General features: G+C 47.6%; 48 protein-coding genes, 1 tRNA gene, 1 other RNA gene and 2 pseudogenes (1 of these 52 only partly in view). 23 read left to right on the top strand and 29 right to left on the bottom strand.

Annotation, left to right across the window (positions count from 1 at the left end):
- Positions 1 to 174: 174 nt before the first annotated feature.
- A complete protein-coding gene (locus tag H6859_10865) occupies positions 175 to 1,692 on the top strand; it encodes a hypothetical protein (protein ID USO05601.1) in 1,518 nt (505 codons plus the stop codon).
- Between the two features lie 264 nt (positions 1,693 to 1,956).
- On the opposite strand, the gene H6859_10860 is transcribed toward H6859_10865, so the two are convergent.
- The 7 genes from H6859_10860 to H6859_10830 are packed head-to-tail and all read right to left on the bottom strand — an operon-like array spanning position 1,957 to position 8,083.
- Entirely contained in the window at positions 1,957 to 3,297 is a 1,341-nt protein-coding gene (locus tag H6859_10860; GenBank protein ID USO05600.1) for a sensor histidine kinase N-terminal domain-containing protein, read from the bottom strand.
- A complete protein-coding gene (locus H6859_10855; protein USO05599.1) occupies positions 3,294 to 3,950 on the bottom strand; it encodes a response regulator in 657 nt (218 codons plus the stop codon). Before H6859_10855 ends, H6859_10860 begins: the two co-directional genes overlap by 4 nt.
- Positions 3,951 to 3,962: 12 nt before the next feature.
- Positions 3,963 to 4,712, bottom strand: coding sequence for a hypothetical protein (locus tag H6859_10850; protein USO05598.1), 750 nt, complete (start codon positions 4,710 to 4,712; stop codon positions 3,963 to 3,965).
- Positions 4,675 to 5,451, bottom strand: a complete 777-nt coding sequence (locus tag H6859_10845; protein ID USO05597.1) for an SDR family NAD(P)-dependent oxidoreductase — start codon at positions 5,449 to 5,451, stop codon at positions 4,675 to 4,677. Before H6859_10845 ends, H6859_10850 begins: the two co-directional genes overlap by 38 nt.
- A complete protein-coding gene (locus H6859_10840) occupies positions 5,441 to 6,112 on the bottom strand; it encodes an iron-containing redox enzyme family protein (protein ID USO05596.1) in 672 nt (223 codons plus the stop codon). The genes H6859_10845 and H6859_10840 overlap by 11 nt, the downstream gene beginning before the upstream one ends.
- Entirely contained in the window at positions 6,087 to 7,379 is a 1,293-nt protein-coding gene (locus H6859_10835; GenBank protein ID USO05595.1) for an AMP-binding protein, read from the bottom strand. The genes H6859_10840 and H6859_10835 overlap by 26 nt, the downstream gene beginning before the upstream one ends.
- A complete protein-coding gene (locus tag H6859_10830; GenBank protein ID USO05594.1) occupies positions 7,379 to 8,083 on the bottom strand; it encodes a thermostable hemolysin in 705 nt (234 codons plus the stop codon). Before H6859_10830 ends, H6859_10835 begins: the two co-directional genes overlap by 1 nt.
- 407 nt (positions 8,084 to 8,490) lie before the next feature.
- Between H6859_10830 and H6859_10825 the strand changes: the two genes are divergently transcribed.
- A complete protein-coding gene (locus H6859_10825) occupies positions 8,491 to 11,139 on the top strand; it encodes a cation-transporting P-type ATPase (protein USO06769.1) in 2,649 nt (882 codons plus the stop codon).
- A 163-nt stretch (positions 11,140 to 11,302) separates the two neighbouring features.
- On the top strand, positions 11,303 to 13,912 hold the full coding sequence (locus H6859_10820) for a hypothetical protein (GenBank protein ID USO05593.1): 2,610 nt from the start codon (positions 11,303 to 11,305) through the stop codon (positions 13,910 to 13,912).
- A gap of 19 nt (positions 13,913 to 13,931) precedes the next feature.
- Here H6859_10820 and ssrA read toward each other — a convergent pair.
- Positions 13,932 to 14,407, bottom strand: a transfer-messenger RNA (tmRNA) gene (gene ssrA / locus H6859_10815).
- A gap of 112 nt (positions 14,408 to 14,519) precedes the next feature.
- Here ssrA and H6859_10810 point away from each other — a divergent pair.
- Positions 14,520 to 15,314 (top strand): thymidylate synthase, encoded by a 795-nt coding sequence (locus H6859_10810; protein ID USO05592.1) that lies wholly within the window; start codon positions 14,520 to 14,522, stop codon positions 15,312 to 15,314.
- 6 nt (positions 15,315 to 15,320) lie between these two features.
- Here the strand turns inward: H6859_10810 and H6859_10805 are convergent, their stop codons facing one another.
- Together H6859_10805 and H6859_10800 are read right to left on the bottom strand one after the other, a co-directional pair.
- Positions 15,321 to 16,292, bottom strand: coding sequence for a hypothetical protein (locus H6859_10805; GenBank protein USO05591.1), 972 nt, complete (start codon positions 16,290 to 16,292; stop codon positions 15,321 to 15,323).
- A gap of 62 nt (positions 16,293 to 16,354) precedes the next feature.
- The gene (locus tag H6859_10800; GenBank protein ID USO05590.1) at positions 16,355 to 16,741 is read right to left on the bottom strand and encodes a dihydroneopterin aldolase; all 387 of its coding nucleotides are present in this window, start codon (positions 16,739 to 16,741) and stop codon (positions 16,355 to 16,357) included.
- Positions 16,742 to 16,763: 22 nt separating this feature from the next.
- Between H6859_10800 and H6859_10795 the strand changes: the two genes are divergently transcribed.
- Entirely contained in the window at positions 16,764 to 17,366 is a 603-nt protein-coding gene (locus H6859_10795) for a dihydrofolate reductase (GenBank protein USO05589.1), read from the top strand.
- Positions 17,367 to 17,484: 118 nt separating this feature from the next.
- Here H6859_10795 and H6859_10790 read toward each other — a convergent pair.
- From H6859_10790 to H6859_10760, 7 genes are all read right to left on the bottom strand, one after another.
- Positions 17,485 to 17,560, bottom strand: a tRNA-Arg gene (locus tag H6859_10790).
- 10 nt (positions 17,561 to 17,570) lie between these two features.
- Entirely contained in the window at positions 17,571 to 18,509 is a 939-nt protein-coding gene (locus H6859_10785; protein USO06768.1) for an ABC transporter ATP-binding protein, read from the bottom strand.
- Positions 18,510 to 18,541: 32 nt separating this feature from the next.
- Positions 18,542 to 19,450, bottom strand: a complete 909-nt coding sequence (locus tag H6859_10780; protein USO05588.1) for a hypothetical protein — start codon at positions 19,448 to 19,450, stop codon at positions 18,542 to 18,544.
- A gap of 13 nt (positions 19,451 to 19,463) precedes the next feature.
- A complete protein-coding gene (locus tag H6859_10775) occupies positions 19,464 to 19,991 on the bottom strand; it encodes a hypothetical protein (GenBank protein ID USO05587.1) in 528 nt (175 codons plus the stop codon).
- Positions 19,992 to 20,131: 140 nt separating this feature from the next.
- On the bottom strand, positions 20,132 to 20,779 hold the full coding sequence (locus H6859_10770) for a hypothetical protein (protein ID USO05586.1): 648 nt from the start codon (positions 20,777 to 20,779) through the stop codon (positions 20,132 to 20,134).
- The gene (locus tag H6859_10765) at positions 20,772 to 22,751 is read right to left on the bottom strand and encodes an O-antigen ligase family protein (protein ID USO05585.1); all 1,980 of its coding nucleotides are present in this window, start codon (positions 22,749 to 22,751) and stop codon (positions 20,772 to 20,774) included. Before H6859_10765 ends, H6859_10770 begins: the two co-directional genes overlap by 8 nt.
- A 125-nt stretch (positions 22,752 to 22,876) precedes the next feature.
- A complete protein-coding gene (locus H6859_10760) occupies positions 22,877 to 23,950 on the bottom strand; it encodes an Mrp/NBP35 family ATP-binding protein (protein ID USO05584.1) in 1,074 nt (357 codons plus the stop codon).
- Positions 23,951 to 24,056: 106 nt separating this feature from the next.
- Between H6859_10760 and hflK the strand changes: the two genes are divergently transcribed.
- From hflK to H6859_10730, 6 genes are all read left to right on the top strand, one after another.
- Entirely contained in the window at positions 24,057 to 25,205 is a 1,149-nt protein-coding gene (hflK, locus tag H6859_10755; GenBank protein USO05583.1) for an FtsH protease activity modulator HflK, read from the top strand.
- Positions 25,206 to 25,217: 12 nt separating this feature from the next.
- The gene (hflC, locus tag H6859_10750) at positions 25,218 to 26,165 is read left to right on the top strand and encodes a protease modulator HflC (GenBank protein ID USO05582.1); all 948 of its coding nucleotides are present in this window, start codon (positions 25,218 to 25,220) and stop codon (positions 26,163 to 26,165) included.
- A gap of 31 nt (positions 26,166 to 26,196) precedes the next feature.
- Positions 26,197 to 27,669: a DegQ family serine endoprotease gene (locus H6859_10745; protein ID USO05581.1), complete on the top strand. Its 1,473-nt coding sequence runs from the start codon at positions 26,197 to 26,199 to the stop codon at positions 27,667 to 27,669.
- A 12-nt stretch (positions 27,670 to 27,681) separates the two neighbouring features.
- Positions 27,682 to 28,557: a tRNA (adenosine(37)-N6)-dimethylallyltransferase MiaA gene (miaA, locus tag H6859_10740; GenBank protein ID USO05580.1), complete on the top strand. Its 876-nt coding sequence runs from the start codon at positions 27,682 to 27,684 to the stop codon at positions 28,555 to 28,557.
- A gap of 152 nt (positions 28,558 to 28,709) precedes the next feature.
- A complete protein-coding gene (locus H6859_10735; protein USO05579.1) occupies positions 28,710 to 29,264 on the top strand; it encodes a nucleosidase in 555 nt (184 codons plus the stop codon).
- Entirely contained in the window at positions 29,261 to 29,971 is a 711-nt protein-coding gene (locus H6859_10730) for a hypothetical protein (protein ID USO05578.1), read from the top strand. Before H6859_10735 ends, H6859_10730 begins: the two co-directional genes overlap by 4 nt.
- Before the next feature lie 41 nt (positions 29,972 to 30,012).
- On the opposite strand, the gene H6859_10725 is transcribed toward H6859_10730, so the two are convergent.
- The gene (locus tag H6859_10725) at positions 30,013 to 31,458 is read right to left on the bottom strand and encodes a TrkH family potassium uptake protein (protein ID USO05577.1); all 1,446 of its coding nucleotides are present in this window, start codon (positions 31,456 to 31,458) and stop codon (positions 30,013 to 30,015) included.
- Positions 31,459 to 32,110: 652 nt separating this feature from the next.
- On the opposite strand from H6859_10725, the gene H6859_10720 reads away from it, so the two are divergent.
- Together H6859_10720 and H6859_10715 are read left to right on the top strand one after the other, a co-directional pair.
- Complete coding sequence (locus tag H6859_10720; GenBank protein ID USO05576.1) at positions 32,111 to 33,436, top strand: hypothetical protein; 1,326 nt, start codon at positions 32,111 to 32,113, stop codon at positions 33,434 to 33,436.
- Between the two features lie 20 nt (positions 33,437 to 33,456).
- A pseudogene (locus H6859_10715) lies at positions 33,457 to 34,562 on the top strand (IS3 family transposase).
- Positions 34,563 to 34,974: 412 nt separating this feature from the next.
- Here H6859_10715 and H6859_10710 read toward each other — a convergent pair.
- The 5 genes from H6859_10710 to H6859_10690 all read right to left on the bottom strand — a co-directional run bounded on the left by H6859_10710 (position 34,975) and on the right by H6859_10690 (position 39,986).
- Complete coding sequence (locus H6859_10710) at positions 34,975 to 35,757, bottom strand: CpsD/CapB family tyrosine-protein kinase (protein ID USO05575.1); 783 nt, start codon at positions 35,755 to 35,757, stop codon at positions 34,975 to 34,977.
- A gap of 50 nt (positions 35,758 to 35,807) precedes the next feature.
- Positions 35,808 to 37,523 carry a hypothetical protein gene (locus tag H6859_10705; protein ID USO05574.1) on the bottom strand — a complete coding sequence of 572 codons (1,716 nt, stop codon included), beginning with the start codon at positions 37,521 to 37,523 and terminating at the stop codon, positions 35,808 to 35,810.
- 43 nt (positions 37,524 to 37,566) lie between these two features.
- Entirely contained in the window at positions 37,567 to 38,748 is a 1,182-nt protein-coding gene (locus H6859_10700) for a hypothetical protein (protein ID USO05573.1), read from the bottom strand.
- 4 nt (positions 38,749 to 38,752) lie between these two features.
- Positions 38,753 to 39,334 carry a polysaccharide biosynthesis/export family protein gene (locus H6859_10695; protein ID USO05572.1) on the bottom strand — a complete coding sequence of 194 codons (582 nt, stop codon included), beginning with the start codon at positions 39,332 to 39,334 and terminating at the stop codon, positions 38,753 to 38,755.
- Positions 39,335 to 39,482: 148 nt separating this feature from the next.
- On the bottom strand, positions 39,483 to 39,986 hold the full coding sequence (locus H6859_10690; protein ID USO05571.1) for a PEP-CTERM sorting domain-containing protein: 504 nt from the start codon (positions 39,984 to 39,986) through the stop codon (positions 39,483 to 39,485).
- A 332-nt stretch (positions 39,987 to 40,318) separates the two neighbouring features.
- Here H6859_10690 and H6859_10685 point away from each other — a divergent pair, with 332 nt between their 5' ends.
- The 3 genes from H6859_10685 to H6859_10675 all read left to right on the top strand — a co-directional run bounded on the left by H6859_10685 (position 40,319) and on the right by H6859_10675 (position 43,950).
- Complete coding sequence (locus H6859_10685) at positions 40,319 to 42,652, top strand: tetratricopeptide repeat protein (GenBank protein ID USO05570.1); 2,334 nt, start codon at positions 40,319 to 40,321, stop codon at positions 42,650 to 42,652.
- 172 nt (positions 42,653 to 42,824) lie between these two features.
- Positions 42,825 to 43,160, top strand: coding sequence for a hypothetical protein (locus H6859_10680; protein ID USO05569.1), 336 nt, complete (start codon positions 42,825 to 42,827; stop codon positions 43,158 to 43,160).
- Positions 43,161 to 43,182: 22 nt separating this feature from the next.
- Entirely contained in the window at positions 43,183 to 43,950 is a 768-nt protein-coding gene (locus tag H6859_10675; protein USO05568.1) for a hypothetical protein, read from the top strand.
- Between the two features lie 211 nt (positions 43,951 to 44,161).
- Here the strand turns inward: H6859_10675 and H6859_10670 are convergent.
- A pseudogene (locus H6859_10670) lies at positions 44,162 to 45,267 on the bottom strand (IS3 family transposase).
- A 75-nt stretch (positions 45,268 to 45,342) separates the two neighbouring features.
- Between H6859_10670 and H6859_10665 the strand changes: the two are divergent.
- Together H6859_10665 and H6859_10660 are read left to right on the top strand one after the other, a co-directional pair.
- Positions 45,343 to 45,621: a hypothetical protein gene (locus H6859_10665; protein ID USO05567.1), complete on the top strand. Its 279-nt coding sequence runs from the start codon at positions 45,343 to 45,345 to the stop codon at positions 45,619 to 45,621.
- Between the two features lie 134 nt (positions 45,622 to 45,755).
- On the top strand, positions 45,756 to 46,241 hold the full coding sequence (locus tag H6859_10660) for a phosphomannose isomerase type II C-terminal cupin domain (protein USO05566.1): 486 nt from the start codon (positions 45,756 to 45,758) through the stop codon (positions 46,239 to 46,241).
- 6 nt (positions 46,242 to 46,247) lie between these two features.
- On the opposite strand, the gene H6859_10655 is transcribed toward H6859_10660, so the two are convergent.
- Both H6859_10655 and H6859_10650 read right to left on the bottom strand, forming a co-directional pair.
- A complete protein-coding gene (locus H6859_10655; GenBank protein USO05565.1) occupies positions 46,248 to 47,762 on the bottom strand; it encodes an oligosaccharide flippase family protein in 1,515 nt (504 codons plus the stop codon).
- A 124-nt stretch (positions 47,763 to 47,886) separates the two neighbouring features.
- Positions 47,887 to 48,690, bottom strand: coding sequence for a sulfotransferase family protein (locus tag H6859_10650; protein ID USO05564.1), 804 nt, complete (start codon positions 48,688 to 48,690; stop codon positions 47,887 to 47,889).
- A 167-nt stretch (positions 48,691 to 48,857) separates the two neighbouring features.
- Between H6859_10650 and H6859_10645 the strand changes: the two genes are divergently transcribed.
- Positions 48,858 to 49,787: a glycosyltransferase family 2 protein gene (locus H6859_10645; GenBank protein ID USO05563.1), complete on the top strand. Its 930-nt coding sequence runs from the start codon at positions 48,858 to 48,860 to the stop codon at positions 49,785 to 49,787.
- Positions 49,788 to 49,854: 67 nt separating this feature from the next.
- A complete protein-coding gene (locus H6859_10640) occupies positions 49,855 to 50,547 on the top strand; it encodes a hypothetical protein (GenBank protein USO05562.1) in 693 nt (230 codons plus the stop codon).
- 9 nt (positions 50,548 to 50,556) lie between these two features.
- On the opposite strand, the gene cysN is transcribed toward H6859_10640, so the two are convergent.
- Together cysN and cysD are read right to left on the bottom strand one after the other, a co-directional pair.
- Positions 50,557 to 52,446, bottom strand: a complete 1,890-nt coding sequence (gene cysN / locus H6859_10635; protein ID USO05561.1) for a sulfate adenylyltransferase subunit CysN — start codon at positions 52,444 to 52,446, stop codon at positions 50,557 to 50,559.
- Positions 52,446 to 53,357: a sulfate adenylyltransferase subunit CysD gene (cysD, locus tag H6859_10630; GenBank protein ID USO05560.1), complete on the bottom strand. Its 912-nt coding sequence runs from the start codon at positions 53,355 to 53,357 to the stop codon at positions 52,446 to 52,448. The genes cysN and cysD overlap by 1 nt, the downstream gene beginning before the upstream one ends.
- Before the next feature lie 236 nt (positions 53,358 to 53,593).
- On the opposite strand from cysD, the gene H6859_10625 reads away from it, so the two are divergent.
- The 3 genes from H6859_10625 to H6859_10615 all read left to right on the top strand — a co-directional run bounded on the left by H6859_10625 (position 53,594) and on the right by H6859_10615 (position 56,811).
- On the top strand, positions 53,594 to 54,370 hold the full coding sequence (locus H6859_10625; GenBank protein ID USO05559.1) for a sulfotransferase family 2 domain-containing protein: 777 nt from the start codon (positions 53,594 to 53,596) through the stop codon (positions 54,368 to 54,370).
- A gap of 92 nt (positions 54,371 to 54,462) precedes the next feature.
- Positions 54,463 to 55,407, top strand: coding sequence for an acyltransferase (locus tag H6859_10620; protein ID USO05558.1), 945 nt, complete (start codon positions 54,463 to 54,465; stop codon positions 55,405 to 55,407).
- Positions 55,408 to 55,419: 12 nt separating this feature from the next.
- Positions 55,420 to 56,811, top strand: coding sequence for a hypothetical protein (locus tag H6859_10615; protein USO05557.1), 1,392 nt, complete (start codon positions 55,420 to 55,422; stop codon positions 56,809 to 56,811).
- Here the strand turns inward: H6859_10615 and H6859_10610 are convergent.
- Positions 56,758 to 57,671, bottom strand: partial view of a glycosyl hydrolase gene (locus tag H6859_10610; GenBank protein ID USO05556.1) — the 3' portion only. The gene runs 391 nt beyond the window's last position; the window shows 914 of its 1,305 coding nt (coding positions 392-1,305); its start codon lies off the right edge, out of view; its stop codon occupies positions 56,758 to 56,760. The two genes, H6859_10615 and H6859_10610, sit on opposite strands and share 54 nt — an antisense overlap.

The raw sequence follows: 57,671 nt of genomic DNA, 5'->3' as shown, positions 1-57,671 counted from the left end.
CCTCACTCACGCCCAGGAAATTTCCGCTGATTTTAGTGGAGGCTCTGTAGAAATAGGTTATGATAGCCGAACCTGTGATGCGTCTCTGGAAGGCGCCATCCGATATAACAGCAGCATAACAAACATTGAATATTGTGATAGCTCAACCTGGCAGATATGGGGCGGATAAAAGAAATGCAAAAACTCTTGATTTTTACAATCTTCATAATCCTCATCCCTTTTTCAAATGTACAGGCACAGAAGACTTCAGGAAGTTTTAGCGGAGGCTCTGTTCTTTTCGGCTACGATAACCGAACCTGTGATGCGTCTCTGGAAGGAACCATCCGCTACGACAGCAGCAGTTCCAAGGTAGAATATTGCAATGGAACCGTTTGGGCCGCGCCAGGAAATTCCTGTGCAGTTTATAATATTGCGTTTACCAACGAATTTGATACAGGAAAAGCACAGTATATAACCTCAAATATCAGTCAGGTTGATACAAATGCCTGCACAACTAGTATTTCTATCAGTGGCGGCGGATCACCGGAATATCGCATTTGTTCGGAAGCATCATGTACAGCGGGAAGCCCGGCATGGACAAGTGCAGCCGGTACGGTTGATGATGGAGACTGGGTTCAATTACGCCTAACCTCTTCGGCATCGCCGATGACTACATTAACGGCATCTCTACTAATCGCCTCTTTGCGCAATGATTGGGAGGTCACAACAGGCCCCGATGCCATGCTCGTCTTTATTACCTCGGCAGCCTACACAGGAGCCGAAGTCGGCGGGATTGGCGGGGCTGATCATAAATGTCAGACGCTCGCAGAAGCCGCCGGGCGGCCCGGCTGGTATTTGCCATGGCTCGCTGACGAGTCTGATTTAAGCGCTCCGGGAAGTCGTTTCACGCAATCAACTCTTCAGTATCAATTGCTCAATGGAACGAAAGTTGCTGATAACTGGACTGACCTCACAGACGGTAGTCTTGATAATTATATTGACCGCGACGAAAACGGAAATCTGGTATCAAGTAAGAATGTCTGGTCAAATTTATGGAGCAACGGCAACAGAATAAATACAACGGGTTGTAGCTACTGGTCATCAACAGGCCCGACCGGGAACAACGGACAAAACAGCCGTGTTGATAGCCAGTGGTCGTATGCCGGATCACAAAGCTGTACAGCCTCAAATCACCTTTATTGTTTCCAGCAGGCCAACGACCCGGTTGGGCCGCATAAAAAAGTATTTATCTCTTCCGCATCTTATACGGGAGCTGCCGTTGGCGGGGTAACGGGAGCAGACAGCAAATGCCAGGCCTTGGCAGATGCGGAAGGTTTGGGCGGAACCTATAAAGCTTGGATTAGTGATTCAAATGGGCTTACCGCACCATCCGCCAGCTTTACTCAAGCCTCGATCCCCTATCGGCTTGTTAATGGGCGCCGCATTGCCGATGATTGGGCTGACCTGATAAACGCAGCGAATCCAACCACAATTACCATAGATGAAACTGGAGCCCTCCAGGTGAACAAGAAAGTTTGGACAAACGTGCACACTAATGGAAACCAGATTAATCTTAGCGGTAATTGCAGCGACTGGGGCTCAACAGCAGGATCTGCGTACAATGGGGAATCATGGCGGCTTGACTCTTACTGGTCATATAGCAATGCGACAGCTTGCTCAACAGCTTTACACCTCTACTGTTTTGAACAATAACCTTTCTCTTTCCGGTATATTCTTACTATCCCAAACAAAGAGATACAAAACCATGGACTGCGCGGCGCGCCGGGCCTTAAATTATCACCATCACATTCACCACATTATCAATCCCCCGTCTGTATGACGTCAGCACAGGCATCTTCCAAATGTTGTATAGAGGTGGTCCTACTTTGTTGGACAGCTTTGTGGCAAAGTTAAGCTACATTTTATGGCCACAGGAAGAGGCTCCCAAAATAGAGGCTATAATTAAAATCCACCGCATCAGGTGCGCTTCATGCTAAATGTAACGATCGAACCGTTGGGGTCATTATCGCTTAGATATATCTCTGCGCCGTGCACATCACACACCCATTTGGCCATGGACAGGCCAAGGCCGCTGCCTTTCTTGTTTTTCTGGACGCGATAGAAACGCTCGAAAACCTTGTCCTTTTCAGTATCTTTGATGCCGGGGCCGGTATCGAAAATTTTTAAAACAGCTTTATGACCCTCTTCAAAAACAGAAACATCAATCCGCCCATCCGCTGGGGTGAATTTAATGGCATTGTCAATCAAATTACGCAGCATGATTTCAAGCGCATTCCTGTTGCCTTTGATTGTAATCACCGGAGCAATGTCGGCCCTCATCTCAATTCTTTTTTTCACAGCCAACGGGGATATGTCCTTTAAAATATCTTGAGCTAAAGAAGAAAGATCGACCGTCTCAAATTCGATTTGATTGGCTTGTAATCGTGAGAAAGCCAAAAGCTGGTCAACCATTTTGCTTGCACGATCAATGGATGCATGAAGATTGTCCAATCCTTCCCTGCAATCCGGCATGGCCTGCGCCTTTTTAAGCAAAACTTGCGTTTGTGTTTTCATCGCTGCCAGCGGCGTGCGCAACTCATGCGCGGCGTTGTCTGTAAATTCACGTTCTCTGACAAAGCTTTTTTCAATACGGGTAAATAAACGGTTTAAAGCCTGCAGGAGTGGTATAATTTCTTGCGGTGCTTTATTTGTATGTATAGGAGAGAGATCACTGCTGCCACGCTTATCGACCATAGCCGAGATTTTTACAACCGGTTTTAAGATCTTGCGCACGCCAATCCAGATAATCAAAAAAATCACAGGAAGAAACATAAGCGCAGGCAGAATAAGCGCTGCTATAAACTGAACAATCAACTCGTAGCGAATATCATAACTCTCAGAAACTTCAATCTTGATCTTGTTTTCCGGAACAATAAAAACAAAAAAACGCCATTCGTGATCATCAATATTCTGGTTGGAAAATCCCGGCGGCGCTTCAAAGCCTGCAAAGGCTTTTGTGTTGGGGGACTGCGTAATAATCTCATTATCGACCCAGATACGAAAACTGAATTTACGCTCGTACTTATGCTGTAAATCCGGGTTTTCAATGCCCAGATCAAAACCCTCATCCTCCATGATTTCGTGCTGGGTAAGCTGTAAAAGCACTTTGGCGTAATGGACAAGCTGCGCGTCATAAACTTCTTCGACTTCATGGCTTGCAAAGATATAACTGGCCAGCAAGGCAAGCAGCGTTGCACAAAGGATGGACAAACTAATCCATAAAATGAGACGGCGGCGGAGAGAATAGTTTTTATTCATTTTTCAATCATATAACCCACACCGCGTATTGTCTTGATCAAATCCTTGCCGAGCTTGCGGCGCAGCGCGGAAATATGAACCTCGATCGTGTTGCTTTCAATGTCGCCACTGTCCCAATCATAGATATGTTCTTCGATCTGCGTCTTGCTGATCACCTTGCTCAGATGGGTCATCAGAATTTCCAGCACAGCTAGTTCGCGCCCGGACAGCTTAACTGTCTTGCCGTTCTGCTTGGCCTGTTTGGCTGTAGAGTCATAGCTGATATCACCGCATACGATTTCAGGATTAGCCCGGCCTTGCGAGCGGCGGATCAGAGCGCTTGACCGGGCAATCAGTTCATCCAGATCAAAGGGCTTAACCAGATAATCGTCCGCTCCAGCATTTAAGCCCTCTATGCGCTGCGGTACCGTATCCCGCGCGGTCAGAAAAAGCACAGGCCGGTCGTCATTGGCTCTGCGTAAATTTTTGAGCAGATCAAGGCCGGACTGCCCCGGCAGGTTGATATCAAGGATCACCAGATCGTAAGGCGTGGCTTTAAGAGCCGCTGAGGCATCTTCCGCGCTCTCACACCAGTCCACGGCAAAAGAAGTTTTCAGTCCCTCTGCCGTGGCTTTTCCCAACATCATATCATCTTCGACCAGAAGTACGCGCAAACAGCCAATCCTTTAATTGTATCGAGGCTTGCTCTTATCTTTCATCTTTTGATCAATTTGCGCAAGAGCAGCCTTGATTTCCTGTCTGCGCCCGGCATCGGCCAGTTCGCGGTTCGGACGATCAGGAGCCTGCAGTGCCCGGTTTAGATAGGCCTTAGCCTCTTCCAGACGGTCATCCTGCAGCAGAAAATCTCCATAAAAAAAGTTCGTATCAATACCATTCGGGTTGAGTTGCAGGGCATGTTTTAAATGCTTTTCAGCTTCCTCGTCATCCCCGAAAGCCACTGGCCAGCCTGGCACCTGATAATAGAGCGAACCGAGCGAAGTATGCGCTGAACCATCCAAAGCCGTCGGATTTTGTTTCAGGGAAGTTTCAAAAAGCACTTTGGCTTTTTTAACTTTGCCCAGTGCAGACATACCTTTGACGATACCGGCATCGGTGGAAAGAATAATCCCTTCCCAGATTTTCGGTTCAGCATTGCCCGGATATTTGGAGCTCACGGACGCGGCCTGCGCCTCTAGCCTGTGAATGGCTTCAAGTTGCTGGTCCTCGTTGCTCATCTGGTATTTGATGTGTGCCCATTCTTTTTGCAGCATCGCGATATCCTGGTCCATCGGCGAGACGGCCATTTGTCCGACAGAGGTTTCAACCGTCTGCGGCGCTGTCTGGGTTTGCGGAGTTCGTATCGTCCAAACATCTTCCGCATGAACGGGCAGAGTGATACTAAGAAGCAGCGCGGTGTAAAGTGGTAGTTTTTTCATCCTTAATCTCCTTTGTCTGGTGGTGAGTGTTTAAAGCGTCTTCGCCAATCTGACGGTTTTTCTGCAGACCGTTATCAATGATAAAAGGGAAGTTGGCATGCATAAAGGCAAAGAAACGTTCCGGCCAACCAAAGCGCACATCAGGTTTTTGCTCTATAATGGCCTCAAAAATCCATCGCGCCACATCGGAAGGATCATCATATTTAACCTTGGTGCGTTTATTCACTTCCGCCTTTACACCGCTATTCATCGGTGTTTTAACGGCTCGCGGCGCAATGTGGGTGAGTTTGATATTCGTACCGCCCAGTTCCCGGCGCAAGGCATCGTTAAAACCTTTCAATCCCGCTTTGGCGGCAACGTAACCTGTCAGATGCGGCAGCGGGATAAGCGCGGTCATCGAACCCATGTTGATAATCTGGCCGGAGTTGCGAGCCTTCATACCAGGTAGCACAGCCTGGCTCAGCCGCATCGGTACCATCATGTTCAGATCGACAATAGCTTCTAAATTCTGATTTTCGCAGTAGTCAAGCACATTATATCCAGCCATGTTGATAAGAATATCCGGCGTGTTATCCTTCAGATAAGCACAGATTTTATCCATGTTAGCGACAAGATCACCCTCTTTCTCTATGTCATGGGCGGTCACTTCAGCACCGGCGTTCTCCAGATACTGTACAAGCGGTGTGCCAATTCCACCCGTTCCTCCGGTGATGTAAACGGTCTTTCCTTTAAGCGGCATGTTTCACCTGCCCTTCATGCGGAATAGCGCGCAGGACATTGGCAAACAGCCGGAATGTATTCTGCGCCACCTCAATAATGGCAGCCTGGTCGTTCGGATCGGTGATTTTATTAACCGTTTCCTCAAAGAATTTCATGTGAGAGATGTCCAACTCACCATGTGAATAGAGGTAGGAAAACGCCTTCTTCGGCAGTCCCAGCTTGTCTTTAACCGCATCTGCACCCTTATTGGCAATCTGTGTTGAGGTGCTTTCCAGCATGAACACCATGCCGAAAAATCCAACCGGGTTTTTGCGAGTCATGTAGTCGTAGTTGTAAGAGATCAGCACCTGAGTCTCCAGATTGGGTGCGGAGTTGTGGGCGGCTTCTTTATCACCGCCAGCGGATTCAATGTCATTCAGAATCCATTCCTCATGGCCGACTTCCTCTCCCTGATACTCGATAATGGCTTTGTGCATCCATTTCTTGGACTGCGGAATTTTTGAACCCATGGTCATCAGAAATGGTACGGTGTGACTAACATGATGATAGGCTTCCGTCAGGTAAGCAATATACGTCTCTTTCGAGATATTACCCTGTATCCCGTCCATCAGTTGCGGAACACTGTAGAGTTCTTGCCTTTGGTCTTCCGTTTCCTTAACCAGCCTGTTGTAAAAGCTCATGGTCATTCTCCTTTGTTTTAATTTGAAAATCCTTGATACGGGCGTAATCCGGCAATTCCGCATTAGCCCGCTGCACGGCCCCTGTGATATCAGCGTGCAAAGAGGCCGGAACGATTTCCGCGCTTAAATGGGCCTGCGCATCACCGTAGATGACAGCGCTCATAATTTCAGGTTGGGCCAGCAGCGCGGCTTCGACCCATTCCGGTGAGATATTGCGGCCGTAAGAGGTAATCAGAACGTTTTTCTTGCGCCCGTTTATATGAAGAAAACCGTCTTCATCCACATAGCCAAGATCGCCGGTGGCGAACTCTCCCTTATGCTTGTTGCCCAGATAACCCAAAAAGGCCGGGTCTTTAATCGTGATCTCCCCATCATTTTCCACCAGGCGAATATGCGGCAAAATCTTACCTGCACTGCCCGGCTTATCGTTTTCCGGGGTATTGAGTGAAACAACGGATGCGCATTCGCTCAGACCATATCCCTCGTAAACCGGCAAACCCATCTTACGCGCGGCGGATATAAGCGAAGGCGAAACCTTTGCCCCGCCGACAGCTAGGAATTTTAAATGCGGCAGGTCGGGCCGTACACTCATCAGACCACGCAACAACTCGGGAACCAAAATGGCCGATGTGATTTCATGCTTACCCATATAATGCGAGAGGGCTGCAAAATCTGGCTCAAACGGGTTGGCAAAGCCGGTCATTTTGAGCGAAGGGAGATAGACAGTTCCGCCAGCCATAAGTGTGGCATAAACGCCTGCGACATTCTCCAGCAGGATGGCCAGTGGCAAAACAGAGAGGTGTTTGTCGGCAAGCTCTGTGCCCAGAGCTTTAACAATGGAGCAAGCAACCTGTTCTAGTCCTTTTTGAGAAAGACAAACGCCCTTTGGTGTTCCGGTCGTACCTGATGTAAACGTCACCTTGGCCGTGCCTTCTGGCAGGAATGCAAGGCCCTTCAGGCCGGTGTCACGCAGTTCTTTGGGGAAAAGAACATGTGTGACACCGGCCGAGTGAAGAGTGTGTTGAGCCTGTTGCTCAGTGAAAAACGGGGGCAAAGGCACACAGGGAATACCGGCTTTGAGCGCCGCCAAATCCCAAAGCACCCAATCGACACTATTATCCAGCGCAATGCCCAAAACCGAAACGCCATAGAGTGCATCCATGCGCTTTTGGATTTCCCGTTTCAGATCGCCATAGCACACCGTTTGCATTTCGTCGCACAAGGCAATCTTTTCAGGGTCATGGTTTTGGATATGCCCGAATAACATCAGTTCCGGCCTTCCTGCTTATAATGAAGGCGTGGGAACAAGCGCGGACGGCAATCCTCGAACTCTGCACCCAACATGGCTTTTAAACGCTTCACGCCGGTCTCGACGGAGCCAACCAGCACGCGAGGCTGTGTGTCATAATAACTGCCCCAGTTTTGCGTATCGTGTTCCACAGCCTTAATATCAGCATCGCAAATCTTGCGCGGTTTTAAACCCACCCGTTCAAAATAACGATGAAGAAAATCTGTCCCGGTGATTGCGGCATAGCGAATGTCTTTATTGTTTAAGTAGGAGGCCAGAGCAGCGAACAGAAAGGCCGACGCGCCCTGTCCGGCAGAGGCCAGATTGCCGATCTCTACAATCTCATTACGCGGACAATCCAACAGCTTTTCTACTGACCCCTGTGTATAATGCTCTAAAAAGAGCGATTCATCTTTCGCGTATCGGAAACCGACAGCCGCCAAAATATCGCCATTAGCATTACGGACACTCATCAGCACCGGGTAATTTACTTCGATATCGGCGTTATAGCTCTGCTTGTATATCGCTCTGATAAAATCCTCAACACGCTGGCGCTCTGGTTCAAACAGGCTAGTGATGCTGACCACCGAGGGGGTCAGCGAACTGATTCGGCGCGTGCGGTCCTCACGGAGATAAAGACTGGCCGTATCAATATTATTTTCCTGATAAATAAGTTTGAGCACGTCGGTGTACCTTGATTTATTGCGTTCTTAATCAAGGATGCCCTATGAACCTGAAGTGAAGCTGAAGCATATGGAGACGATTGATGCCCCCTCTTGTGCCCCCAATTTTTGAGGTTCTGTGTGAATGTATATGAACATGTAGAATTATACGTAAAATATGAAATCCTTGCAAATCAAGGCTTTTGCGGTCATTGATAAACGTGAGCGAATGTTGATGAAGAGAAAATTTGGCCCGTACGGCTCAAACATTTAAGGCTACTGAACGGTTCTCGTAAGAGATACTGCAGCATATTCCTGACGACGAACATTTAGGTTCAACGCCCCCCGCAAAAAAACAGTTACAACTGCTCAAAAAATGGATAAAGTCCGGACAGTCAACCTAAACATCTATGCCAACTTCTTTTTTTATGACCTGTTTTCATGCATTATCTGCTGAAGAGACAATTAAATCGTTGGAAACCAGCGCTAAGAACGGATTGACGGAATCTGAAATCCAGGTGCGCCAAAGTCAATATGGTTCAAACACTCTGATAGAAAAGGAATCTGTGAAATGGCCGCTGGTTCTCATTCGTCAATTTACAAGTTTTCTGATTTTAATCTTATTGGTTGCTGCGGCGTTGTCTTTTTTCATAGGCGATGAGCTTGATACGCTGGCTATTTTCGCCATTGTTATTCTCAACGGTCTTTTGGGCTTTGCGCAGGAATGGAAAGCTGAAACAGCACTAAAGAGTCTGAAGAAAATGCTCAGTCCAAGATGCCGCGTTATCCGGGATTCCCGCATGCAGGAGATTGATGCGGCTGCGTTGGTGCCTGGCGATATCGTGCTTTTGGAGAGCGGTGATTCCGTTCCTGCAGATATTCGTTTGCTTGACGAGGTCAATTTAAGAGCAGACGAAGCAGCTTTGACCGGAGAGTCTGTGTCGGTCGCCAAAAATATTCATGCAATCAGCAAAGATTCCCCGATCAGCTGGCGTACTTGTATGGTGTGGATGGGAACGCATATCGTCAACGGGCGAGGGCAAGGCGTTATAGTGGCCACAGGTATGGAGACTGAGTTCGGCCGTATTGCGAAGCTAACTGGCGATATTCAGGAAACGCAGACACGACTGCAGCGGCAGTTGGCCGTGCTGGCCAAGCAATTAACGGTTGTCATTGTCGGTGTAACAGCGGTTGTCATGTTTGCCGGCTGGCTTGGAGGGAGGCCAGCACTGCAAATGTTTATGGCAGGGATTTCTTTGGCCGTTTCTGCTGTGCCGGAAGGCTTGCCTGCGGTTGTGACCATTACTCTGGCCTTAGGCGTACGTATTATGGCGCGGCAAAAAGCTCTTTTGCGGCATTTGCAAACGGCGGAAACTCTTGGGGCGACTTCTGTTATTTGCACGGATAAGACAGGCACGCTCACCAAGAATGAAATGACAATTCAAAAACTGTGGCTGGCCAGTGGTGAAATTGATGTGAGCGGAGTTGGTTATGAGCCCGAAGGAGAATTTAGTAAAGACGGTCAGGGAATTGATGCCTTGTCGAACCCGGATTTGAAAGCCTTGCTGGAAACGGGCCGCGTTTGTAACCATGCGCGTATTACCCGCGCTGATAATGGCTGGGCGGCGATCGGTTCCCCCACGGAAGCGGCCTTTATTGCAGCGGCGGAAAAGGCAGGGCTGGAGGAATCTGGTCATTCTGCAGTTTGTGAGTTTTCCTTTAATTCCACGCGCAAACGCATGTCCGTGATTGAAAACTGCGAAGGGCATATGATGGTGCATGTTAAGGGCGCGCCGGAAACATTGTTAATGCGTTCGAACAAAATTCTAATTGACGGCAAAGAACAGGATTTAAACAATGATGTGCGTCATACAATCGAACAAGCGTATAAGGCTTTTGCACAGGGCGGCCTGCGTACGTTGGCATGCGCCCGTAAGACACTTCCTGCACAAGTTACGCCAGATGAAGAAACGGTGGAAACCGATCTAACATTTCTTGGGGTGGTCGGAATTATTGATCCACCGCGCAGCGAAGTTAAAGAAGCCATTAAAAAAACAAGGCATGCCGGAATTCGTGTGATCATGATTACAGGGGATTCACCTGATACGGCCTTGGCTGTGGGGCGGCAGATCGGTTTGAAAGTGGAGAAAGCCGTTAGCGGTTCCGAACTGGAGAAGATGGATGATGAAGAAATATTGAGACTGTCAGATCAAGATATTATTTTTGCACGCACTGTGCCGGAGGACAAATTTCGCATTGTTAAACTCTTGCAATCACGTAATCAGCTTGTGGCGATGACGGGAGACGGAGTGAATGATGCGCCGGCACTGAAACAGGCAGATATAGGCATTGCCATGGGTGTGCGCGGTACTGATGTAGCCAAGGGGGCTGCGGATATGGTGCTAACAGATGATAATTTTGCATCGATCATTGACGCTATACAGGAAGGCCGCAGACAATATGCCAATATCCGTAAATTTGTCAGCTATCTTGTGTCTTCAAATTTCGGCGAGACGCTTGCTGTTTTTGTAAATATTATGACTGGGGCCCCGTTGATTTTGCTACCGACCCAGATTCTTTGGGTCAATTTGGTAACCGACAGTGTGACGGCGCTTTCTCTCGGCGTAGAAAAAGCTGAGAAAAATATCATGGATGAACCACCGCGCAGCATTGATCAACCTATCCTCGACAAAATATCTTTTATGATGCTGGCTTTATTTGGCTCTTATATCGGCTTTGCAACATTGGGCCTTTATCATTTGCATTTGGATGAATCTTATATGGTGGCCAACACGGTTGCTTTTACCGGCATGGTGGCGATGGCCAATATCCGCGTTTTGAATTTTAGAAGTTTTGATAAACCTATGCATGTGATTGGCTGGTTTTCCAATCCATGGCTTCTGGTAGCTGTGTCTTCAATGCTTGGATTACAACTTTTGGCCGTTTATACGCCCTTTTTACAACAGGTTTTGGGCACTGTGGCGCTTGGCTGGTCTGAATGGGCAATAATTATTGCTTTTATTTTGCCCATGGTACTTTTTACCGAGCTTTATAAGAATTTAAAATTTATTCGTTAGAAGGCGCAAAGCTGTGCGGTAGCACTGAACTTTTAGGCGCATAAATTATGCAAAAAGTCATTCAATACACTCAATGTTTCCATATTGTTTTTTTATTTTACAAGGCGTGGAAATTGTGGCATAAGCAATTTCTAATTTATTCCAGAAAGAGGGGCGTTCATCAGTGTCTACAGCACGAGAAGTTGAAAGTTATGATGATCCGAAGGCACTTCGTTCAGAATTAAAAATCCTCTTAAAAAATCACCGAATTGATGGGCGGGAATTTGGTGTGCGCCTAAGTGAGAATGCTGATGAAATCATAAAAGCGCTGACAGAACACCATCTTGGCAATCTTGCGCAGCAGATTTCTTTCGTTGCGTTAGGCGGAAACGGTCGTAAGGATATTACCTCACAATCAGATCTCGATCTTTTGGTATTGCTGCCGGAAGCATTGTCCAAAAGTATTGATACTCTTTATGAAATTCGAGATCGCAGAACAAAGGCTGGTCAGGACCCTGACGGAAAATTGACACTGGAGGAGCAGACTCTTTTTGATAGTTCTGAAGCAAAGGAAGCAGCAATCGAGTTTACGGCAGGGTATACTTATTTCTGCGCCGACCTCAATGATTTAGGGTTTTCAACGGCCAGCGCTTTTCCGCGTACACTTTCACAAACAAAACAAGAGACTTTGAAAGACCAGACAATCTGGTCTTCTCTTCTCGATGCGCACCTTATCTGCGGCGATAAACCTCTATATGCAGAATTGGAAGAGCTTCTGGATGAATTAAGGGCGAATAGCAATCTTCGGGCAAAATTTGCGTATGAAAAATTTGATGAACGCACCAAACGTCTTGAGAAAGAAACAAGAAATACGTTTAGGCCTGATATAAAAAACGGTTATGGCAGTTTGCGCGATTATCAGGGCGCAGATTGGCATTTAAAAGTTGTGTTTGGGGTGAAAACACCAAAAGAAGCGGAAGAGAAAGGCCTATTTAGTGAATCTGAGTTGAAAAGAGCGCAAAAATCCTATGCTTTTTTGTTAACAATGCGTTGTCATTTACGGAACAATACAGCGAATACAAATGATATTTTAGCACCAAATTTGCGAACCAGTTTAGCTCAGCAAATGCAGTATACGGGCGTTCAAAAAATGATGCAGGATTTTTTCATGCATCGACGCGAATTGGGTTTTTTTGCAAATATAACGGAGGCTTTAGTTCGCGAAGAGTTAGAGCAAAAACAGGTTTTCGAACCGATACAGGGTACTCATTTTGAGATTTCAGAAAACTATATTCGTTTTTCAGATGCCACGATCACGGATCCTGTTGACATGCTGCGGATTTACAAGATGGCACAGGCGCAAGAGGTGAACATGCATCATAGCGCCTTGCGCACTATCCGTGACAACGTAGAACGCATAGCCGAATATCGGGATAATCCTGATGTTAATAAGCTATTTTTAGATATTTTAACGTCTGATAACTGTACTGGTAAGGCTTTGCGGCAAATGCAGGAACTCGGCCTTATGCAAGAATTTCTGCCGCCATTTAAGATGCTTGATTCCATGCCCGCAAATGACTTTGTTCATCATCAGACAATTGATGAACATCACTTTGCTTGTTTGGAAATGTTAAATGCTTTGAAGAAAGGTCAGCATAAAGAAAACGCACCGCTTGCTACAGGTTTATTCGAAAAAGGCATTAGCGATTCCCAAAAGCGCGTTTTGTATACGACCGTTTTATTTTATGACATTGGGACAGATCAGGCCGGAGGGCATTTGGCGCAGGGCGCCCAACTTGCTGAGGAATATTGTCCGCGCCTTGGTTTGAACCCGGAAGAAACGAATATGGTCTGCTGGCTGGTAGAAAATAATTCGTTTCTTTTGCAAGGCGCAGTTCATCGTGATCCACATGATGTGGCAAGAATTGGAGTTTTCACAGACTGCGTTGACACGCCGGAAAAACTGGAATTATTGACGCTCTTAACAACGGCTCGCAGGATGAGCATAGATCCAGGCCGTTGGACCGCATACAATGAGAAGAATGTCCTCGTTCTTTATAATCAAGCGCTTACTTGCCTTCATGATCAGAGCTTGACGATTGGGCCGAGATTTGAACTATCCGCCAACCATGACCCCGGGAGCACGAATATAACCGTAGTGCCAGATCATGCCGGTGGCGCTGTAATTACTGTTCTTACGCCTGATAAAGACCATCTTTTTGAAAATGTTACCGGAGCGCTCGGCGCCCAGAACATAAGAAAAATTGTCGTCTATACTTTTGATAAAGAAGGAGACACCCCGGTTGCTTATCAAAAGCTTTCCGTAAGTTCTGCCAAGCCGGAGGATGGGGGATACAAGCCTGAAGACCTTGAGAAGATTAAGGTGTGTGTTGAAGAGGCTATTAACTATGACGAAGCGCATATTTTTCCAGAAAGCGGGTATCAATTACGCAGATCATGGCAAGCGGACAAGGATGCTATTCCTGTTAATGCAAGTGTAGCCTTCGATAACGCTGCAAGCGATGATAGAACAGTTGTTGATATTACGGCTCGCGACAAGCTGGGATTGGCACACCGGATAGCGAGCATTTTTGGTAAACATGGCGTACAAGTGAGTTGCGTTTTTGGTGAGAGCAGCGGCGGGCATAGTATAACCGATGCTTTTTATGTTTCTGATTCCAGAACGCATAAAAAAATTATTGATCCTGATCGAATAGCAGATATTCAAAAAGAACTTGAGAACTTGATTCAAGAGCCTGTAGATGAATATTTCGAGAGTTTGGCTATAGGATAAAAAAGACGCTGACATAGAAAATGGGCCGATTCTGTTGCGAGGTTCGACCCGGACCCCACCTAAGACGCATTAAGCCTTAGGGATTAGTGCGTAGCGCACCAAAGCGGCAATTAAGCAGCTTTAGTTTCACCAGCAACATCACCAAAGGTGTTGTCGTTGGCTGCTACAAATGCATGATTGTCGTTTGCATTTATAACGATCATCCGGTAACGGCGGATTGCCGAACGCCGCATGATGCCTTTACTACGTGTGTCGATCCTGTTTCAGCCCCATCAAAATTCGTTATCGAGTGCAGCGAGTTCAAAAATCTTGGATGTGCTCTTTGCGGACACGCCGAAATTCAAAACCAGTTCTATACGATCCCAAATATTGGTGGAGCTGCCGGGTACTGCCCCCGGGTCCACGAACGCCTATTCCGCAACCGCGTTTAGCGTCATAACCGGGACATGCCCGGCAACTACCATTATAAGATAAACTTTAATTTTTGGAAAGGTTTTTGAAACGCCGCGCTTGACGAGTGACGCGCACAGAAAAGCCGAAAATATTTTGTGGGCGGCTGTGGGTGCGCCCCTACACTTCATATACAGAATCGTCCATATTGGTAGATATGAAACAATATCTTGATCTCATGCGCGACGTACTGGAAAACGGCACAAAAAAAGAAGACCGCACCGGCACCGGCACCTACAGCGTTTTTGGCCGCCAGATGCGCTTTGACCTGTCCAAAGGCTTTCCACTGGTCACCACCAAGAAATGCCACCTCAAATCCATCATTCACGAACTGCTCTGGTTCATCGCCGGGGATACCAACATCAAATACCTCAAGGATAACGGTGTACGCATCTGGGACGAATGGGCCGATGAAAACGGGGACCTGGGACCGGTTTACGGCAAGCAATGGCGAAGCTGGATAGCCGATAATGGCCAAAAAATTGACCAGCTTTCAAACGTCATCGAGCAAATCAAAAACAATCCCGACAGCCGCCGCCTACTGGTCGTGGCCTATAATCCGGGTGTGGTCGACCAAATGGCCCTGCCGCCCTGCCACGCCTTTTTCCAATTCTACGTTGCCAATGGCAAATTAAGCTGCCAGCTTTACCAGCGCAGCGCCGACATCTTCCTCGGCGTGCCGTTTAACATCGCCTCATACGCGCTGCTCACCATGATGATTGCGCAGGTCACTGGTCTCAAACCCGGCAAATTCATCCACACTTTCGGCGATGTGCATCTCTATTCCAACCACATCGAACAGGCCAAGGAACAACTGTCCCGGAAGCCCTATCCCCTGCCGGAAATGCGTATAAACGAAGCTGTCACCAACATCTTCGATTTCAAATACGAAGATTTCGAACTCGTCGGCTACCAGGCCCACCCGCACATCAAGGCCCCCGTGGCGGTTTAGAACGAATTATGGCGCGCTGCCGAGTATCTCAAGACGCTCACAATAAAGACCGGCCTCAAAATCTCTATAATTGATCGAGATATTATGCTCGCTGTTACGACCGTGCGCCACATCGAGTTGATCCATAACCATTAACCGTAAAGGGTCCTGAAAAAACCTTGAACGCTTTTCGTAAGGCAACTTACATTCTATATTCGCCGGAAAACCAACAGCTCTTTTAAAAGCCAGATTAAATGCCAGCTTGATTGTAGGATGCCACCCCGCATAAGAGTCTACAGGAGCAAGACCTTTTTCATCATTATACTGAGTGCCTCTTACGTCGAGCTCACCTCGAAGATGCCAGTTGTCGCACCAGTTGTCCGGAGATGAAGATGACTTCCTAACGTTGAGCCCGTAATTATAACCATCCCTTAACGCATAATCCACAAGCGCCTCAAGAGCCTCCTCCTCACCCGTGTCCAACTCTGCCTTTTTTCGCGCTAAAAATTCGTTCTCTTTATCCAACGCAGCGAGGAGCTCACCTGATGAAACCTCATCATTATGATGGTAGGTAAAGCGAGCAATTTTCAAAACAGACTTTCTTAAGGATTGTGAAAGTTTTTCGCAAATATCACGCATATCCTCACGCTGTAACTTTAATTCGTCCGGCAAATTAAACAAAGTCTTGCGCAAAGATTGATAGTCGAAATTCCCTCCCTGCTTATCTCCAACAATCAGGGCCACGGGCCGGTAAGGCTCATCGATCTTTGCTAAATGCCGCTCCTGCATATCGACAACTTCATTAAACGTCGTTGCAACCCGATTGAATGCGTCAATAACTGCGCCTTTATCACAAAGATCAAGGCGAAAATCATAACAACGCTCACCCATTTCGATGTTATCATTCGCAGCCCCTTCTTCCATCTGAATAGATGTCACCATGATGTTTACATCATGGTTTTTTCCCGTCATAGCAACTGCGACACCCCGTAAAATCATACAATAATCCTCTTAAGCTCGAACAAAAAGGAAACATATAGAAGTTAAAATAATATGTCAAATTATTGTTTGCTTTCATACTCCGTGCGGGTCATAAACACCTCCACGCCCGCGCCTTGATCCGGCCCATAAATATCAAGCTTGCGAATACTCACCCGGCAGGCCTGCACCAATTCATGACGAAAACACAGCGCCATCAACTCTTTCAGATAATCTTCGATCAACTGCACCTGCGAACGCCCGGCCCATGAACGGATCTCATTATAATAAGTGTCATAATCAATAATATTGCCCACATGCACCCCACCCAGATAGCCCTTCGCATCGGCAAACACCGCCACATCAACGATAACGCGCTGGGACACGCCCTGTTCATGCTCGTAAATACCAAGCTTGAGCGGCACCTCAACGGAATCAAGAAAAATTTTAACGTGGCTGTCTTTTTTCATGATTTCGCTTTATATACAAAGAATGAATAAGAGCAAAGCCCCCATAACTTTAAGTTCAATCGTTGCTATCGCCAGAAATCATGTGATCGGCAAGGATAACGGCCTGATCTGGCACCTACCCGAAGACCTCAAACATTTCAAGCGCACGACACTGGGCAAGCCGATCCTGATGGGCCGCAAATCTTACGAAAGCCTCGGCAAACCGCTCCCCGGCCGCCCCAATATCGTTATCAGCCGCGCCTTTCAAAACATGCCCAACGACAACCCGACCCCGATTTACAAGGATATGGAACCCGAAGAACCTGAGGCCGAGCGCAAAATCAATGAAGGCCCGTTCCTCTATGCTTCGCTGGAAGATGGCATCGCCGTGATGAAAGACATGGCCCGTGAAATGGGCGTCGATGAAGTTTTCATCACCGGCGGCGGGCAGATTTATAAAGAAACCCTACCCTACACCGAACGCCTCTACCTCACTGTGCTGGACCGCGAATATGAAGGCGATACCTTTTTCCCAGAGCTAAACTGGAATGAATGGAATATCGCCGCAGAAGAAAAACACGATGCCGACCCAGTCCACGACCGCCCGGCCTTTACATTTTATACATTGGAGAAAAACAGGAACTAACACCTACATATAGCCTTTGCCGACCGTCTTGCCCATGTCCGAAATGAAGGGTTTAGAACCACAAATTTTGCATGATATTTCAAGTTGTTAGCCGGATTTGGAGTAAATGATATCGAAATGGCGCGCTCGGCAGGATTCGAACCTGCGACTCCTGGCTCCGGAAACCAGTGCTCTATCCCCTGAGCTACGAGCGCTTAGGCGTTATCAGTTACCAGAACTGCCAGTCAACTGCAAGAACACATCTTCCAAATTACTGTCGTCGGTCGAAATATCGACAATGCCGTATCCCGCCTTTTGAATGGCCTCAATCATCACCCCGACCTGCATTTCCGACGGGTTATAGCGCACAACAACGCTGCGTTCTCCCGCTCTTTCGACACAAAACCCAGACAAAACCCGTTCCGCATCATCGATAGGACGATCAAGCCGGAACCGGATTTCTTTATTCTCAATCCGCGCCAGCAACTCTTCCGTCGGCTCATGCGCAATCACCTCGCCATGATTGATAATCGCGATTTCATCACATAATTCCTCCGCCTCTTCCAGATAATGCGTTGTCAGCAAAATCGTTACACCCCGCACATTCAGGGCCCGCACATTACCCCAAAGCTGCTTACGAAGCTCTACATCCACTCCGGCTGTCGGCTCATCAAGCACCAAAATCGGCGGATTATGTACCATCGCCTTGGCCACCATGAGACGCCGTTTCATCCCGCCAGAAAGGCTGCGCGCATACGCATCAGCCTTATCTTCCAAACCCACCATCCTAAGCAGCTCCATCGTCCGGCGCTGATCCTTCGGCACACCATATAAGCCTGCCATCAAATCCAGCGCTTGTGTCGGCGTGAAAAACGCATCAAAGGCAAGCTCCTGCGGCACAATCCCGATCGCTGCCTTGGCGTTGCGCGCATCCCGATCAATATCGATACCCCAGATCTTTACCACACCCGATGATTTCATCACAAGGCCCGCCATAATATTGATAATTGTGGATTTTCCTGCCCCGTTAGGCCCCAAAAGCCCGAAAATTGAACCACGCGGAATATTAAGGCTGACTCCCTTCAAAGCCTCCTTCTCCGGGCTCTTCTTATTACCCGCATAAATTTTCTTTAGATCGGCGATTTCAACGGCATATTCATCCATGCCTACAGACATAAACCATCACCACACAAAGTCTAGGATAGATTTTCTTTAACCCACGCCCGCGCCGCTTCGTCATCCTTAAGCTGCGCATCCCAAAACGCCAGCGCCGCCGCCTTAATCTGCGCCTCATGTTCATCCCGCAAAGGATTAGCCCCCAACTTACCACGCGAACCCGCATAGACCATATGATCGCCACCTTCGAGCACCTGCAGATATTTTTCAGCCGCGCCCGAATAATCATGCACCGCCAAACGCCGCTCATAGCCAAAATCATGCAGCGGCGAAGAATCCTGCGTCCCTGTCATATGAAGCAAAGGAATATCAATCGGCCCGTAAATGTCTGTTTCTGCCGCATCTGTAAGATGCGCAATCGGCACCGGTGAATACAAAATCCCGGCCCTGAATCGCGGCTCACGCAAAGAAATAAGCTTTCCCGAAGCGTCAGGAAACATCTGCCCGGCCATCACTTGGCTGGTCATCGCGCCAAATGAATGCCCCGACATCCCAAACCGCGATAAATCCATATGCGCGCCAACATCCGGATTATCCGCCGCCCATACGGGCAATTGATCCAGCACAAACGGCACGTCATAAAACCGGTTGAGCGTCGTCTCGCGGCTCACTTGCGCCTTGCGCAAAATATCCCACGGATGCCCGGGCTTGCCTTCCCACAGGCTCGAATCCGTCCCGCGATGCGTAATATGCAACAGATTATAACCATGAGAAGCCAGATACCGCGAAATAAACGACGCCCCGTCGCGGTTGCCGCCAAATCCATGACTCCACAAAATCGTCGGCAACCCGCCCTGATCATGCTCCACCGGATAATACAGCTTAAACGGAACAACGCGCGCTGACCCGTCATCATTTAGACGCGCCGCATCAACAAATTCCCCACGCTTCAAAAGAACTTTATACGGGCCAGGATCAGGAGAATACACAAGGGCACCCAGCCTATTTCTTCCGGAACTGGTCCAGTGAAATCACCTGACCGGTATCACCACCGCCCTTACCGGACTTGCCTTTACCACCGCCGGAGCCATCATCATCCGGATCATCATCCAACTCATCAAGAATAGCCAGATCGGCATCCTCCAGCGATTCGCCCAATGGCTGAAACTGCAACGCAAAATTCACCGACGGATCAGCAAAAATACTGATCGCCGCCAAAGGAATTTCAAGCCGCTCTGGCACATTGTTAAACGACAGCGTCACATTCATTTTTTCTTTATCAACATTCAAATCAGAAAATTGATATTGCAAAACAATCGTCATCTCACCGGGATAACGCTCCCGCAAATAATCGGGAATCTTCACCCCCGGAAAATCAGTCAAAAACGTAATATAGAAATGGTGCTCACCGGGCATGCCACCGGTTGTTCCATGTTGCTCCATAACCTCTTCAATAGACTTTTTGACCACCCCGCGTAAGGCAGCTTCAACCATCTTGTCATAGCGCAATATGTCGTCTTCGTCATTCATGGATATATTCAGTGCAAATAAGGAACATTAAATCAAGAGTAGAAATACCCTTCCTCTTGAATCGCATGAAACACCCATAAAAGACCAGCCCGTAGATACAAATAACCCACTCTTGCCTGTGGACAAAATCGGGATAGCTTTTAAGCGCGCTGTAACGGCGGTGAGCGATGAAGCATCTCAGGAAAACCTTCAGAATGGATAAGCTCATTCAAAAGCAGCGGCAACATCCAGAAAAGCAACCCCAGCACCAATGGCCAAAGCAACCTGTGGAAAGCCTCCTTCTCTTTCCCCGAATTCTGCCGCTGCACAGACACATGCAACTTGTAAAGCGCGGCAATCCAGACGGCGCCTGTAACAAAAACAGATTCACGCACAGGAATATTAACAGCTGTAAATAAACCAATAATAACCGCTGTCGCGAGCATAAAACCAAAGACCTTCAGATTAATAACAAACCACGCCAGGGGCACTTTAACAAACAGGCGCGAAAGCCCCATGCCCCGAAGGCGACCCAAGATAAAACTCCCTATAGCCAAAGCTGCTAACACAAAAACTTCTGGCCAAAGTACGCCATGCCCATCAATTAACGCATAAATTTGAGAAAAAAGCGCAGCTGTAAAAAGCGCAGCCATGGCCGCCCCCATCACCGCCCGCCCCAATGAAACACTCTGAACGGCCGAATTGCGCAAACGCTCCAATAACCAGACATGCGGCGCAAAAAACACCGCGGCCCCCATGAGCACACACAAAATACTTAAAAGCGCTGGACTGGCAAATTCCTCACTCATATTCCCGCTCCATACCAGGTAACTTTTCTTCAGGGAAATACCGCACAAATTCCAAAGCCGCTTTGTCTGCAATCTCATCACGCCCCAACTGCCGCGCCAACCCGTACGTCTTTTCTAAAAACAGGCGTGGGCGCTGATTTTTATACCACCAGTTAAGCCCCGGCTCCAAAATATCCAAAGCCTCTTCCATGCGCCCAACACGTAAAGACAAATCCGCCAGCTTCATCCGTGACCCCAAATGCAGCGGATCAATCGCCAGCGCTTTTCGCAACTCCTCCGCCACGTCATAACGTTCACCCTCCCCCTTCTCAGGCAAAAACGGCTGGATATAGGCCGCCATTTCCGCCCGTGCAAAATAAATTTGCGCCAAACGCGGGTTTGCAAGCTCCGCCCGGTCAAGCAATGAACAAAGCTGGCCTTCCAGTGTTTGTAAAGCATCTCTCGGCATTAACGGCGCATTCAACTGAACAATCCCCAGCGGTAAATGCGTCGCAGCTACAAGCGCTCGTGCATTCTGATTATATGACAGCCGCCCGGCCCGATTAATCTTATTCGCATAAGATTCGCCTGCCCCTACCATCAAATCATTTTGTGCCCGATTGACCAAAATTTCACTCACCTGAAATTGGCTAAAAATGGATAAAATTCCAACAACAGGAACAGCCAAACCCCAACGAACGCAAGGATTACAATATGGTTCTTCAGTCTCTTGTATCGATGCATACAAAACAGCCCTCACCTGTAAAAACCAAAAACCGAGCAACACCCCCGCAACCATCAAAATCGATAAAACTTGGAAATGAAATGTGATATGCGCATGAATAATCAAAGCCATCAAAGCGCAAAACGGCGCAAGAATACAAACCAGACGCGCATCATCCAAAGGCAGCTTTTTCAAAGCGCGTACACTCATCCAAACCGCTGCCAGAATAAAACCGTAAAATAAAAGCGGAGCCATAACACCCATCTCAACAGCAAACTGTAACGGATCGCTATGTACCATTAACCCCGCGGTCGAAGGGTCTCCAGCGCTGCGCACTTCCGGATAATACAGAAAAAACGTGCCAACCCCCGTCCCGCTCCAAATATGCGCACGAAAAACTTCCAGCGCCGCCGCCCAAATCGCCGGACGGCTCCATAAAACCGATTGCGCACCGCTCAATGTCGTCTCAATAAAACTCGCCGGCGATTTCACCCCCAAAGGCGTAAGCACGCTCATCGCAACAAACATCAAAACACTTAAAACCACTAAAGCGCCCAAACACCTTTTATGCTGATCAAGATACCCACGCAGACCCCACAAAAACAGAGCCACAGCCGGAATCATTGCCGCAAACGCCCCGCGGCTCCCCGTTGTAAGCAACGCCGCAAACAACAAAACCGCAAACGCCAACCCAATATTCGCCTGCCCGCGCCCCGGCGCCGCCAACATCCACCCGACAGCCGCAAAAAACCCAAGAGACAAAAGCCCTGCCAGTGAATTAGGATTGGCCAGCGGCCAGTTCACGGTGCCATGAAAAAGCATCTCCGGCATAAAAAAATATTGCGTCAGGCACGAAAGTGCCAGTGCGCCAAACACCACCGCCGCTCCATAACCCAAAGGCTTCAACAACGCGCATGAACCGCCACAAGCCACCACAAACGCAGACAAAGGAAACACGCTAAAAAAACAAAAATAAATAAAACTGACAAAAGGAATGTCCGAAAAAGCCGCGCTCAACGCCGCCAGCGCCCAAAACCCCAGTGCCAACCACACAATCGGCGCACTAATTACGGCTCTGAGTGCTGATAACGGCGCAGCAGCTAATACGCAAATCACGCAAGCCCCCATGCATAAAAAAGCCAGCAGAAAACTCTCTGCCTCATAAGCCTCCAACAGCATCAGCGCAAACCCAAAGCCGACAAGCCAAAGCGCCGCAGCAACAGCATAAAATGATGGATGAGGATCGTAATATTCAGATATTTTCAACATGGTATTATTGCAAGCGTAAGCGAAGCAATCCATAGCAGCAAGAAAAGATTTACGAGATTCTTCTCTCGTACATGATACCATCATACCTCTTCGGCTTGGATAGAATAGCCCCATCCATTCTTAAGTCAGCCGCTCTGGATTGCCACAAACATCTTCACAATGTCATCACCCAAATCAAAAATCTCTCCCGCATCGGCTTTGCTTCGAATATTGGCGCTTAAGGGAATTTCACCCAGGAAGGCCACGCCGAGTTTTTCCGCTTCTTCCCGCGCCCCTCCATGACCGAAAATATATTCCTCATGCCCGCAATTCGAGCAAATATGCGTACTCATATTCTCGATAATGCCCAAGATCGGCACACCGACCATCTGAAACATTTCATGCGCCTTACGCGCATCAACCAGCGCTAAATCCTGCGGCGTTGACACAATAATTGCACCATCAACTGCTACCTTTTGCGCCAATGTAAGCTGCGCATCGCCCGTCCCCGGTGGCATATCAACAATCAGCACATCCAGCGGCGCATCATCAGATGCCCACGCCACATCGCGAAACAATTGATACAGGGCGCTTTGCACCATCGGCCCGCGCCACACCAACGCCTTTTTGTCTTCCACCATAAACCCAATCGACATAACTTTAAGCCCATCAACCATTGCCGGAATAAGCTGCTTATTCTCATCAAGCTCAGGCTTATACCCCTCCACTCCCATCAGCTTCGGCTGCGAAGGACCATAAATATCCGCATCCAGCAAACCAACCTTAAGCCCTTGTGCTACCAGCGCCCGCGCCAGCCCGGCCGCCACGGTTGACTTTCCGACCCCGCCCTTACCAGAGGCCACCGCAATAATCTTCTTAATCGGCAATTTTAATGGCGGATTTTTTGCCATCCTGTGCGGATCCATAGCAAAATCATTCGCTGCAAATTTTTCTCCAGGCACTTTTTCCGCCGCCCTCTCTGCTGTAAGCACGGCTGTGACTTTCCGCACACCTTCAAGCGCCGAAACAACCTGCTCCGCCTGCTGACGTAACGGCTCAAGCGCACTTCCACGCTGTGGATCGACCTCCATCATAAACAATACCTGCCCGTCCTCACCAAGCTGAACGTCAGGCACCATCCCCGCACTGACAATATCAATACCACGCTCCGGATCCTCAACGCTCTTGAGCGCCGCCAGAATATCTTTTCGATCAAGCATATTTTTTAAACCTTCAAACCCTTGCTTTCAGCCTCAAATAGAATATTGTAAGTAGCCATATACTTTTGAATGGATTGAGATCAACTAAAATCGGGAAAAAGACCTTATGGGCAAGGACGACAAAGACAAAAAAAACCCTTGGGGCTCCAAACGCCCTGGTAATGACGACCGTGGGCCTTGGGGCGTAGGTAAATCAGGAGGTCGCAGCGGATCTGGCAGTGGCGGCGAGACTCCAGATATTGATGAAATCCTGCGCAAAGCCCAAGAAAATTTCCGCGCCGTTATGCCCGGCGGTTTTTCTGGCGCGCCCATTATAGGCATTGCCATCATCGGTGTACTCGTCCTGTGGATAGCCAGCGGATTCTATGTTGTTAACCCCGGTGAAAACGCAGTCATTCAACGCTTTGGCGCATGGTCCCGCACACAGGCCGAACCTGGTCTGGGCTATCACCTGCCCTCCCCGATCGAAACCGCCAGTATTTTAAATGTCGAAGAAATTCGTAAAATGAACATCGGCTTCATGGAAGCTATTTCCCGCAACGGCGCTTCCAACCTCCGCGATCTACCGGAGGAAAGCCTGATGCTGACCTCGGACCGCAATATTGTGGATCTGGATATGGTCATTCAATGGAACATAAAGTCCGCCGAAGATTTCCTCTTTGAAATCCGCGATCAGGAACTAATCATTAAATCAATCGCCGAAAGCGCCATTCGCGAAGTTGTCGGCCAGACAGATATGGACCCTATCATCACAACCGGTAAAGAAAATGTAGTAACGGCAACCAAGAAAATCATTCAAGAAAATTTGGACCGGTATAAATCCGGGGTCAATGTAACGGATGTTTTGTTCAAAAGCGCGCCACAAGTTCATCCAGACGTTCAAGCAGCCTTTCAGGACGTTCAAGCAGCCAAACAAGATGCAAAAGATGTGCAAAACCGTGCTGGAGCCTACCGCGAAGACATCCTGCCCAAAGCTCGCGGTCAAGCCATCAAGATGCTGCAAGAAGCGCAAGCTTATAAAAAATCCACGGTTGCACGCTCAACAGGGGACGCAGATCGCTTTAACGCAGTCTATCAAGCCTACCTGACAGGTAAAGATGTCACCAAAGAACGCATTTACATCGAAACCATGGAAAATGTTCTGGGCAACGCACAGAAAATTATTCTCGATAGCAAAGCTGGACAGGGGGCTGTACCCTACCTGCCGCTTAATCAGTTAAACACCGTCAAACCCGCCGCCGGATCTGAAAATTAAAAGGATAAAATCATGAACAAACCACTCTTGATCATATTAGCCTTGATCGCCATCGGCCTCATCGGCGCGTCACAAGTGTTTTTTATTGTTGACCAGCGTGAGCAAGCCATTGTCCTTCAGCTTGGTCAACCGGTCGGTGACGTCAACGGCCCCGGCCTGCACGTGAAAATTCCAGTCATTCAAACGGTGCAGTATTTTGATCGCCGTATCCTGTCCGTTGATCCAGATCCGGAACAAGTCAACGTTTCCAGCGTGGATACACCGAAATCTTCCAAAAACAAAGAGACACAAAAGGAAAATGATAGCGATAATCTATCACCTGTCGATGTGACCGGAGAACCAATTATTCTTGATACATTTGCACGTTACAAAATCACAGATCCCTTGCAATTCATGAAAACCCTACGCACAATTAGTGCGGCAAATTCTCGTATTGAAAATATCCTCAATGACGCAACAAACGCCGTGGTAGGAAAGATAAGTTTGCGGCGCCTCCTTTCGCCAGATAGAACCATGATCATGCAAGACATCATGAAACGTGTAAGCACCAGCGTCAAAAAAAGCAATTTTGGCATTGAGATTGTCGATGTCCGAATCGTTCGTGCGGACCTGACTCCCGATCTACGCACCTCGACCGTCCGGAGAATGATCTCCGAACTCAAAAAACAGGCCACGGAAACCCGTGCAAAAGGTGAAGAACGCGCCCTTGAAATCCGTTCAACGGCGGAAAAAGAACGTACCGTTCTCATTGCCGAAGCCCAGCGTGATGCCTCTATCCTCAAAGGGGAGGGCGATGAAGAAGCTATCAAGATTTACGCCAACGCCTTTAATAAGGACAAAGAATTTTATTCGTTCATCCGCTCGATGGAAGCCTATAAAAATACGTTAGCCGACCCGGCGACGCAGCTTATCCTCTCACCAGACAGTGAGTTCTTTAAGCATTTTGACGACAAACGTTAAACAACATCTCCGAAGGAATGAGGATCATACTATGACGTTGCAGAAAGCACCAAAATTTATACTTCCCCTCATACTCTGTGCATGCCTCATGCTATCCGTGTCGATAAAGGCCAATGCACGCACGCTAGGGCAGAACGGCCCGGACAGCTTCGCCGACATCGTCGATGATCTTCTCCCTGCCGTCGTCAATATCTCCTCAACCCAAAAAATCGATGTGTCTGAGGATGTACCAGACCTACCTCAATTTCCTGAAGGCTCTCCTTTTCAGGACTTTTTTGAAGAATTTATGGAACGCCGCCACGGCATGCCCTCCATACCGCAAGCATCCCTCGGTTCCGGCTTCGTCATTGATGCGCAAAACGGCTATATCATCACAAATAACCACGTCGTCAAAGACGCCGAAGAAATCCGTGTAACTTTTCAAGACGATGAAACGCTGCCCGCAGAACTCATCGGCACCGATGAAAAAACAGATCTGGCAGTTCTCAAAATCGATACCAAGAAAAAACTGACAGCCGTAAAGTTTGGCAACAGTGATGTCCTGCGCGTCGGCGACTGGATTGTAGCCATCGGCAACCCGTTCGGACTTGGTGGCACTGTGACCGCCGGAATTATTTCCGCCCGCCAGCGCGACATCAACGCCGGCCCTTATGATGATTTCCTCCAGACCGATGCCTCCATCAACCGTGGCAACTCAGGCGGCCCGATGTTCGACCTCAAAGGTGAAGTCATCGGCATTAACACAGCTATTTTCTCTCCATCAGGCGGCAGCGTCGGCATCGGCTTTGCAATTCCTTCCGCGCTCGCCAAACCTGTTATCAATCAAATCATCCAATATGGCCGTACGCGACGCGGCTGGCTCGGTGTACGCATCCAGCAAGTCACCGATGAAATCGCTGAAAGTCTTGGCGTAGAAAAAGCCACGGGCGCGCTTATCGCCTCCATTACACCCGGCGGCCCGGCAGAAAAAGCGGGCCTGGAAGCTGGTGACATCATCCTTGAATTTAACAACCAAAAAGTCCACGAAATGCGAGAGCTTCCCCGCTTGGTCGCCGAGGCAAAAATCGATGCTCCCGCAACAATCACCTACTGGCGTGACAACAAAAAAACCACCACCGAAGTAAAGGTCGGCGAACTCGAAAAAGCTGAAGAAGACGGTCTCATTGCCTCTGGAGAAGAAGAAACATCGAAAGGCACCAAAGTAGACAGCGTCGGCTTATCCCTGAAAAAAATTACTGACACGATGCGCCGCGATTACGCTATCCCGCCATCCGTTGATGGCGTCGCCATCGTCAGCGTTGATCCAAAATCAGAAGCCGCGCAAAAAGGCTTGTTTGAAGGCGATATAATTGTCGAGATCAACCAGACACCGGTTTCAGATCCCGAAAAGGCCAAAGAGATCATCGAAAAAGCCGATGAAAATGGCCGCTCATCAATATTGTTGCTCATCAACCGCGAAGACGAAGTCCGCTTCTTGGCCTTAAAGCTGAAAAAAGATAAGTAGACACTCAAAACCTTGGGTAAGAAAAGCAAAGCCATCCTTCACATCGTCGCCGGACCGACCGCCAGCGGTAAATCCGCCAAGGCCATGGAACTGGCCTGCGCAATGAACGGCGTCATCATCAATTGCGATTCCCAGCAAATTTATGACGGCCTCCCCATTCTCTCCGCCCAGCCCAGCGATGAAGACAAGGCCGCGGTCCCTCACAAACTCTATGCCTTCCTGCATCCCAATGATGTCTGCAGCGCCGGAAATTACCGCGAACTGGCCCAGCCCATCATCGAAGAAACATTGGCCGCCGGACAAACGCCCATCGTCTGCGGCGGCACGGGACTATATATCAAAGCACTGACCGAAGGCCTCTCCCCCATGCCTGACATCCCAGAAGACGTGCGCGAACGCGTCGTCACCAAATACGAAAACATCGGTGCCGAAAAATTCTACGCCGAACTTGAAGCCCGCGATCCTGAAATGGCTGCACGCTTTCATGTCAATCACAAGGCCCGGATCATCCGCGCAATGGAAGTATTGGAAGCCACCGGAAAATCCCTTGCCATTTGGCAAAAAGAAGATCGCCTCAGCCCTCCCGATCATTGGCATTTCGAAATCCATAAAATCCTGCCCGAACGCACGGCGCTCTATAAACGCTGCAACGAACGCTTTATCTGGATGGCTGAAAACGGCGCACTCGAAGAGGTCGAAGAATTCGACGCCCGCCTTCAATCCGGCGAAGTCAAAGACGGTGTACCTCTGTGCAAAGCGCTGGGTTTTAAAGAACTTCGCGCTTATCTAAACGGCGAGATAAACAAAGACGAAGCCATCGAAAAGGCCCAAGGCATCACCCGGCGTTACGCCAAACGCCAGATAACATGGTTTAGAAATCAGCTTTAGCCAATGTAATCTCGCTTAATTAGAACCTTTTCAAGGTTATTCCCTCATCCTCGATACATCAAATATCACTGCTCGAAAATTTCAGTGGCAACGTTATCAATAAGCTTTTGTCTCTTTAATATCCGCTCACTTCGTGCTAATCATCAAACATCATGAAGCCCTTACTTGTTTTTGCAATGAAAGAAGAAAGTCAGGATGTCTTTGTGGACTACGATGTCCTGCATTGCCAAATTGGCAAAATAAACGCCTCTCACAATCTGATGCGCCAGATCGCGCAAAATCGCCCGGAATTGGTGGTCAATCTTGGCACCGCAGGCAGCCGCAAGCATGCAGGCGGTACAATCGTCAACCCCACCCAATTTATACAGCGTGATATGGATGTCACAGCCCTTGGCATTGAACTCTACCAAACGCCGTTTTCCGACGATCCCATAATCATCGAACATGGTCTGCGTTTTGAACACCTGCCTGGCGGCATATGCGGCACAGGGGATAATTTTGATGCCAGCCAGGCCGCTGCAACTTTTGATGTCGTGGATATGGAAGCATATGCCTTAGCCTTAATTTGCAAACGTGAAAATATTCCCTTTGCCTGCTTGAAATATGTTTCAGATGGTGCCAATGATGACGCCCATATGGATTGGCATGAGGCACTGCACATTACAGCCGAGAAATTGCACAAAGCTTTAAAAGGAGCAAATTTGTGAGCATTAAATCCTGGAATATTCTTTTGGTTTTAGCCCTGTTAATCGTGCTCAGCGGCGGCGGATATATCCTGTATCAAAATAACCAGCAAAAACAGGCTGAAATTGCTAAAGCCCAAGCTGAAGAACAAGCACGCATTGCCGAAGAAACGCAGCGCAAAAAGCAAGAACAAACAGCCCTGATGCAAAGCTTTGAAGACTTCCTCAACAATTTCCTGCAAGACATTAACACACAAGTCCACGAATATAAGCAAGCCCGCACAGTCATGGACGAATTGCTAAAACCAGGCAATCAAAGCACTCCTGAATATATCATAGAAAATGCCCGCCTGGCGGAAGGAACCGTAATGTCTTTGCAGCTACAAATGGAAGACATTCTCAAACAGTTTGAAAAAGCAAACGCCAACCTCAAGCCGCTCATTGAAAAACTGACCCCAGACTCCCAGGACCATGTGCGCCAAACCTGGAACAAAATTCGCAATGAAAATGCTGAAAAATTCATGACTTTTTTCGAATTAGACCAGGAAGTTCTATCCGCACAACTCAAGCTGATTGAGTTTTACAAAAGCCACGCACAAATTCTTCATACCGATATAGAAAATAAACGCATTACGTTCGATGATATTACCCTTCAAGAACAGGAAGCCATGCTCCGTGGCAAAATAATGGCAGCAAAAGCAACGCAAAAGAATCTTTTCAAAAAGATCTAAGCACCCTTTTCAAAAACGTGATTACCAGCAGTATTTTTATGCTAAGCGCGCCAATAAGACGGTGAAAACAACACAAGAATAGTCAAAATCTCAAGCCGACCGGCAATCATGCCCGCACATAATATCCATTTCGCCGTATCAGACAAACCCGCATAATTGCCTGTTGGACCGACCTGCCCACCAATTCCAGGCCCAACATTAGCCAAAGCTGCCGCCGCCGCACTCATCGATGTTTCAAAATCAAGCCCCGTTAACGCCAAAGCAACAGTCATTAAAACATTTGCCCCCACATACAAACTTAAAAAACCGAGCACCGTCAAAACAGTATAACTATCCAACCGGCGCCCCTGATAATTCAAAACAAACACGCCGTTAGGGTAAAGCAAGGTCCTGAACTGACGCACCACCACCTTGGCTGAAATAACTATGCGCATGACCTTCATACCACCAGCCGTAGATCCCGCACATCCACCCACATACATCATCAACAAGAATGCCAGCGTTGTAAAACCGCCCCAAAGCGTATAATCAGCAATCGTATATCCGGTTGTGCTCATAATTGAAGAAACACTGAAAACAATCATGCGGAAACTGACCTCTAACGTATAAGGCGTAACAGCCCACAACCAAAGAGTAAGAGAAAAAACCGCCAAACATAGGCACAACATCAACGCACGCACCTGCTCATCACGAAAAAACAAAACACGGCGTTGGTAAATAAGACGCAAATACAACACGAAAGGAAACGCTGCAAGTACCATAAAAAATACAGCCGCATATTGCAGTGCCGAACTTTTAAAATAACCAAAAGAGGCATCGTGTGTTGAAAACCCGCCCGTTGAAAGTGTTGTCATTGCATGGTTAAAAGCATCAAAACCACTCATCCCTAACAAATAATATACTCCGGCGCAAACCAACGTCATAGCAATGTAAACTTTAAGTAACCCCCCAAGAAACTGCGCACTACGTGACACCACCTTATCGGAATGCCCTGAGGACTCACTACGAAACAATTGCATGCCGCCAACTTTAAGATAAGGGAGCAATACAACGGCAAAAGCAATAACACCCAGCCCTCCGGCCCATTGCATCATCGAACGCCATAACAAAACACCACGCGAAGTCTCCTCCAGATTAATCAAAACCGTAGCGCCGGTAGTCGTCACCCCGGAAACAGCCTCAAACAGAGCCTCAACAAAACTTAAACCCAAATCCGACATATAAAGCGGCATCGCACAAAACACGGATACGACCAACCAACCGCTTAAGGCCATCAAAAACATCTGATGAGCATTCACCTGCCGATCACGAACACGGTATGAAAGAATAAGACTTCCACCAAAAAACAAACACAATATGCCATTAAGAAAAAAATCCCTGGCGTTCTCGTGCCCCAAACACCAATCAACAATAGCCGGAACCATTTCGGCCAAGCCGACAACAGCAACGAGAACACCCAGCATATACCAAACAATCTGCAGCTTCATATCCCATCCATACACGATTAATGTCTGCAAAAAAACAACCTTCTAAAAACGCAGAACACACCGTTCTATAAACCATTAAAATGCTATGAAATTCAAAGCAAGTACAAGCAAGTTGATTTTGGGAAAACACGCCGATTACAAATAAATTCATGGCTTTCTCAAATATATTAACCACCTATAAGAACAACAAAAAATCAGCGCACATATTGCCTTGCACAATAAAAAGTCGTGGGAAAACCAACAAAATACTAGAATATTCCAATAAACAAATATAAAAAGTAAGATAATTACAAAATATGGAGTGCAGGGAACAAAAATTGCGTAACACGAATCCGATTATCTACAACGTAAACCCCAGAAAAATAGGCCCTATTAGAGAATGGTCCGGAGCTAACCGCGCTGATGGCCTATCCCCACTCATTAAAAGGGCCAAAGAACTTGGTTACAACGCGATCTGGTTCAACCCTCTCTAACCGCACCCACAAGAATCTCATTCAGGGATGACTTCCAGCAAACACATAGTCGAAGTCTTTATGCAATCAGAAATCATTTTCGTTTTAGTGCCGAGCTAAGTGCCCACCCTAATCCGACAGCCCCATCATACATTCGCTCGTTTCTGGACCGCATCCACATTAAGCATTTTAATCAGAAAATGGCAGAACAAGGCATGCGCTCTATTTCAGACAAGGTTTTTAACCATGTCGCCCGCGACAACCCCATCGTCGTAGAAGAAGACCATGAAATACAAAGTATTTTATCTTACTGCGTGCAACAGAAAGACCTGCACATAGTGAACTACCTTGTCATTGATGAAAACGGCCAAGAACAGGAGCAGGAAGACTTTCCAATTGAAGATTACAAAACAAAAAAAATCATCGGTCTGTCATTCGGCAAAAAAGGTGAGGAACTGAAACGCTTCCGATTTAAATTCTGCCGCAACCACAATTTTGAAGCTTTAAATTACCACGGCATGCCTGAATATGACACGGTACAAATAAACTACGCCTCACCAGCCTCTTATGATTTTTTTGTAAAAGGCTATACAAATGATACAACGGGCGAAACCAAACCCGGATACTGGAAACAGGTTATTGATAACGATATTGATCTGGGCTTTACAGGACTGCGTTTTGATATTGCCTACAAAATTCCGACACCATGGCTGTCCGAACTCATCCAGTATGCCCACGACCGACAGCCTGAAATCATGACCATCGCAGAAACACTGGCCGGCGTAGACGATATTGGAGCCAAGGAGCTTATACCGAAACTCGCCGAAGCCAAAATCCTTGTTGATGGGGTAGAAAGACCGGCCATCGATCACGCCATGCTATCTACATACTGGGCTGGCCCCCTTGATGGATGGCTTATCGATGAAAGTAGATTAATGGCGGGAATTTCTCGCTACGGTGGCGCAGGCTCACCGGATAACCACGACACACAAGGCACAGTGGCCCAGAACATTGCCAAAATGCTGGAACATTATGCCCCGGAAGATAAAGAGCGGGCTATCGCTGACATCTGTGTTCGTGACTACGCCTTGGCCGCTTTGGTAGGAAACGCCCACTATGCACAAATGGGTTATGAAGTCTGCGCCGATCAAGCGGGCGTCTTTGAAGAAGACACAAACCCGAAGCAATGGCGAATGCTGTTGGCAGAACGCGAGGCCTCTGACCACCCGCTCAACATCTCCGAACGTCTCTGGGAAATCAACAAATTCAAAGCATCCCTGAACGCCGACAACGCCATTTTTCAACTCGAATCTACCGCCCCACTCAGCGAAGGCAGTAACTTGGTAAAGATGGTTATCTCATTAACAGACCAGGAAACAAAACAGCATATGGGAACCCTCGATTTGTTTATAAACAACAAACCGGAATGCGGTCCCGTAGAACTCCCTAACGAAAATACAGCTTTTATCCTGACGAACAGAGGTGGCCCCAAGAATTCGGACAGTGAGTTAAGCTACGATCTATGACCGAAGGAGGGTCATGGATTATGAGTAAGACAAGGAAGAACTACCCGGCGAAGTTTAAAGCGCAGGTTGCGCTGGCGGCGTTGCGGGAGGACGCGCCGATCACGGAGCTGTCATCCCGTTACGGGGTGCATGCGACGGTCATTCACCGTTGGAAGAAGGAGGCTCTGGCTGCGCTGGAGGCGGGTTTTGCGGGCAAGCTGGAATCGCGAGCGGACGCGCATAACGCCGAGGTCAGGGACTTGCACGCCAAGATCGGACAGCTGACAGTGGAACGTGATTTTTTAGCCGATGCCTCCGCCCGGTTGCGGTCCGGGGGCGGCAGGAAATGGTAGACCCGTCCAATGACAATATCGGCATCGCGGCGCAGTGCCGGTTGCTGGGGATCAGCCGCTCTGGCTGGTATTACGAGCGGCGCGGGGAGAGCGCGGACAATTTGGCGCTGATGCGGCTGATTGACGCGCAATTCCTGCAAACCCCGTTTTACGGGTCCCGTCAGATGGCCCGGCATCTGCGCCGTCAGGGGTACGAGGTAGGCCGCACCCGCGTGCGGCGTCTGATGCGCCTGATGGGAATCGAGGCGGTCTATCAAAGGCCGCGCACTTCGATGCCGCATCCCGGCCACCGGATTTATCCCTACCGGCTCAAGGGGCTCACGATCACCCGCCCGAACCATGTATGGTGCGCGGATATCACGTACATCCCTGTCAAACGCGGGTTTTTGTATCTGGTAGCGATCATGGACTGGGCCAGCCGGAAGGTGCTGGCCTGGCGGCTGTCGAACACGATGGAAACGCGCTTTTGCGTGGAGGCGCTGGAGGAAGCCATCGCCCGCTACGGGCCGCCGGAGATCTTCAATACCGATCAGGGCAGCCAGTTCACGGCGGACGCGTGGACGGGCGTCCTGAAAGAAAACGGGATCGCGATCTCGATGGACGGCAAGGGCCGCTGGATGGACAATGTGTTCATCGAGCGGCTGTGGCGGAGTCTGAAATATGAATGCGTGTATCTGAACGCGTTCGAGAGCGGCCTGCAAGCCAGGCGGGATATCGGGCGCTGGCTGGCGTTTTACAACGCGCAGAGGCCGCATTCGGTATTTGATGGACAAACCCCGGACGACGTTTATGATGAACGAAATTTTGTTTCTCCGGCCTCGGGCTTGCCGCCTCCGCCTAACGGCTCCGGCGGCCGCGCCCTTCACCCGGAGAAACAAAACCACAGGCAGGCGGCATGACAATAACCAACCGATCGTAGCTTAACTTCGCCGCAAAGCTGGCCGAAGAACCGAGACCACCTCTAACGAAACCAATAGCGTTTTAAAAACGAACTTTAAACGCCGCACCGCACCGGATGAAAAAATTTTTATCAGGAGCTGGAAAGCTATATATAATCCAGATCCAGATTATATACCAAAACCTCATCCGGATAAGATACGGTACGTAGCAGAACAAGAACAGACACCGCCAATGGAAGCTGTTTTTCAGGTTGCCTAATGAATACACGCCACCACTACAGATCGCGACTGACCAGATAAATGAAGCCTACACAGCGTTCAGCACAACCCCAATAACTCTGGCGGATTTTAGAATATCAAGACTGCGTTTAATTTCATCAACGGTGGTCACGCCTTCACGTATAACCAAAAGAAACGCATCGACGTGAGGCAAAAAAACCAGCGGATCGTCCTGTTCGAGCAAAGGAGGCATATCGTAGATAATCAAACGGTCATCATAACGTTCCTTAAGTTCTTCAGCCAGTTTCTGCATTTGCGGTGAGCCAAGCGTTTCTGACGACCGATCGACAGGCCGCCCGGCTGGAAACACATTAATACGCTCAAACGGCATACGGATCAGGCAATCTTTGACGTCGGCTTTTCCAGCAAGATAGTCTGTCAACCCGGCCTTAGGAGAAAGTTCCAGATACTCCGCCAAAGACGGCTTGCGCAGATCAAGATCGACCAGCAAAACCGTCTGCTTTAAATCCTGAGCGATACTCACGGCAAGGTTAGCCGCAATAGTTGTCTTCCCGTCACCATAGCGCGGAGAACTGATGGCAACGGTTTTAAAGCCATGCTCATTCATGCTCTGAAGAATTTGTGTTCGCAAAAAACGAAAAGTATCGGCATCCTTACTACGAGTCCTATGAGAAACGATGCGATGGTGGTCCAACACGGTTTCAAATGCAGACAGCCCCGCTTTCTCATTTTTAAGCGAAGCAGTATCAAGCCGAAGAAGCGCCAGCACTTTTTTGACGGCAGGGTTGAGGCTTTCTTCTATTTTTTCAATTTTTTCTTGCGTTTTTTTGAGGGCAGGAAACATGGACATTCTCACATTCGTAAATCAGTGGGTTATAATTACACTCCGGATTTTCCGTTCTATAACGGTTTGAAAGATATTAAAATCAAAGGAACCGCCGCCACAAAAGGGGCCACAACAAGGAGCTTAATGATAAGACGCCGGGCTTTTATTTTTTCCTCCAGGGAAAAAAGGTGCGGAACGGTAATAAGAGGTGAACTACCGATCAGAGATTCCAGATGGTGCGGCCCGATCACAGTTTGAGATAGAATTTGAAGACCGATGATACTGCCCAACCCCGCCATAAGGGCAAAAACAAACCCGCCTGCCAAAATCAGCTTTTTGGAAGGACTGGTCCCAAGAGGCAACTCCGGAGGATCAATAACGGCAAGACGCCGACCTACATGCCCCTCTTCAATGGTCTTACTCATATCTGCCGCCAGCTTTCTGGCTTTAAGATCGCGGTACAAAAACATCATGTTGTCATAGTCTCTAGCCAGAGCCGCCATCTTTTGTTCTGCAACGGGGTTATCGGCAACAGCCTTTCGAAATTCTTCCTGTTGGCTTTTAACCGCATCACGCTGCGCTTCCAGGGCTTCTCTTTGTTTTTCCGCGGCGTTAATCTGCACGACAATCTGCAAATAAGCAGGGTTATCAGCATCATCCTTAACCAGACTGGCGGCATCATTTTGAACATTTTCAAGTTGATCTTCGAGATTTTGAAGCTGGTTTTGCAGAGAAATATAATCAGGATGTGCACTGCCATATGTTTTTTCCGCACTAGAAAGTTTTGCCTTCATATCGGTAATTTTAGCCTTGAGCCGGGCGCTTAGATTCACCGGCGATATTTCGTTTTTGAGGGCATTAATCTGCCGCGAAACCTTCAAGACATCTGGATGCGCGGGACCATATTTTGCACTCAACGTTGCATATTGCGATTTCAAAGCCCGCAGCTGAATAGCAGGAGTACTTAGAACTTCACCACCTTCATCAACAACGCGCGAATAGGGATCGGTTTGTACAAGCTGGGCACGAAGAGCGCCGATAAGACCGAGATTGGAGATAAGCTCACTTTCAATCGCCAAGAGCCGGGAAGAGGTCGTAATGGAAGCCTGTTGATTAAAGCCAAGAGCATCAGGACGCGTCACACCATGCGCCGCCTGAAATTCTGCAATTTTTTGCTCTTGTTCTTCAAGCGTTGCTGACAATATCTCAATCTGACCTTCAAGAAACTCCGAAGTTTTTTGCGCCGTCTCACGACGATCTTTCAGATCTTCATCAAGAAAACGTGAAACGAGTTCATTGACAGTTTTCTGTGCTAAAAAAGGATCGGAATACTCAAAGCTTAGAGTAAAGGCAATCGCTGAAAGCTGAAAAGCCGAGACTTTCTGAGCCGATGCAGGGTTGGCAAGTACAGTGCTCATAAGATGAATATCAATTTTTCTTTGCATATTTTTAGCAATATAAGCAATAGGCGTATGAGCACGGGCCTTCGGATAAAGATTAAGTTTAGTAACGATGTCCGCCAGAGAACTGGTCGAGAGCACTTTTTGTTTAAGACGGCTGATTTGCAAATCGGCCATTGCCTCTGCCGTCAGGATTCTATTCTGTGGAGATTCAACGGCATCTATAGCAATTTCAGGAGGTACAACTTCAACCGTAGCAAAAGCCCGGTATTTCGACCATTGTGCCACAAAAAGAAACGATACGAAGAGTATCGATCCAAAAATGGTAAAAAACAAAAGCTTCTGGCGTTTCAACACCGATAAATATTCAAGAGGATAAAATGCGCTCATACTAATCCCGCGTCTAAATGTCCCTTGTATTACACAAGAACTGTCATTGTAAATATGGCACCGCGCCTAAACGGTATGTTAAACCGGCTCTAATAATATTCCGCTCGGCCACGCCAAGCCCGTTTGTCAATTCCTCCCGCCGAAATCTTTGTGAAAGCGAAAAATCCCAGCGCTCGCCTGCTTTATAAACAAGACCAACCGATTCTTCATATCCTGTATCAAGATTGCCCATTGAAACCGTAGAACGTTTGGCATCTTGGTATAGAGCCTTCATACTCAGAGCCCATTGAGAATTAATTGTAAACTTGTTTTCTGCCGTAGCGCTGATCAGTTCGGATTCAGTACCATTCGCATAAGATTGCCTTGCTCGCGCTACGGAAAAGGACGTATGGTTTCGCTGCCCTAGATATTCAAGCGTTGCAGAATAAGTTGGATTATATTCCCAATCATTACCCGCCGTCACATAACCATCATACTTCGAAGCAAGAAAACCGGCAAAAAGCTCAAGTGACCATTCCGGTTTAAAACGATATTGCCAGCCAAGAGACGGTCCCAGACTATCAACATCCTGATCGCCATCGAGAGAACTATAGTGCTGAGTTCGAAACAAGAGAAATGCTTTTTGTAGCGGAGTAAGACTATAAACAACCGACGGGGAGAGCGACACCGTCCGGTAATCGGTTAAAGAAACACTGTTATCGTAATGATTTTCCTGCCATGACCCGTCCAGCACCAATTGCGCACGCGGCGAAAGATTATAGGCTACACGCGGAGCGGCCTGCCAACTCAAGCGTCTTCCCACGCGTGTATTACGACCAAATGTTGTAATTTCGCCGGTCCGTGTCGTATCATAATCAAAACGACCGTTGATCGACCACTCCCAAAGCGCGGTATTTTTCTTCAGATCCGTCCTAAAGAAAAAATCATTGGAGTTAAAAGATGAGTTGTTAAAATAATTATGTTCAGCAGCCAACGTGGCATTCAAAGTTGCATCTGGGGTCATACGCCCGAAATCGACAAAAGCTCTGGTTTCAGACCCCCAAATATCGGTTTTCCCTGTTGTAAGCATAAGCGGATTGGAATCCCACAAGGGCGTTTCACTGATGCCGATCTTGACATTATCTTTCGCAAAAGCGGGAGTAAGGCCATAGGGCAAAACAAACCCGCCCATTAAAAAACTGGCCAAAGCGCACCGGATCATAGGAACTGCCGAAAAAATTTGCATGTGATCAAAAAAGGCCCGAAGCAGGAACAACAACAACATCACCAGGAAGAAGAGAAATATCCTTTTCAAGATCCCGGCCTTTGGTAATCGCGTTATAAGGAATAGATATTTTCTCCTTTTCACCATCAGCATTTTCGCGAATGACAATAATATCATCCTCGTCCGCATACGGCGTTAAACCGCCAACCTGACTGATTGCCTGCATCACACTCATACGAGCAGTCAAAACGACCTCACCGGGTTCTCGAAGTTGCCCGACAAGACTGACCTTATGCCCCGTCGGAGCCTGAACACTGACGGTCACAGCCGCATCAGGAATAAAGGGGTTCAGTTTATCACGAATGGCAGCTTGCAGTTTGGCCGGACTCATGTCACGAGCCTTCAAGGTTCCGATCAAGGGAAAGGTGATGGTTCCATCAGGCAGGACAAGAACATCCTGATCCATGCCGTCTTCTTTCCAGACATTGATATGAAGAACATCCCCTGGAAGAATAACAAAGTCATCGCCCAGAGCAATAACAGGATGAGGAGATAAAAATGTCAGGAAAAGTGATCCCAGACAGACAATTTTGATCATAATATTCATACGTTACTCACTGGTTTGAAAACAGGATAACAACCAAGTGCCATGTAAGCGATTATTCGCATAAATAGCAATCAAATATAGCGATTAGCCTCAATACAAAAAAGACGCCACAGAGGCGTCTTTTTTCTAAAAACCAAAAATTTCCGGATCAGGCAACAACAAGACTATCTACTTGCGCTTTCTTCTTTCTCCGGGCACCAAAGACCAGACCGCCAAGCCCCATCACAAACAACGGCAAAGCTGCCGGAACGGGAACCGCAGAAACACTATACTCAATATTGAGCTGCTTGCCTGCACCAAAAAAGAATCCAGCGAATACACTCTGAAAGTCTGCAATTTCAGAGGAAAGGTTTTTGATAATACCCGTCGCTTCCTGGGAAGAAAGAATCTGGGCACTTGTAATAACAAGAGAACCTGCGGAGGAACCCGCAGCCCCGGAAGGAACATTTTCAAATGAATATTCCAAACCGCCATTATACTGGCCGGCGCTCGTCAATGTTTGAAACAGGAAAGGCCCGGTAGAATTGTAAGTAAATTCAACCATACTCAACGGCGGAAGCTTTCCGAAAACATCACCAGCGACCCACAGCCCTGTAACACCGCCACCAGAGAAAGTAAAACTTCCCGCAGTTCCCGGAACCACCGTGCCCAAATCCTCACTATAGGCTGCTGATGCTTTTCCGGCACTAAGGCCAAAACACAAAACAACGACAGCGATCAACAATAGACGACAAGGCTTCATAAACCATCCCTCAACAACTCAAAAAAACACCAAACTAAGAGCTAGCATGCAGTTCACAGTATTACAACAGATTTTTATAATGGAATATACCATGGCATATCAAAACAAATAAAAATTCTGGAAAATCATAGCAGACTGCTATACTAAACCTGTTTTACAAGCCCTGCGCAACTCGGAAAATTTTTATGAAATCTTACAAATACGTCCATACTATCTTATTGCTTGTGTTGGGAACGCTCCTTATGTCCTGCGACAACCTGGAAGAGAAGTACGAAAAGCATCTCGGGCGCGGCGATTCCTATTACGAGAAACAAGATTACATAAAAGCGCGGTTGGAGTACAAGAACGCCGCGAAAATCCTGCCAACGGACCCGCGCGCAATCTACAGCCTTGGACTTGTTGAAGAAGCGGAAGGAAGCCTGCAAAAGGCGCTGGCGGCTTTTTGGGTTACGGAACAGCAAAATCCGGATTTTAAACCGGTATTACTAAAACTAGCAGAGCTTTATCTAACTGCGCAGCAATCGAAAGAAGCCCGTACAAGAATCGACAAACTTCTGAAACTGGAGCCGGATCATGTTGGGGCCCACGCCCTCATGGGATCTATATTTTTAGAAGAAAAGAATTTCCCTCAGGCACACAAAGAGGTTAAATTTGTCCTGCAAAAAGACCCTTCAAATATGGTTGCCTATTCGGTTCTAACGGGCATCTATGTTGCAAAAAAGCGACCTAACAAAGCGCTTGAAATTCTCGAAAAGGCTATTGCCCTGCATCCGAAGGAAAAATCATTCTATCTCCTGAAAGCAATGCTTTACAGTGAACAAAACGACATTGCCGCCGTTGCGCGCACCTATCGTAAAATTTTTATGCTCTACCCTGAGCAAATTCGTTTCCGGTTTGATCTGGCCCGAATTTTTGAAAAAGTAGAACAAACAGATAATGCCGGAAAAGTCTACGAGGAAACCGTTCGGGTTTTTCCCAAAAACCAGGAAGCCAAACAAAAACTGGCCATGTTTCTTGAAAATGAAAAAGGCATGGACGCCGCCGAGCGAAAAATTCACACCTTCATTGAGGCTGAGCCCAATCAGAAGCTGTTTTATCTTTGGCTGGCAGGCCTTTACGTCCGCAATGAGCAGGACGAACGTGCTATCGCCACCCTCAAAAACATCATCAAGGATGCCCCCGATGATTGGATCGGTTTGAACGCCGCTACAACACTTGCGGAAATAGGATTAAGTAAAGGCGATATTGAATTGACAGAAAAGCTGATAGGCACGGTCCTAAACAAAGACGTCAACAATCGTGAAGCGCTTTTATTGCAGGCAAATCTGGCTTTTTTCCAAAAAGACTATCAAAAAGCGGCTGTTGATCTCAGGGTAATCTTACGCGATGAGCCGGGCGCAATAAAAGCATCCAGAACTCTGGCAGAAATTTTTAGTATCCAAAAGCGCAATGACCTGGCGATCGACACACTCCTCCTGGCCGTACAAAAACACCCCGGCGACAAGGGCATACAGGTCAGACTGGCACAGTTTTATGCTCTGACAAACAATCGTGATAAGGCAATGGAGCTTCTTTCCACCGTGACAAACACTGCCCCGGAATATCCCATCGGATGGGAAACACTTGCCCGGCTGGCAATTGAAAACGGACAATGGGCACAAGCACACAACGCCGCGTCTAAACTAAATAAACTGGAAGGTCAACGGAACACAGCCACTTTTCTAAAAGGACAGATCAGTGAAAAAACCGGACAGATCCAGGAAGCCATCGCGCTTTATAAAGATGTGATTAAAGCAGATCCGTCCTCGCCGTTAACTGTCCATGCGCTTTCCGCATTACTAAAAACATCACAAACACCCGAACAACTGAAAGCGTTTAGAGATTTTCTCATCACCATCGAACCCCAAAATTTTACATTACTAACGGTTCTAGGAGCAACCGAGAGCGCGCTTGGAGATTCCGAAGCCGCTAAAACCGCCTTCAAAACTGCCATCAATCAAAATCCACGCAATCAGGAACCCTATATTGCGCTTGCTAAAATTCTCGTACAACAAGGCACACCAGAAGGCGCTATCGATATTTTAAAAAAAGCGCAAACCGATATACCATCCGAAACCGAAGCCTCCATAATGCATGCTGGTCTCTTGATAAAAAATGAACGCATCGACGAAGCAATCGCGCTTTTTGAAGCCATTCTGAAACGCAATGAACGGTTGGACAATGCTGCGAATAACCTTGCCCAGACTATCGCAGACTTCAAATATGACGATGAAACAGCTCTCGAACGCGCACGGTTAGTCGCAGAACGGTTTATCAACTCCGAAAACCCTTATTACCTCGATACATTGGGATGGGTATATTTCCAGCAAGGACATATCCCGCAAGCACAACCGCTCCTCTCAAGGGCTGTCTCTCTTTTGAAGGAGCCAAATCCACAAATTGACTATCATTACGGCGCGCTGCTGTTTAAAACCGGACAGAAAGAAGACGCTCGAACATATCTCAGCCGCGCTGTTTCCGGCCCTCAATATCCCGGATTTGATAAAGCGCAGGCGCTTCTGAAAGAAATAAACTAACCTTATTTACAAGCCCCAAGAGTTAAAAAAGGAAAATATTCCTAAAAAATGCTTGACTAAAGAACAAAAAAAGAACATATTAACAACACATTTTGAGGACAATTGCGTCCACCTCCCTTGTAAGGGCAGGCGGCTTTTTGTCTGTTAACGTCAGATAAAGGAGAATGACAATATGCCTACAATACTGCCCAAAGACGCCGACAATATTCCCTTGCCTGCGTTGCGCCTAAAAGATAACGCCGCGCACGCAATCAATGTAACGGCCAGCTCGGCGAGAAATATAAATGCCTTTGATACGGAAACAAAGATCGTCAGTCTGTACGCAACCGGACCTGTTTATCTGAAGTTCGGCGGCGCATCCGTGACAGCCACAACGAGCGATCATTATTTCCCGGAAGGCGTCTACTACGACATTTCGATCGGCGACGATAAAACCGGACATCTTTCTCACGTCGCCGCCATCCGTGCCAGTTCGGACTGTCAACTTTTCATTTCCGAAAAACATTAATGCCAGAATTAAGGAGAGCGTCATGCCTTCACAACCACCTCTACCAATAGGAAAAATTGGGAAAGCAGGCATTTCCAATAGCGCGTCGTTATCCCCCACCTCCTCCCCTTTTAGCCCCCTCAACCTTTCGCCCGTTCTATGGTTTGACGCTTCTGACGTAAGCACCATCACGCAAAGCGCCGGAGCGGTGAGCCAGTGGGACGATAAAAGCGGTAATAATTATCACGTCACGCAGGGAACGGCGACTAACCAGCCAACAACGGGTACGCGAACACTTAACAGCTTGAATGTTCTTGATTTTGACGGAACTGACCGCCTACTTGCGTCTGTTTCAGATTATCCGGAAACAGCAACGGTTCTTATTGTTGGTGAAGTAGACACACTTGGTACTTCCGGATTTTCACGTTCACTTTTCTCAATAGACGGAGCGGCGGATTATCAGGAAGAGGCTGGAAACTCGACACAATATCTTTTCCAGATTAATTCAACACAACATACAAATATAAAACAAGGGACTACAGACCTTATAGGCAGTCCGCATATATTCCAATACGTCCATGATCTGGATACAAATAGCGCTGCTGTGTACGTTGACGGTGTGGCTGGCGGGAGTGCAAACAACTATAATACTGCTTATTCTGCTACGCAGAGCCTCCAAGTGGGGGCAAACCGCGCACAAAACACACCGCATATTGGCGGAATATCTGAGATAATCATTTACGATAAAGTACTAACCGCGCAAGAAAACACAGATGTTCTAGACTATCTTACAAATAAATGGGGGCTTTAACATGAAAATATTGGAATTTAATACACTGGGCGAGGTGCAAAAAGAGGTGGTCTCGGTTCTTCGGCCAGCTTTGCGGCGAAGTTAAGCTACGATCGGTTGGTTATTGTCATGCCGCCTGCCTGTGGTTTTGTTTCTCCGGGTGAAGGGCGCGGCCGCCGGAGCCGTTAGGCGGAGGCGGCAAGCCCGAGGCCGGAGAAACAAAATTTCGTTCATCATAAACGTCGTCCGGGGTTTGTCCATCAAATACCGAATGCGGCCTCTGCGCGTTGTAAAACGCCAGCCAGCGCCCGATATCCCGCCTGGCTTGCAGGCCGCTCTCGAACGCGTTCAGATACACGCATTCATATTTCAGACTCCGCCACAGCCGCTCGATGAACACATTGTCCATCCAGCGGCCCTTGCCGTCCATCGAGATCGCGATCCCGTTTTCTTTCAGGACGCCCGTCCACGCGTCCGCCGTGAACTGGCTGCCCTGATCGGTATTGAAGATCTCCGGCGGCCCGTAGCGGGCGATGGCTTCCTCCAGCGCCTCCACGCAAAAGCGCGTTTCCATCGTGTTCGACAGCCGCCAGGCCAGCACCTTCCGGCTGGCCCAGTCCATGATCGCTACCAGATACAAAAACCCGCGTTTGACAGGGATGTACGTGATATCCGCGCACCATACATGGTTCGGGCGGGTGATCGTGAGCCCCTTGAGCCGGTAGGGATAAATCCGGTGGCCGGGATGCGGCATCGAAGTGCGCGGCCTTTGATAGACCGCCTCGATTCCCATCAGGCGCATCAGACGCCGCACGCGGGTGCGGCCTACCTCGTACCCCTGACGGCGCAGATGCCGGGCCATCTGACGGGACCCGTAAAACGGGGTTTGCAGGAATTGCGCGTCAATCAGCCGCATCAGCGCCAAATTGTCCGCGCTCTCCCCGCGCCGCTCGTAATACCAGCCAGAGCGGCTGATCCCCAGCAACCGGCACTGCGCCGCGATGCCGATATTGTCATTGGACGGGTCTACCATTTCCTGCCGCCCCCGGACCGCAACCGGGCGGAGGCATCGGCTAAAAAATCACGTTCCACTGTCAGCTGTCCGATCTTGGCGTGCAAGTCCCTGACCTCGGCGTTATGCGCGTCCGCTCGCGATTCCAGCTTGCCCGCAAAACCCGCCTCCAGCGCAGCCAGAGCCTCCTTCTTCCAACGGTGAATGACCGTCGCATGCACCCCGTAACGGGATGACAGCTCCGTGATCGGCGCGTCCTCCCGCAACGCCGCCAGCGCAACCTGCGCTTTAAACTTCGCCGGGTAGTTCTTCCTTGTCTTGCTCATAATCCATGACCCTCCTTCGGTCATAGATCGTAGCTTAACTCACTGTCCGAATTCTTGGGACCACCTCTAAATGCGTTGGCTGTTGTTAATGAAATTGCAGCCGCGTGGTGGACCGCACAAGGTTATACGATCGAAGAAAAAGACGGCGTTAAACAATTAATCGGAAAAAACGCTAAAACAGGTGAGGATGAACCGGATAAGGCGCGTACACTCACATGGGCGAAAATAGAAGAAAGCCCGGACGGTACCTTCTACATCGCTAGTCCCATAAATAAACCGGCTTTTGCTAAATGGCGGAACCATCTGCCGAAAGGCGTGACGATGCCGGAAGATAAGGAATTTTCAAAGAGTTAGAAGCCTGTAAAATAAGCAAGTCTACCCACCGTAAAGAAAAAACTTGATTTTAGATGACATAACTTTTAACAGGAGATAATGAAAAAATACAATGGCATTCAAGCCTGAATAAAGGCAAAAATAATAAAATAGTCATGACACTGAATACCGCCATAAACAGAGTGCAAAGATATGCATGCGATCTTGAAGCCTATAAGATTGGCGACAGCGACACCCGCCCATGGGGCAGCTACGTTGTAACCGGTGTTGGCCCCCTCAAAGACGGCAGCGAATATTGCGAGAAGACCATCACGCTTATGCCGGGAAAAATCCTTTCTTTACAATCCCATGAGCTTCGTACAGAACTATGGCGGGTAGAAGAAGGTACGCTGACGGTCGTGCTAAACGGACAGCGTTTGACTCTGAACGCAGGTGATATGATCAATATCCCGCTTCAAAGCGTACACTGCATGGCAAACCTGACAAGCAAGCCTTGTAAGATCTACGAAAAACAAACAGGCATCTGCCGCGAAGAAGACATTATCCGCTACGTCGATGCCTATGGCCGAGGTACACAGACTGGCGCCGCCGAGGACAGCCTAACGCTTTACCGGGAGATTTTAGACGAAATTAAATCCTGAAAAACATCAGGAAACCAACCGCTTTTTCATTTGTGAAAGTATATTTTCTCCCTTTCCCCACACGACAGCTTCAATACCGGCAGGATAGCCAGCCAGTCGCCAAAAAATAGCAATGGATACTATGTAAAATAACAGCCCCCCCAACCCCACACCGGCAAGGCTAAAGGCCAAAGCAATCACAGAATCGTCCATAATAACCAGAGGCCGTAAAAACCACAAACTTCCACCCATAAGGAAAAGAGCAAATACAGTGCGTTGCAATACCATAATTTGACAGGCAAAAGAACACCCAATCAGCTTACGCACCGCCTCCATACTGATAAGTACCGTAAACAACCCACCGATAATGCGAGCGCCGACAACCCCCATCACGCCATAAGTAACGCACCCAAAAAACAACAACGGCACAGCGACGCAAAATTCTAAAACCGTGCGCCATGTCAGCATACGCGCTTCATCAAGCGCTAAGGCCAACTGATCAAGGTTAATGACGGGCAGAGTCAGCAATGCTGCAATCGCAATCCATTGCAAAAGGCTTCCTGCCTCTTCCCATTTTGGACCTAAAACCAGATATACAGCGGGCACAGCCAAAAGCGCGAGCCCAACAAAAACCGGCCCGGCAAAAGCCAGCATGGCATTTGATGTCTTAAGATAGGTCTTCATCAATTCTTCCGGTGGCCTTACACCACGTGCTGAGTAAGACGCAAGCACCGGACGTTTCAAAGGCACAACAATAGACTGAAGCGGAATATTGTTAAGATCAGACGCCATCGTATACTGACCAAGCGTTGCCTTGGGTACAAAATATCCAAGCAAGAGCTTATCCATTTGCCATTTCAATGCACCAATAAGCTGTGTCAACGAATTCCACCCCACATAATTTTTAAACAACACCCATTCCGATAGGCAAAAACGTGGCCTGTAGGGAGCGGCCCGATAAGAGAGCAAATTCATGACAAAAGGCGTTGTAATAGTTGAAACGGCAATCGCCCAGTAAGAATGGGTGGAAAAAGCCACCGCACAGGAAGCAACAAGTGCAGCGGTTTTCCCCGCAATTTCAATGCCGGCTTCCGGCATAAAATTCATCTCCCGCATATAATCGACCATGCGGGGACTAAGAAGACCCCGCAAAATGGGAGCGATAGACAAGGCTGCCACCAAAGCCACCAGCCGGGGTTCATTATAAATATACATCATGACAAATCCCAATGCGCTCAAAACGACTGCCAACAAAACACCGCGTAAAAAGGCAAGGGTAAAAGCCGTGTCATACATAGCCCGGCTTGGTTTTGAAACACGTAACAAAGCAGCAGCCAAAGGAAGAGACGTCACAGTTTCTGCAATAATAACCGATGTCATAGCCAGCGCGGTCAGGCCAAAGTCAGCCGGGCTGAGCAGACGCGAAAGAATAGCCAGAGTAATAAGGTCCAGACAGCGGCACACAAGTTTTCCCGCGATGGTCAGAGACCCGCCATTCGCAATTTTGTGGGAAAAAGGTATTTCTTTTGAGTCAAAAGACATGATCCGATAACCTCAGGCGCTCCAAACACAAGGCGTAAGAGCAAATTATGTTAGGCGTGTTGGAGTTGCCTTACCTAAACGAGCGTTCCTATATTACTTTGCCACCGCTGTCCAATTAAAACATCTACACAGGATCATCACGGATTATACGTATAAACTTCTTATAGACGCTTTGTATTTTTTCGTGTGTTGATTCCGTAATTTCAAGGTTTCTTGTTTTTGAGAGCGACGTTCCGTCACCGTCGGCTAGAATCTTATTAAACTTGTCAGAAGAAAGAGGGTCCCCCGCTCCTTCTTTTGTAGAAGCGCTGCGACTTTCGTATTTGTTTTCCAGCGGGGGAGAAATTCCAATGAAAGCACTAATTCTATTAAGCTGCGCATCGGGACCGGAAACCAAATCACTATGCGTTAGCCCAAGCCTGTTCCTGGCTTCAAAACGATGCCAGGTTTTTATAATGTCGCTTACGCGTTCTATATAGTAATCCGCAGCCAGTTGGTCTGTACAAAAATCTTTGGAATTAATTCGTTCAAACAAATTGCGAATGGACAATATGGAAGCTTCAGGCTCTCTTGCCAAAAAAATCGCTTTTGAATTATAAAAGTCTTCACAAACATTTTTGTCGTAAGACGAGTGCAATATTTTATCAAATAAATAGTCGGATTTATGTTTCCAGCTTTTTTCTTTTATCTGCCGTATAACTAAATTTCCAAGTTTTGACCGACTTCCATACTCTATATGAGCCTCTCCAAAACCACTTATAGAAGGGTGATTTGTAAGCACGTTACTAAGCGCAGTTGAGCCGCACCTCATATGTGCAATAACGAAGATAGATTTACTAAACTCACATTGGCCGTTTATGTTACTCACAGCGAATCCCAAACAGTCCTTTACGAGATTGTGGATAGGACGGTTATTGTTTGCTGTCATAACATAGACCTTAAATTAACAGGGACAACGCATAAGAGCTCATGACATCTGGCGCGCTCAAAAGAGTTCTCTTGCCTAATGGAGCGTTTCTATATTATTTTGTCGCTGCTGTCCAACCAGAATTTAACATATTTGTTTTTGAGTTATAAGATAAAACAGTTAGAGTCATGATATATCCCTACGTAATTATTGCCACAAAAGGACGGGCGAAGGAAACATACGTCCTTCTGGATTATCTGGCGCGGCAAACGCTTACCCCCACGATGACTCTTGTCGTCGGAGCGGAAGATCAGGATATTGCCGGATTGAACGATCACCCTATGGCGCTTTCAGGATCTTACGAAGTGTTTGTTTCCACAAAAATCGGATTAACCTGTCAGCGCAACGCAGGAATTGAAGCATTAAAAACCCAAGGCGCTTTTAACGGCGAACCGAATAGTTACTTCTGCACATTTTTCGACGATGATTTCCGGCCCGCGCCCGACTGGCTGGAAAAAGCCGCAACCCGTTTCGCCAAAGGGGATATTGTCGGCCTGACGGGTCGCGTTCTGGCTGACGGCGTGATGAGCGGAGGTTATAGCGAAGAAGAAGCCGCCGCTTTCCTGAGTGAGCAAAAACCTCCCCTTAAACACTGGGCCAACCAGAACCATGAAAGCGAAACAGACTGCGCCTATGGCTGCAATATGGCGTTTCTTGGCACGGCTATCAGCGCTCTGCGCTTTGATGAAAACCTCCCGCTTTATAGCTGGCAGGAAGATCGCGATTTTACCGGCCAATGTTTACGATTAGGCCGCGTAATCCGTTATCCGGATTGTATCGGCGTTCATATGGGCGCAACTGGCGGGCGCACCAGCGGCCTGCGTTTCGGCTATTCGCAAATCGCAAACCTCCATTACCTGATCCGCAAAGGCACTGTGCCGTTCAGGGCCGGGTTTATGCAAGCCGTACGCAATTTTATCGCCAATATCCTGAAAACCCTTATCCCCATCCGCCGCGATGTCGATTATACAGGGCGTCTGCGCGGCAATCTGATGGCTTTGTTTGATCTCTCGCGCGGAAGATGTGATCCACGCCGGATTACACAGAAGGAATTTTGAAATTAAGTATGTTTATTTTTAACGCAGCAATAAGGGTGCTATAGTCACTACAAAAAGAGAATGGCTGATGATTACTCTGCATCAGCTCAAGCAGAAGGTTAGTATGGCTGTCATAAGTTTCAAACACAATTTTGCATTCGTTAAAACTCATAAAACAGCAGGAACTGCTATAGAAGTTTCCCTATCGCCGTTGCTGCCTCAATCCGACATCCTGACTGAAATTAAACCAAAGGAAGAAGGACACAAAGCCAGAAACCACAAAAGACTATTTAAACAAAAAATTTACAATCATATGTCTTCTTCCGAAATAAAAAATTTCCTTGGCAAAGAAAAGTCAATGGAGCTAACATTTTTTTGTATTGAAAGAGAACCCATCGATAAATGCATCTCTCACTACTGTATGCTTCGATATTCTTCCTATCACAACAAAGACAGTTCCTACAAACTATCATGGGAGGAATATGTAGAAAAAGGAGACTTCCCAGAAGATGTTTCACTATATAGCAAACGCAATGAAACAGGTGATTTGGAACTTGATGTAGATCTCGTTCTGCCATATGAGAATTTGGAAAAATCACTACAAGGCTTTTTCTCATCAAAGGGCTTGATGGGTTTTAGTATGACTTCAAAAGCCAAAAGCGGGTTCAGAAAACAATCTGAAGAAGTTCCTTCTATTGATACAGTTAAACCCTCGCATAAAGAAAAAATTTATAAAGCCTTTGAAGACAGTTTAAAATTGGCGCAGCTATATAATACGTAACGACAACCTCTACGTATCCATCAGCAGAGCCACGATTTTTTCTGCCGCTTCTTCTGCGGACATCTTGTTTGAATCGATAGTCAGATCCGCGTATTCCGGACGCTCGTAAGGGCTGTCGATCCCGGTAAAGTTGGCGATTTCCCCTTTGCGGGCTTTTTTGTAAAGACCTTTAGGATCACGGCTTTCAACCGTTTCAAGAGAAGCATCAACAAAAACCTCGATAAACTCGCCATCTTCAAACAAACGCCGCGCCATACGACGTTCAGCCCGAAAAGGCGAGATAAACGACACCAGCACGATCAATCCCGCATCGGTCATCAGCTTTGCAACCTCGGCCACGCGGCGAATATTCTCGACGCGTTGAGCATCGGTAAAGCCCAGATCGCGGTTCAGACCATGGCGCACATTGTCCCCATCCAGCGTATAAGTGTGCTTACCAAGTGAATGAAGTTTCTTTTCGACCAGGTTCGCAATCGTCGATTTTCCAGCCCCCGACAAACCAGTCATCCAAACAACCCGTGGCGTCTGATGCATGAGAGCCGCGCGTGTATTTTTGTCAACATCAAGAGCCTGCCAGTGAATATTAGACGCCCGGCGCAACGCGAAGTTAATCGTCCCTGCGCCAACCGTAGCATTGGTGATCCGGTCGATCAGGATAAAGCTGCCCGTCCCCGGAATATCCCGGAATATATCGAAAGGAAAATCCCGTTCGGCAGAAAAGTTGCACACGCCGATTTCGTTAAGCACCAAAGAGTGGGCAGCATGCTCCTCCATCGTGTTAACATTGATCGTGTATTTAAGCTTCGTCACACTTACCGGCACCTGATGTGCCCCGGTTTTCATGATATAAGGACGGCCGGGCAGCATTTTTTCATCTCCCATCCAGATCAGATACGCTTCAAACTGGTCAGTAATTTCCGCCGGATGTTCGGCAGCACAAATCATGTCGCCGCGCGAGATGTCGATCTCGTCTGCAAGCGTCACTGTTACGGATTGGCTGGCCACCGCCTCGGGCAGCTCACCATCGAACGTAACGATCTTGCTGACACGGGACGTTTTGCCAGACGGCATAACCTTGATTTCCATCCCCGGCTCAATCCGGCCGGCGGCAACCTGACCGGAAAACCCGCGAAAATCAAGATTCGGACGGTTAACCCACTGAACCGGCATACGAAACGGACAGTCCTGCGCTAAATCTTCAACCTCAACTGTTTCCAGATAGGCCATCAGGGTCGGGCCATCATACCAATCCATTTTAGCGCTGCGCTGCATAACATTATCTCCACCCAGGGCTGACATCGGAATGCAGGTAATATGCTCAATATCCAGCCCCTTGGCGAAAGCGCGGTAATCTTCTTTAATCGCCGTGAACGCTGCTTCGTCATAGCCAATCAGATCCATCTTGTTCACCGCGACGACAACATGTTTAATGCCCATCAGGCTGGCAATAAACGAATGACGCCGCGTCTGCATCAAAACGCCCTTGCGCGCATCAATCAGGATAATGGCCACATCTGCCGTAGATGCGGCCGTTGCCATATTGCGGGTATATTGTTCATGCCCCGGCGTATCGGCCACAATAAATTTACGGTTTTCAGTCGAAAAAAACCGGTAGGCCACGTCAATCGTGATCCCCTGCTCCCGCTCAGCCGCCAGCCCGTCCACAAGCAACGCAAAATCAATAGAATTACCTTGCGTACCAACCTTTTTTGAATCGCTTTCCAGCGCCGCCAGCTGGTCTTCGAAAATCATCTTGGAATCGTATAAGAGCCGCCCGATCAGGGTCGATTTCCCGTCATCCACCGAACCGCAGGTAATAAATCTGAGCAGCGTCTTGTGTTCATGCGCCCGAAGATACTCTTCCACATCCTCTTCAATCAGGGCTGAATCGCTATGCATCAGAAATAGCCATCCTGTTTTTTCTGCTCCATAGAAGCATTGCTGTCATTGTCGATCACCCGCCCCTGCCGTTCAGAAGTTTTGGTCAGCAGCATTTCCCGAATAATCGCAGGCAGCGTATCGGCGCTGCTTTCAATTGCACCGGTCAGCGGCCAGCAGCCAAGTGTACGAAAACGAACCTTCTTCATGGCAGGTTTTTCGCCCGGTTCCAGCTTCATCCGGTCGTCATCAACCATGATCAACGTACCGTCACGCTCAACCACGGGCCGCTCGGCGGCAAAATAAAGTGGTACGACCGGGATATTTTCCAGATAGATATATTGCCAGACATCCAACTCTGTCCAGTTGGATAGCGGGAAAACCCGGATCGACTCTCCATCGTGCTTGCGGCAATTATACAGGTTCCACAATTCAGGCCGCTGGTTTTTAGGGTCCCAGCGATGCGCCTTTGAACGAAATGAAAAAATGCGCTCTTTGGCCCGGGATTTTTCCTCATCCCGACGTGCACCACCAAATGCCGCATCGAATTGATAGTGATCAAGCATCTGTTTAAGTGCCTGCGTCTTCATAATCTCCGTATGCAGCGCCGAACCATGCGTAAATGGCCCAATCCCCTGTTTGACGCCTTCCTCGTTAATATGGACCAAAAGCTCGGCGCCAGCTTCCTGGGCCATTTTATCGCGAAAGGTAATCATATCGCGGAATTTCCATGTCGTATCGACATGAGCCAACGGAAACGGCAGCTTTGACGGATGAAACGCCTTACGCGCCAGATGCAGCATAACCGCCGAATCCTTCCCGATCGAATAAAGCATCACAGGATTTCTGCACTCAGCCACAACCTCACGCATGATGTGAATGCTTTCGGCTTCCAGCCGCTGTAAGTGTGTCAGAGTATTCATAGCCGCCATATAGAGTAACTGTTCCAGTCTCGGATCAAGCGGTAATATGTATTGTAAGTAATAAAATAGCAAGGAGAAGATTCCCTGCCGGACAATTCGATGGATTTGTTTGATATTTTGTAGGGAAAATGCAATGTTCACCAGATTATTAAGAGAGGGGCTTAAAAGCAGATTCCTTATTTTTAGGAAAATACAATACTTCTCAACAACTTATTCAAATTGAGTTTTTAAATTGAGTTTTTAAGATGTCAGTTTTTTATCCTCCCGGTCTTGAAGTAAACAATAAATATTTAAAGCGCATCCCCTATTCGCAAAATGTAAAAATTCTAAAAACTAAACTTAAATTCAAATTACACGCTCAAGATAACCCTATTACCCATTTTTCCAAAGCAGAAGCCTTCTTTATTCGCATACCAAAAAATGCATCCACGTCACTATCTCAATTTTTATTTCCCGAAACAAAGTATGAGCTTCCGCATTATTCCGCAGAATTTTATAAGACACTTTTCCCTAATTATTACAGTAAATGGCTGGTATTTGCACCGCTAAGAAATCCGCTTGACCGCATTGCATCAGCCTTTACTTATTATCGCTCATACACGAAAGTGCCTGCTGAAAAAAAGTTAATGGAGGAAGAATATTCATTCTTAAAAACATTTGAAGATTTTGTATATTGGTTGAACGATATTGAACATATCGAAGAACAGGAAATTATGCGTTGGAGCCATTTTCGGAAACAAACGGATTTTATATGCGATACAAATGGCGATATTATTGTCGATCTATTGTTTCCTATTGAAGATATGAAAAAAGGAATCGAGTTCTTGCGTAAGCGATACAAGGCTACAGGAGAAATTCCACACAATAACAAATCAACCACTCAAAAACATGATACATTACCTACAAAACCCATCGAACGTTATTTCTCTGAAGACTTTAAAGTCTGGAGCCAGGCAATAAATGACAAAATTATTTTTAATCATAATAACAAGCCTGGACTTAACCTCCCCAAGGAAAAATAGTGTCTTATAAGTCCGAACAGGTCTATCCATCTAATGTACATAACGCATCCCAGCGTATAGACTGGCCAGATGCGGCGCGAGGCCTATGCATCATGCTTGTTGTTATCGGCCATGTCATCGGCGGCTTACGAGATGCTCAGCTTGTCCCGATCGATGGAATTCTGGTGCAAATTTTCAATTATATTTATACGTTCCACATGCCTGCCTTTTTCTTTTTATCGGGGATGTTTGCCTCGTCTTTGGAAAAGAAGGACGGAAAGAAATTTGCAAAAGACCTTCTGATCAGGATTTACTATCCCTGTGTGCTATGGTCTGCGGTCCAGACATTTTCCATGAATCTGACCGGCTCGCTCCTCAACCACCCCCAGGATTTCTCATGGTTTCAGATCAGAAATATAGCGCTAGGAAATGTTTCACAGTTCTGGTTTTTAAAAGCTCTGATTTTAATGCAGATCGTGCATTACCTCTTTTCCAGATTTATGAATAAAAAATACGAATTGGTCTTTTTCTTGCTTCTTTTAGGTCTTTCTACGTTTCCGGCCCTTCCTTCGTTTTTTACCCCCTTTGCTAAGTTCGGGATATATTATGGACTTGGAACGCTTTTGTTTCAGGATAAAGAAAAAAAAGAATGGACAGACCTTTCATTCCTGTTTTTAACACTTGTCGCAGGCATCCTCTGGTTTGTTGTTTCTTCATATAGCTTTACTCAAACAAATCTTGCAGAAATCGGTACGCCAAAATATCTCAGCCAAGTACCATCCACTATCCTGGGGTGCGCCTTTATCTTTTTCCTGGTACGCATATCCTACATTCGGTCATTCTCTGCCCTAGTGTATATTGGCCAAAGGACCATGCCTATTTATGTTCTCCACGTGATGATTGTAGCCGGCACCCGAATTTTTATGGTGAAAGGTCTTGGTTATTCCGATCCGCTTGTCATTTTCCCTATAGCTTTAATACTGGGAACAATCATCCCTGTTATTTTTTATGATATGGCCCGGAGATTTAACCTGCAGCGCTGGTTAGGGCTGGGCTAGGAGCATCATGAAATGAATACGGTTTCTGTCATAGCGCTGCTCATTATTCTTGGAAGTATTATTCTTTCACCAACGATCCTGTTAGCATCCGTCTTCATATGCTCTTCCTTTAGTGCAATGACCGTGTTGCCGGGAAACGTTGTCCCCGCGATGCTCGCATCCATTATATTCTTGTTTCGTATCGGCATCAGTCAGAATTTTGTGCCGTCTTTCCTTGCTGCGCTTTTTCAACCGCGTCAGCTTGGGTTTTTGGGAATCTTCTGGCTGATTTCCCTTATCGGAGCGATGTTTCTGCCCCGATTATTTAACGGCCAGATTTTTACTTTTAGCTTAAACACGGCAGAGTTGGAACCTGTTCGTCCACAAGGAACGAACTATACACAAACAGCCTACCTGACGATGTCCGTTTTTATGGCGGCATCTGTTTGCATTCTTTTACAAAAGAAACATGAATTTCTAGATGCGCTGTTAAAGGCAATCTTCGCAGGTGGCTATGCGATCATCGCAACAGGCCTTATTGATATTATCGCCAACCTTTTAGGAAAGGCCGATATGCTCAAAATTTTCTATACGGCCAACTATGGCTATTCCGCAGGCAGTATTTTGGGAACGCGCCGTGTGCTGGGCCTGACGCCTGAACCCGCAGCTTTTGGAGGACTTGCCATGACAATGGCCTCTTTGCTGCTTTTCCTGCGCCCGGTCTATGCGGAAAAAATGCGCCGTTTTTGGGTGCCGCTCCTCGGCTGGAGCTGTATGGCCATGGGCTTCTTATCCACCTCTTCAACGGCCTACGCCTCTCTTTTCCTGATGCTCGGCCTCTATCTTTTTTATAATGTTGATGCCGTTTCTGAAGAAGGAAAGATCTTGCATAAATCTATCACAAAAAAAATGCTGAACATCGTTTTTCTTGCCGTCTGTTTTTTATTAGCTGTATTACTAAGTGGAAATTTTGTTGATCTGATCAATACGCTTTTAATCGAAAAAACAGGGACATCTTCCTATATAGAACGCTCAAGCTGGACGGCGGCAGGGCTTAATGCTTTTATTGAAAGCTATGGCCTGGGCGTTGGTATCGGGAGTGTCCGAACGTCAAACTTCTTTGCGAATATTCTGGCCAGTACGGGCCTTCCCGGTGCACTCTTTTTCAGCCTGTTCCTCATCTCGCTCTATCTCCGCCATGCACCAAAGCGCAATTCACGTGAAGAGGCCGTTATCAAGGCGATCAAATTTGCTCTATTGCCCATGTTTGCTGCAAAATTTCTTGCAGGAACAACCCCTGATTTCGGCGTGCTTCAAGGCATCTTGTTTGGAACAATCATAGCTTTGTCACAAAGCAACGATTCTTTAGATTTAATGAAACTCCAATATCAACGCATGGTCATTAAGCGTAAGCGGAATCTCTAAAACATCTGAAAGCATTTTTTGCGGTTCAGAACCTTCCGTCACATCAAAAATTTTAATTTTAGCAGCAGGTTTGGCAAGCTGGATAATAATATCATCCTGACCCTTGACCCTTTCACCCCAAACAACAAGAAAAAACCTCCCATCACTTTTCTGCAGCAAGAGATCGTGAACCGTATCGGGTTGATTGGGAATTCTATAAGCCAGCCTTCCGGGTTTAAAATCACCTGACATCGTATCTGCCAGAACAGTCGTAAGATTATGGATGTAGTGCGCCGCGGCTTTGGGCTGCCAGTCTTTGCGATAAATCCCCTGCAATCCTTTACTGCCTTGAGCTTCACCCAGTTGATAAATGAACGTATAAGTCCAGCCGCGCTTGAATTGCGCCAGGTAGGTATTCACAAGCATAATCCCTTGTGTACGCTCCTCAGACACGCCTTTTTTAGTTGCCCAGCCCGTTTCTGTTGAAACGCGCGGCAACCGCATAAGCCCTTCATTGCTGTAACCTTTATATTTCTTGCGCCAGGTACGCCCATAGTTTCCGTAGAGCCCGTCCCAGAAACTATCCAGCGTCGGATCAGCAGCGTTCCATGCCTGATTATCAACATGACGGCCGCCGTTACCACTGACATAATTATGAGCATTCGCATAATCTGCATACATGGTCCCGGCAGGCATAAGCGTACCGGCCCCTTCGGGGATAGTCAGGAACTGAAGCCCGACATTGTCAGTTTGCGCGCCGCCTTCTGAAATATTAAAAACAGGATAGTCCTTGAGGAGTGGATCGGCTTTAACAGCCTTATAGAGATCGCGTTGAAATTCAGCGACGACCTTCCATGAACCTTTGCCGCCGCCCTTTTCAC

This window comes from Rhodospirillales bacterium (genome assembly GCA_023898785.1).
Taxonomy (GTDB): domain Bacteria; phylum Pseudomonadota; class Alphaproteobacteria; order Micavibrionales; family Micavibrionaceae; genus TMED27.
The sequence above is the reverse complement of the archived record's forward strand: the minus strand, read 5'-3'. Positions and strand labels throughout refer to the sequence as shown.

Bases quoted from the DNA above. Each gene is read 5' to 3' on its own strand.
- H6859_10865 (USO05601.1), top strand. From the start codon at position 175: ATGCAAAAACTCTTGATTTTTACAATCTTCATAATCCTCATCCCTTTT.
- H6859_10860 (USO05600.1), bottom strand. From the start codon at position 3,297: ATGAATAAAAACTATTCTCTCCGCCGCCGTCTCATTTTATGGATTAGT.
- H6859_10850 (USO05598.1), bottom strand. From the start codon at position 4,712: ATGAAAAAACTACCACTTTACACCGCGCTGCTTCTTAGTATCACTCTG.
- H6859_10845 (USO05597.1), bottom strand. From the start codon at position 5,451: ATGCCGCTTAAAGGAAAGACCGTTTACATCACCGGAGGAACGGGTGGA.
- H6859_10840 (USO05596.1), bottom strand. From the start codon at position 6,112: ATGAGCTTTTACAACAGGCTGGTTAAGGAAACGGAAGACCAAAGGCAA.
- H6859_10835 (USO05595.1), bottom strand. From the start codon at position 7,379: ATGTTATTCGGGCATATCCAAAACCATGACCCTGAAAAGATTGCCTTG.
- H6859_10825 (USO06769.1), top strand. From the start codon at position 8,491: ATGACCTGTTTTCATGCATTATCTGCTGAAGAGACAATTAAATCGTTG.
- H6859_10810 (USO05592.1), top strand. From the start codon at position 14,520: ATGAAACAATATCTTGATCTCATGCGCGACGTACTGGAAAACGGCACA.
- H6859_10805 (USO05591.1), bottom strand. From the start codon at position 16,292: ATGATTTTACGGGGTGTCGCAGTTGCTATGACGGGAAAAAACCATGAT.
- H6859_10800 (USO05590.1), bottom strand. From the start codon at position 16,741: ATGAAAAAAGACAGCCACGTTAAAATTTTTCTTGATTCCGTTGAGGTG.
- H6859_10795 (USO05589.1), top strand. From the start codon at position 16,764: ATGAATAAGAGCAAAGCCCCCATAACTTTAAGTTCAATCGTTGCTATC.
- H6859_10785 (USO06768.1), bottom strand. From the start codon at position 18,509: ATGGATGAATATGCCGTTGAAATCGCCGATCTAAAGAAAATTTATGCG.
- H6859_10775 (USO05587.1), bottom strand. From the start codon at position 19,991: ATGAATGACGAAGACGACATATTGCGCTATGACAAGATGGTTGAAGCT.
- H6859_10770 (USO05586.1), bottom strand. From the start codon at position 20,779: ATGAGTGAGGAATTTGCCAGTCCAGCGCTTTTAAGTATTTTGTGTGTG.
- H6859_10765 (USO05585.1), bottom strand. From the start codon at position 22,751: ATGTTGAAAATATCTGAATATTACGATCCTCATCCATCATTTTATGCT.
- H6859_10760 (USO05584.1), bottom strand. From the start codon at position 23,950: ATGCTTGATCGAAAAGATATTCTGGCGGCGCTCAAGAGCGTTGAGGAT.
- hflK (USO05583.1), top strand. From the start codon at position 24,057: ATGGGCAAGGACGACAAAGACAAAAAAAACCCTTGGGGCTCCAAACGC.
- hflC (USO05582.1), top strand. From the start codon at position 25,218: ATGAACAAACCACTCTTGATCATATTAGCCTTGATCGCCATCGGCCTC.
- H6859_10745 (USO05581.1), top strand. From the start codon at position 26,197: ATGACGTTGCAGAAAGCACCAAAATTTATACTTCCCCTCATACTCTGT.
- H6859_10735 (USO05579.1), top strand. From the start codon at position 28,710: ATGAAGCCCTTACTTGTTTTTGCAATGAAAGAAGAAAGTCAGGATGTC.
- H6859_10725 (USO05577.1), bottom strand. From the start codon at position 31,458: ATGAAGCTGCAGATTGTTTGGTATATGCTGGGTGTTCTCGTTGCTGTT.
- H6859_10720 (USO05576.1), top strand. From the start codon at position 32,111: ATGGCAGAACAAGGCATGCGCTCTATTTCAGACAAGGTTTTTAACCAT.
- H6859_10710 (USO05575.1), bottom strand. From the start codon at position 35,757: ATGTCCATGTTTCCTGCCCTCAAAAAAACGCAAGAAAAAATTGAAAAA.
- H6859_10705 (USO05574.1), bottom strand. From the start codon at position 37,523: ATGAGCGCATTTTATCCTCTTGAATATTTATCGGTGTTGAAACGCCAG.
- H6859_10700 (USO05573.1), bottom strand. From the start codon at position 38,748: ATGCAAATTTTTTCGGCAGTTCCTATGATCCGGTGCGCTTTGGCCAGT.
- H6859_10695 (USO05572.1), bottom strand. From the start codon at position 39,334: ATGAATATTATGATCAAAATTGTCTGTCTGGGATCACTTTTCCTGACA.
- H6859_10685 (USO05570.1), top strand. From the start codon at position 40,319: ATGTCCTGCGACAACCTGGAAGAGAAGTACGAAAAGCATCTCGGGCGC.
- H6859_10680 (USO05569.1), top strand. From the start codon at position 42,825: ATGCCTACAATACTGCCCAAAGACGCCGACAATATTCCCTTGCCTGCG.
- H6859_10675 (USO05568.1), top strand. From the start codon at position 43,183: ATGCCTTCACAACCACCTCTACCAATAGGAAAAATTGGGAAAGCAGGC.
- H6859_10660 (USO05566.1), top strand. From the start codon at position 45,756: ATGACACTGAATACCGCCATAAACAGAGTGCAAAGATATGCATGCGAT.
- H6859_10655 (USO05565.1), bottom strand. From the start codon at position 47,762: ATGTCTTTTGACTCAAAAGAAATACCTTTTTCCCACAAAATTGCGAAT.
- H6859_10650 (USO05564.1), bottom strand. From the start codon at position 48,690: ATGACAGCAAACAATAACCGTCCTATCCACAATCTCGTAAAGGACTGT.
- H6859_10645 (USO05563.1), top strand. From the start codon at position 48,858: ATGATATATCCCTACGTAATTATTGCCACAAAAGGACGGGCGAAGGAA.
- H6859_10640 (USO05562.1), top strand. From the start codon at position 49,855: ATGATTACTCTGCATCAGCTCAAGCAGAAGGTTAGTATGGCTGTCATA.
- cysN (USO05561.1), bottom strand. From the start codon at position 52,446: ATGCATAGCGATTCAGCCCTGATTGAAGAGGATGTGGAAGAGTATCTT.
- cysD (USO05560.1), bottom strand. From the start codon at position 53,357: ATGGCGGCTATGAATACTCTGACACACTTACAGCGGCTGGAAGCCGAA.
- H6859_10625 (USO05559.1), top strand. From the start codon at position 53,594: ATGTCAGTTTTTTATCCTCCCGGTCTTGAAGTAAACAATAAATATTTA.
- H6859_10620 (USO05558.1), top strand. From the start codon at position 54,463: ATGCTTGTTGTTATCGGCCATGTCATCGGCGGCTTACGAGATGCTCAG.
- H6859_10615 (USO05557.1), top strand. From the start codon at position 55,420: ATGAATACGGTTTCTGTCATAGCGCTGCTCATTATTCTTGGAAGTATT.